Annotated in this window: 51 protein-coding genes and 2 pseudogenes (1 of these 53 cut by a window edge); 32 read left to right on the forward strand and 21 right to left on the reverse strand. The window is 71.0% G+C overall.

Annotated features, from left to right (window positions below):
* Window positions 1-96: 96 nt before the first annotated feature.
* The 3 genes and pseudogenes from JW592_RS04690 to JW592_RS04700 all read left to right on the forward strand — a co-directional run bounded on the left by JW592_RS04690 (window position 97) and on the right by JW592_RS04700 (window position 2639).
* The gene (locus tag JW592_RS04690) at window positions 97-861 is read left to right on the forward strand and encodes a hypothetical protein (RefSeq protein WP_307805287.1); all 765 of its coding nucleotides are present in this window, start codon (window positions 97-99) and stop codon (window positions 859-861) included.
* Between the two features lie 356 nt (window positions 862-1217).
* A pseudogene (locus JW592_RS04695) lies at window positions 1218-1622 on the forward strand (ATP-binding cassette domain-containing protein); the annotation flags it as partial.
* Window positions 1623-1688: 66 nt separating this feature from the next.
* On the forward strand, window positions 1689-2639 hold the full coding sequence (locus JW592_RS04700; protein ID WP_209263590.1) for an aminoglycoside phosphotransferase/kinase family protein: 951 nt from the start codon (window positions 1689-1691) through the stop codon (window positions 2637-2639).
* On the opposite strand, the gene JW592_RS04705 is transcribed toward JW592_RS04700, so the two are convergent.
* From JW592_RS04705 to JW592_RS04715, 3 genes are all read right to left on the reverse strand, one after another.
* The gene (locus tag JW592_RS04705) at window positions 2581-3696 is read right to left on the reverse strand and encodes a hypothetical protein (protein WP_209263591.1); all 1116 of its coding nucleotides are present in this window, start codon (window positions 3694-3696) and stop codon (window positions 2581-2583) included. The two genes, JW592_RS04700 and JW592_RS04705, sit on opposite strands and share 59 nt — an antisense overlap.
* A gap of 267 nt (window positions 3697-3963) precedes the next feature.
* Window positions 3964-4155: a DUF397 domain-containing protein gene (locus JW592_RS04710; protein WP_209263592.1), complete on the reverse strand. Its 192-nt coding sequence runs from the start codon at window positions 4153-4155 to the stop codon at window positions 3964-3966.
* The gene (locus JW592_RS04715) at window positions 4152-4961 is read right to left on the reverse strand and encodes a helix-turn-helix domain-containing protein (protein ID WP_209263593.1); all 810 of its coding nucleotides are present in this window, start codon (window positions 4959-4961) and stop codon (window positions 4152-4154) included. Before JW592_RS04715 ends, JW592_RS04710 begins: the two co-directional genes overlap by 4 nt.
* A 684-nt stretch (window positions 4962-5645) precedes the next feature.
* On the opposite strand from JW592_RS04715, the gene JW592_RS04720 reads away from it, so the two are divergent.
* Entirely contained in the window at window positions 5646-6344 is a 699-nt protein-coding gene (locus JW592_RS04720) for a hypothetical protein (RefSeq protein ID WP_209263594.1), read from the forward strand.
* Window positions 6332-7387: a hypothetical protein gene (locus JW592_RS04725; protein ID WP_307805288.1), complete on the forward strand. Its 1056-nt coding sequence runs from the start codon at window positions 6332-6334 to the stop codon at window positions 7385-7387. Before JW592_RS04720 ends, JW592_RS04725 begins: the two co-directional genes overlap by 13 nt.
* On the opposite strand, the gene JW592_RS04730 is transcribed toward JW592_RS04725, so the two are convergent.
* Window positions 7380-7784, reverse strand: a complete 405-nt coding sequence (locus JW592_RS04730; protein ID WP_209263595.1) for a thiol-disulfide oxidoreductase DCC family protein — start codon at window positions 7782-7784, stop codon at window positions 7380-7382. The two genes, JW592_RS04725 and JW592_RS04730, sit on opposite strands and share 8 nt — an antisense overlap.
* A 502-nt stretch (window positions 7785-8286) precedes the next feature.
* Between JW592_RS04730 and JW592_RS04735 the strand changes: the two genes are divergently transcribed.
* Window positions 8287-9666 (forward strand): amino acid permease, encoded by a 1380-nt coding sequence (locus JW592_RS04735; protein WP_372446449.1) that lies wholly within the window; start codon window positions 8287-8289, stop codon window positions 9664-9666.
* 27 nt (window positions 9667-9693) lie between these two features.
* Here JW592_RS04735 and JW592_RS04740 read toward each other — a convergent pair whose 3' ends face one another.
* Together JW592_RS04740 and JW592_RS04745 are read right to left on the reverse strand one after the other, a co-directional pair.
* Window positions 9694-10983: a DUF1266 domain-containing protein gene (locus JW592_RS04740; protein ID WP_209263596.1), complete on the reverse strand. Its 1290-nt coding sequence runs from the start codon at window positions 10981-10983 to the stop codon at window positions 9694-9696.
* Between the two features lie 455 nt (window positions 10984-11438).
* Window positions 11439-11753, reverse strand: a complete 315-nt coding sequence (locus JW592_RS04745; RefSeq protein WP_209263597.1) for a hypothetical protein — start codon at window positions 11751-11753, stop codon at window positions 11439-11441.
* 134 nt (window positions 11754-11887) lie between these two features.
* Here JW592_RS04745 and JW592_RS04750 point away from each other — a divergent pair, with 134 nt between their 5' ends.
* From JW592_RS04750 to JW592_RS04785, 8 genes are all read left to right on the forward strand, one after another.
* Window positions 11888-13489, forward strand: coding sequence for a beta-N-acetylhexosaminidase (locus JW592_RS04750; protein WP_209263598.1), 1602 nt, complete (start codon window positions 11888-11890; stop codon window positions 13487-13489).
* A 292-nt stretch (window positions 13490-13781) separates the two neighbouring features.
* A complete protein-coding gene (locus tag JW592_RS04755; protein ID WP_209263599.1) occupies window positions 13782-14654 on the forward strand; it encodes an FAD binding domain-containing protein in 873 nt (290 codons plus the stop codon).
* The gene (locus JW592_RS33515) at window positions 14651-17542 is read left to right on the forward strand and encodes a 2Fe-2S iron-sulfur cluster-binding protein (protein ID WP_372446450.1); all 2892 of its coding nucleotides are present in this window, start codon (window positions 14651-14653) and stop codon (window positions 17540-17542) included. Before JW592_RS04755 ends, JW592_RS33515 begins: the two co-directional genes overlap by 4 nt.
* Window positions 17543-17710: 168 nt before the next feature.
* Window positions 17711-20044: a molybdopterin cofactor-binding domain-containing protein gene (locus JW592_RS04765; RefSeq protein WP_209263600.1), complete on the forward strand. Its 2334-nt coding sequence runs from the start codon at window positions 17711-17713 to the stop codon at window positions 20042-20044.
* A gap of 259 nt (window positions 20045-20303) precedes the next feature.
* A complete protein-coding gene (locus tag JW592_RS04770; protein ID WP_209263601.1) occupies window positions 20304-20804 on the forward strand; it encodes a toxin-antitoxin system HicB family antitoxin in 501 nt (166 codons plus the stop codon).
* A 78-nt stretch (window positions 20805-20882) separates the two neighbouring features.
* Window positions 20883-21725 (forward strand): DUF4097 family beta strand repeat-containing protein, encoded by an 843-nt coding sequence (locus tag JW592_RS04775; protein ID WP_209263602.1) that lies wholly within the window; start codon window positions 20883-20885, stop codon window positions 21723-21725.
* 49 nt (window positions 21726-21774) lie between these two features.
* Complete coding sequence (locus tag JW592_RS04780) at window positions 21775-22740, forward strand: ATP-binding cassette domain-containing protein (protein WP_209263603.1); 966 nt, start codon at window positions 21775-21777, stop codon at window positions 22738-22740.
* Window positions 22737-23528, forward strand: a complete 792-nt coding sequence (locus JW592_RS04785) for an ABC transporter permease (RefSeq protein WP_209263604.1) — start codon at window positions 22737-22739, stop codon at window positions 23526-23528. Before JW592_RS04780 ends, JW592_RS04785 begins: the two co-directional genes overlap by 4 nt.
* Window positions 23529-23691: 163 nt before the next feature.
* Here the strand turns inward: JW592_RS04785 and JW592_RS04790 are convergent, their stop codons facing one another.
* The 6 genes and pseudogenes from JW592_RS04790 to JW592_RS04815 all read right to left on the reverse strand — a co-directional run bounded on the left by JW592_RS04790 (window position 23692) and on the right by JW592_RS04815 (window position 31209).
* Window positions 23692-24741 carry a YeiH family protein gene (locus JW592_RS04790; RefSeq protein ID WP_307805289.1) on the reverse strand — a complete coding sequence of 350 codons (1050 nt, stop codon included), beginning with the start codon at window positions 24739-24741 and terminating at the stop codon, window positions 23692-23694.
* 131 nt (window positions 24742-24872) lie between these two features.
* Window positions 24873-25475 carry a cysteine dioxygenase family protein gene (locus tag JW592_RS04795; RefSeq protein ID WP_229375199.1) on the reverse strand — a complete coding sequence of 201 codons (603 nt, stop codon included), beginning with the start codon at window positions 25473-25475 and terminating at the stop codon, window positions 24873-24875.
* Between the two features lie 99 nt (window positions 25476-25574).
* Entirely contained in the window at window positions 25575-26480 is a 906-nt protein-coding gene (locus JW592_RS04800; protein WP_209263605.1) for a LysR family transcriptional regulator, read from the reverse strand.
* Window positions 26481-26557: 77 nt separating this feature from the next.
* The gene (locus JW592_RS04805; protein ID WP_209263606.1) at window positions 26558-28213 is read right to left on the reverse strand and encodes an MFS transporter; all 1656 of its coding nucleotides are present in this window, start codon (window positions 28211-28213) and stop codon (window positions 26558-26560) included.
* Between the two features lie 155 nt (window positions 28214-28368).
* Window positions 28369-29478 (reverse strand): annotated as a pseudogene (locus JW592_RS04810) (N-acetylmuramoyl-L-alanine amidase); the annotation flags it as partial.
* Between the two features lie 222 nt (window positions 29479-29700).
* A complete protein-coding gene (locus tag JW592_RS04815) occupies window positions 29701-31209 on the reverse strand; it encodes an FG-GAP and VCBS repeat-containing protein (RefSeq protein ID WP_307805290.1) in 1509 nt (502 codons plus the stop codon).
* 423 nt (window positions 31210-31632) lie between these two features.
* Between JW592_RS04815 and JW592_RS04820 the strand changes: the two genes are divergently transcribed.
* The 4 genes from JW592_RS04820 (at window position 31633) to JW592_RS04835 (ending at window position 36070) form a co-directional block, all read left to right on the forward strand.
* The gene (locus tag JW592_RS04820; RefSeq protein ID WP_209263608.1) at window positions 31633-32274 is read left to right on the forward strand and encodes a hypothetical protein; all 642 of its coding nucleotides are present in this window, start codon (window positions 31633-31635) and stop codon (window positions 32272-32274) included.
* A 147-nt stretch (window positions 32275-32421) separates the two neighbouring features.
* Window positions 32422-34230: a DEAD/DEAH box helicase gene (locus JW592_RS04825; RefSeq protein WP_209263609.1), complete on the forward strand. Its 1809-nt coding sequence runs from the start codon at window positions 32422-32424 to the stop codon at window positions 34228-34230.
* A 327-nt stretch (window positions 34231-34557) separates the two neighbouring features.
* Complete coding sequence (locus JW592_RS04830; protein WP_209263610.1) at window positions 34558-35202, forward strand: IclR family transcriptional regulator; 645 nt, start codon at window positions 34558-34560, stop codon at window positions 35200-35202.
* Between the two features lie 79 nt (window positions 35203-35281).
* Complete coding sequence (locus JW592_RS04835; protein WP_209263611.1) at window positions 35282-36070, forward strand: S16 family serine protease; 789 nt, start codon at window positions 35282-35284, stop codon at window positions 36068-36070.
* 106 nt (window positions 36071-36176) lie between these two features.
* Here the strand turns inward: JW592_RS04835 and JW592_RS04840 are convergent, their stop codons facing one another.
* Window positions 36177-36662: an Lrp/AsnC family transcriptional regulator gene (locus tag JW592_RS04840; RefSeq protein ID WP_209263803.1), complete on the reverse strand. Its 486-nt coding sequence runs from the start codon at window positions 36660-36662 to the stop codon at window positions 36177-36179.
* 150 nt (window positions 36663-36812) lie between these two features.
* Here JW592_RS04840 and hppD point away from each other — a divergent pair, with 150 nt between their 5' ends.
* Together hppD and JW592_RS04850 are read left to right on the forward strand one after the other, a co-directional pair.
* Window positions 36813-37961, forward strand: coding sequence for a 4-hydroxyphenylpyruvate dioxygenase (hppD, locus tag JW592_RS04845; RefSeq protein WP_209263612.1), 1149 nt, complete (start codon window positions 36813-36815; stop codon window positions 37959-37961).
* Window positions 37962-38116: 155 nt separating this feature from the next.
* Window positions 38117-39484 (forward strand): FAD-binding oxidoreductase, encoded by a 1368-nt coding sequence (locus JW592_RS04850; protein ID WP_209263613.1) that lies wholly within the window; start codon window positions 38117-38119, stop codon window positions 39482-39484.
* A gap of 76 nt (window positions 39485-39560) precedes the next feature.
* Here JW592_RS04850 and JW592_RS04855 read toward each other — a convergent pair whose 3' ends face one another.
* Together JW592_RS04855 and JW592_RS04860 are read right to left on the reverse strand one after the other, a co-directional pair.
* The gene (locus JW592_RS04855; protein WP_209263614.1) at window positions 39561-39815 is read right to left on the reverse strand and encodes a hypothetical protein; all 255 of its coding nucleotides are present in this window, start codon (window positions 39813-39815) and stop codon (window positions 39561-39563) included.
* 65 nt (window positions 39816-39880) lie between these two features.
* Window positions 39881-40300, reverse strand: coding sequence for an SsgA family sporulation/cell division regulator (locus JW592_RS04860; protein ID WP_209263615.1), 420 nt, complete (start codon window positions 40298-40300; stop codon window positions 39881-39883).
* A 444-nt stretch (window positions 40301-40744) separates the two neighbouring features.
* Here JW592_RS04860 and JW592_RS04865 point away from each other — a divergent pair, with 444 nt between their 5' ends.
* A complete protein-coding gene (locus JW592_RS04865) occupies window positions 40745-42622 on the forward strand; it encodes an RDD family protein (protein WP_209263616.1) in 1878 nt (625 codons plus the stop codon).
* Between the two features lie 63 nt (window positions 42623-42685).
* Window positions 42686-43387, forward strand: a complete 702-nt coding sequence (locus JW592_RS04870; RefSeq protein WP_209263617.1) for an RDD family protein — start codon at window positions 42686-42688, stop codon at window positions 43385-43387.
* A 109-nt stretch (window positions 43388-43496) separates the two neighbouring features.
* Here the strand turns inward: JW592_RS04870 and JW592_RS04875 are convergent, their stop codons facing one another.
* Complete coding sequence (locus JW592_RS04875; RefSeq protein ID WP_209263618.1) at window positions 43497-43832, reverse strand: hypothetical protein; 336 nt, start codon at window positions 43830-43832, stop codon at window positions 43497-43499.
* Between the two features lie 916 nt (window positions 43833-44748).
* Between JW592_RS04875 and JW592_RS04880 the strand changes: the two genes are divergently transcribed.
* Window positions 44749-45015, forward strand: coding sequence for a hypothetical protein (locus tag JW592_RS04880; RefSeq protein WP_243088735.1), 267 nt, complete (start codon window positions 44749-44751; stop codon window positions 45013-45015).
* A gap of 38 nt (window positions 45016-45053) precedes the next feature.
* Here JW592_RS04880 and JW592_RS04885 read toward each other — a convergent pair whose 3' ends face one another.
* Both JW592_RS04885 and JW592_RS04890 read right to left on the reverse strand, forming a co-directional pair.
* Window positions 45054-45647 (reverse strand): isochorismatase family protein, encoded by a 594-nt coding sequence (locus JW592_RS04885; RefSeq protein WP_209263620.1) that lies wholly within the window; start codon window positions 45645-45647, stop codon window positions 45054-45056.
* Window positions 45648-45772: 125 nt separating this feature from the next.
* A complete protein-coding gene (locus JW592_RS04890; protein WP_209263804.1) occupies window positions 45773-47092 on the reverse strand; it encodes a nicotinate phosphoribosyltransferase in 1320 nt (439 codons plus the stop codon).
* A gap of 209 nt (window positions 47093-47301) precedes the next feature.
* Here JW592_RS04890 and clpS point away from each other — a divergent pair, with 209 nt between their 5' ends.
* The 7 genes from clpS (at window position 47302) to JW592_RS04920 (ending at window position 52149) form a co-directional block, all read left to right on the forward strand.
* Window positions 47302-47616 carry an ATP-dependent Clp protease adapter ClpS gene (clpS, locus tag JW592_RS04895; RefSeq protein WP_099881308.1) on the forward strand — a complete coding sequence of 105 codons (315 nt, stop codon included), beginning with the start codon at window positions 47302-47304 and terminating at the stop codon, window positions 47614-47616.
* Window positions 47616-48362, forward strand: a complete 747-nt coding sequence (locus JW592_RS04900; RefSeq protein ID WP_209263621.1) for a DUF2017 domain-containing protein — start codon at window positions 47616-47618, stop codon at window positions 48360-48362. The genes clpS and JW592_RS04900 overlap by 1 nt, the downstream gene beginning before the upstream one ends.
* Before the next feature lie 267 nt (window positions 48363-48629).
* Complete coding sequence (locus JW592_RS04905) at window positions 48630-50099, forward strand: amino acid permease (RefSeq protein WP_209263622.1); 1470 nt, start codon at window positions 48630-48632, stop codon at window positions 50097-50099.
* A gap of 42 nt (window positions 50100-50141) precedes the next feature.
* Entirely contained in the window at window positions 50142-50567 is a 426-nt protein-coding gene (locus tag JW592_RS04910) for a M67 family metallopeptidase (RefSeq protein ID WP_209263623.1), read from the forward strand.
* Window positions 50568-50661: 94 nt separating this feature from the next.
* Window positions 50662-50772, forward strand: coding sequence for a putative leader peptide (locus tag JW592_RS33525; protein ID WP_372446451.1), 111 nt, complete (start codon window positions 50662-50664; stop codon window positions 50770-50772).
* Window positions 50773-50902: 130 nt separating this feature from the next.
* A complete protein-coding gene (locus JW592_RS04915) occupies window positions 50903-51199 on the forward strand; it encodes a MoaD/ThiS family protein (protein ID WP_209263624.1) in 297 nt (98 codons plus the stop codon).
* Window positions 51199-52149: a PLP-dependent cysteine synthase family protein gene (locus JW592_RS04920; RefSeq protein WP_209263625.1), complete on the forward strand. Its 951-nt coding sequence runs from the start codon at window positions 51199-51201 to the stop codon at window positions 52147-52149. The genes JW592_RS04915 and JW592_RS04920 overlap by 1 nt, the downstream gene beginning before the upstream one ends.
* Before the next feature lie 21 nt (window positions 52150-52170).
* On the opposite strand, the gene JW592_RS04925 is transcribed toward JW592_RS04920, so the two are convergent.
* Window positions 52171-52584 carry a type II toxin-antitoxin system PemK/MazF family toxin gene (locus JW592_RS04925; protein WP_209263626.1) on the reverse strand — a complete coding sequence of 138 codons (414 nt, stop codon included), beginning with the start codon at window positions 52582-52584 and terminating at the stop codon, window positions 52171-52173.
* Window positions 52585-52795: 211 nt separating this feature from the next.
* Here JW592_RS04925 and JW592_RS04930 point away from each other — a divergent pair, with 211 nt between their 5' ends.
* The gene (locus JW592_RS04930) at window positions 52796-53557 is read left to right on the forward strand and encodes an MBL fold metallo-hydrolase (RefSeq protein WP_209263627.1); all 762 of its coding nucleotides are present in this window, start codon (window positions 52796-52798) and stop codon (window positions 53555-53557) included.
* A 76-nt stretch (window positions 53558-53633) separates the two neighbouring features.
* On the opposite strand, the gene JW592_RS04935 is transcribed toward JW592_RS04930, so the two are convergent.
* Both JW592_RS04935 and JW592_RS04940 read right to left on the reverse strand, forming a co-directional pair.
* Window positions 53634-54875 carry a PTS transporter subunit EIIC gene (locus JW592_RS04935; protein WP_209263628.1) on the reverse strand — a complete coding sequence of 414 codons (1242 nt, stop codon included), beginning with the start codon at window positions 54873-54875 and terminating at the stop codon, window positions 53634-53636.
* Window positions 54876-55023: 148 nt separating this feature from the next.
* Window positions 55024-56325, reverse strand: coding sequence for a PTS transporter subunit EIIC (locus JW592_RS04940; RefSeq protein ID WP_209263629.1), 1302 nt, complete (start codon window positions 56323-56325; stop codon window positions 55024-55026).
* A gap of 151 nt (window positions 56326-56476) precedes the next feature.
* Here JW592_RS04940 and JW592_RS04945 point away from each other — a divergent pair, with 151 nt between their 5' ends.
* Window positions 56477-56640: the 5' portion of a PTS sugar transporter subunit IIB gene (locus JW592_RS04945; RefSeq protein WP_307805301.1), read on the forward strand. 85 nt of this gene lie beyond the right edge of the window; only the first 164 of its 249 coding nucleotides appear in the window; the start codon lies at window positions 56477-56479; its stop codon lies beyond the right edge, outside the window.

The following is a 56640-nucleotide window of genomic DNA, read 5'->3' on the forward strand; positions in this document are numbered from 1 at the left end:
GGCGGGGGTGGGAATCTGGCGGTGCCCAGGGGGGATTGGGCGCCGCCTCCGTGTTGGTATGCGCCGACGTATTCGCCGGAGGAGCTCAAGGAGAAGGTGGATGCGTCGCCGTACTCCTTGACGGGGCGTGATCCGAACAATCGGTATCTCAAGGAGGAGGTGGACCGGGACATTCGGCACTTGTACTCGGAGGGGGAGTACGACAACTACAACCTCGACAAGCAGGGCGAGGGCAAGTTCTGGGCTGCGGTGCCGAATCCGGATGAGGAGGACGCGGCGAAGCGTGAGTCGTGTACGAGGTTGCCGTTCTGGGTGAAGAACGGTGAGCGGCCGGATGTGGAGAACGCGATCAGTCCGGAGATCCTTTCCAAGCTGGCGTATGCGCGGATCACGGTGCCCGAGACGCGGGTGAAGCTGAATCCGGATGGCAAGCAGACGGTGAATCTGCCGACGTGGGTGTGGTTGGACAAGGGCCGGTACAAGCCGCTGTCGGTGAAGGCGTCGGTGGATCTTGGCGGGGGTGAGGAGATCTGGGCCAGGACGACGGTCGAGCCGGATTCACTCAGGTTGAGTCCGGGGACGGAGAACGCCACTTTGCACCCGTCCTCCGGCGAGTGCGGGATCAAGGACGACGGCAGTATCGGCAGCCCGTACAAGAAGGGCAGCGGGAAGAAGGCTCCGCCGTGTGGGGTGACGTATCGGAAGGCGACGCAGGGCGGGGGTAGCTACACGCTGAGGTCCACCCTCACCTGGAAGGCCGCGTGGGAGAGCAGCGAGGGCGGTGGCGGCAACGACCTGCCGAACGGTGAGTTCGGGGGCGAGCAGGACGTCACCGTCCAGGAGATCCAAGCCGTCAACTAGCCATCGCGCCATGGGGTGGGTTCTTCAGCGTGGTCACTCCATCTGGCCCTGGAGTCCTAGCGCAGACACCAGCCGCGAATGTACAGCGGACCTGGCCGAACCGGCGTGGGCGAAGAAGCTGACCGACGAGGACCGACGAGGACCGGCGCGCTGTTCTGGTCCAACATCAGTCCGTACGGCACCTTCCGCCGAGCGCAGAGCACCGATGAGTGGCTGCCCGTGCCGCACCGTCCCCGGACGAGCGGGGCGCGCTGCGGATCACGGATTTCGTGTCCCGCGCGAATTGAGGCGAGACGGTTCGTCTTGCTATGGTGAGGCCATGGCCTTCCTCTTCTTCGTCTGAGTCCGGGCACGGTACGCCGCCCGCCCGGATCGGCTACCTCGCCCAGGAACTGCCCCCGCACGCCGCGCGGCTGCAGCTGCTCGCCGCGTTCGCTGCCGGGCGGCCCGGGCTGCCGGACGAGTACGCCGAACAGCTCCTGTCCCTGGGCTTGTTCCGCGAACAGGACCTGCACGTCCCAGTCGCCGCCCTGTCCGTGGGACAGCAACGGCGGCTGCAGGTCGCGACCCTGGTGACCCAGCCCGCGGACCTCCTCGTCCTCGACAAGCCAGCCAACCACCTCGCACTCGACCTGGTCGAGGACCTTCAGGCAGCCCTCGCGGCGTACCCAGGGGCGGAGGTCGCGGTCTCGCACGATCGCGACTTCCGTGCGCGCTTCGAAGCCGAGCAGCTGGAACTGCACGCCGGCCGCAGGCGCTGACCCGGACCGGCTCCCCCTGCCCCGAACCGTTTCACATCCATCAACCCACTGAACAAGGGATGATCCATGACCACCTTCCTGACACCACAACAGCGTGCCGACCGCACCTCCGCCGCCGCTGAGGCAGCCGTCACGGCTGGGCGTGGGCTCGGCCTGACCGTCACCGAGCCCACAGTGCTCCACGACCTCTTCTCGGTCGTCGTCCACCTCGCCCCCTCGCCGGTCGTGGCCCGGATTCCCACCGTCCTGCCCCGCACGGACGACCTGGCCGCCCTCGCGCGCCGCCAGCAGGACGAGCTGGATGTCACACGGTGGCTCGCAGACCAGGGAGTCCCCGTGATCGCGCCCAGCCCGCTCGTGCCGCGCGAACCCGTGCAGCGCGGCGGGTTCTCGATGACGTTCTGGCCGTTCGTCGAGGAGGCCCGGGGCAAGGAACCCGACTACGTCGCGAACGCCGAGAGCGTCGCCGACCTGCACGCGGCACTGCGCGCCTACCCGGGCCGCCTGGAATTCCTGTCCGCTGCCGACCCGGAGTTCGTCGCGGACAGCCTCGCCCGGCTCGACCAGCATCCCGACCTGATCGGAGCGGCCGAGCTCGACCGTGCCCGCCGCGAATGGCAGCTCCTCGAACCCCTCGTACGCTCACGCAGCGCCTTCGAGGCCCGGTTCCCCGGCATCGACCTCCAGCCCATCCACGGCGACTCCCCGCCCGCGAACATCTTCAACGCGGTGGACGGCGACCTCTACGCCGACTTCGAACTGGTCACGCTGGGGCCCGTCGAGTGGGACCTGGCCGCTCTCGGACCCGAGTACGAAGCCGCCTACAACCGCGGCGCACAGCGCAACGGCACGAGACCGCTCGACGAGGAGCTGCTCGCCTTCGTCAACGCCCTGGGCATGCTGCGGGTCATCGCCACCCTCACCCTGGTCCCGCAGCTTCCCGAACTGGCGGAGTACCTCAATCCCGCTGTCGACCACTGGCAGACGACGCCCTTCGCGGGTGGCTTGGGCAGCTGATGCCAACCGACTGCTGGTCTGCGGCTGGTGTCTGAGCCGGGACTCCTGGGCCCGGCTGGCGTGCGGCGTCGGCCAGGACGGCGCGCCAGCCGTGGCCTTGGCGGATGCGGTGCGCGGGGCCGCCCGGACGGTCCGAACGGTCGCCGGCTGCGGGGTGGGCTCGGCCGGGGGAGGAGCGGACCACCGCCGTGGGCGTCGGGCAGTCCGGCACGGGCGGCAGGTAGCGCAGCAGGCGGTGGCGGGCGAACTCCCGGGGACACCGAACACCCTCAGGTGGCAGACCGTGAGTGAGGACGGTGCGCAGGGTTTCCGCTTCTTCGCCGCGCAGCAGATAGTGCCCTGCGACCTGCGCCAGTTCACGGGCCTCGGAGTGGGTGAGAACCAGCTCGGGTGCCGTACGGCGCAGTTGCAGGAGCAGCCGTTCCGCGCGCTGGGCGTAACTGGCCAGTGGGCCGGTCAGCGCTCCCAGGCCCAGGTCTTCCTCCCGTGCCGCTGTGGCCTCTGCTTCTCGGATCTTGGGGGACGGGTGGGGGGTGTGGTGTTCGTTCGATGTCTTGTCCCCTTGGGGGCGTCGCCGGGTGGGGCGGGGAGCGGGTGAACCGGCGGCCGGTTCCGGGGCCCGCGTATGTGGCTCGGGCCGTGGAAGCCACTCCGCAGAGTTGACGATGCGTACGCCCAGCCTGCGTGATTCGGCCGTGTCCTTGCCGAGCCGTGCCGCTTCCTCGGCCGCTGCCCATCCCGTCTCGATCTCCGTACGGGTACGGAGCGGGGCGAGGGAGGCGAGGCGCTGGTCGCGGATCTCCCCGCGCGGGTTCTGGCGCTTGCGGGCGTGCCAGTGGCCCTGTTCGCGGAGGACTTTGCGCGCGGCGTTCGTACGGTCCTTGCCCATACGGAGGGACTTGGCGACTGTGTCGCTGTTGCGGGCGTTGCGCGGCGGGAGCTTTGCCAGAGCCTGGAGGAGGCGGAGCGCTGTGGGGGTGATCCCTACGTTGTCGATGAGGGATTCCGGGGTTTGGAGGAAGGGCGCGCGCGTGGGCGCGTTAACATCGTTGGGCATCGTGAGTGGGCCTCATCCACTTGGCGGTGTAGGCCCTCGATGCGGTGTTGCTGCACCGCTCGGGGGCCGTCTTGTTGCCCAACTTAGACGCACATAGCGGACTTACGGTGCCGCTGATCGGCAACTTCCGTAAGTGATCGAAAATTTACGCGCTTCCGCCCTCACGGCCGACCGAGTCCAGGCGTGCCAGGTCGGCCGTATCGGTCGTGTGGAGGTGAGAGCCGTAGGGGCGTGCGGTGCGTGCGGGTGGTTGCTCGCCGCTCCTGGTCAGCGCGCGCGCACACGCTGCACGAAGGACGCCCAGGTGGTGTTCTTGAAGACCAGCACCGGGCCGTCCGGGACCTTCGAGTCCCGGACGGGTACGGCGCCGGGGATGTTGTCGGCGATCTCGACGCAGTTGTCGGCGTCCGCACCGCTGTAGCTGGATTTACGCCACGCGGCGGCAGTCAGGTCGATCATGCGAATCCCTCGATGGCCTTTTCGATCAGTTCCATGGAAGCGCACGCGCTCAACGCGTCGGCGTGCAACCGATCATAGACCCGCTGGAAGCGCTCGACCCTGCTCGGTTCTTCGGTGTAGGCGCCTGTTACGAAGCCCTCTGTGTACGCCCCTCGATCGCCGTTCGGCAGGGTGAGGAGGGCGACGGAGCCCGGGATCATGGTGGTGTTCTCGGGGAGGATCTGCACATTGATGTTGGGGCGCTCGCACATCTCCCGGAGCTTCGTCAGCTGACTGTGCATCGTCGCCCGGCCGCCGGTGGCGCGGCGCAGCACTGCCGCGTCGAGGACGGCCCACATCCACGGCGGCCGCTCGCGGGTCCAGACTTCCTGGCGGGCGACCCGGCGCTCCGCATGGCGGTCGGCCTCGGCGGGGTCTCCGGCCTGCCCTGCGAGCAGCAGCGCGCGGGCGTACTCCTCCGTCTGGAGAAGCCCAGGAACGACGATCGAGAAGTCATGCATGGCGGAGGCTTCGAGCTGGCGGGCGAGAAACGCCTTGGCATAGTCGCGAACCTGGGCGTTCAGCAGCGCCCTCGCGAGGTTCGCCAAGTCGTCCTCGAAGCCCAGCACCTTGTCGAAGCGGGAGGCCAGACTCGGGTTCGGGGGGTCGGTGCCCAGCTCGATCTTGGCGACACGGACGCGGGAGATGAAGACCTTCGCGGCGAGGGCCTGCTGCGTCCAGTCGCGCTGTTCGCGTTCGCGGCGGATCTTGTGGCCCAGGTAGGCGGCTACGGAGTAGGTGGGGTCGAGTTCTCGGGGTGCGGGCATGGGTCTTGTTCCTTCGTTCGCTCGCACATCGCTACTCCTGGTGAGCGTATCCGTACTGCGTGATGCTCGTCCCCGATACGGAAAATTCGCGAGCGACCAGAGGCCCCTATGCGCACGGCAGTTGAGCACGGCTCCTACGACGACCTTCCTGAGTTCCCCGTTCTCCGGCCGCCTCGCCCGGTGCCGGGGTGCGGGGACTGCGAGCGGTACGCACGGCAGCACGAGGTGGCGGAGCGGGATCGGGACGCGAGTCGGGCCGTGGACGTGCGGGTTCTGTGGCGCGGGCACCTCGCGCGGACGCACGGTACGGACATCGAGGGCGTGCGGTGAGGCGCGGGGAGCCGGTGTACGACATCACGCGGCAGCAGCCCGCGATCGTGATGAGCATGCATGGTGCGTGGCTGACGTTGACGCGCCCGGGGAGGCGGGCATGGCGTACTCATGTGTCAGCCGTACGGGTGGCGACCGTGAAGGAGCGGCGTGCGCTGCGAGCTGTGGGAAAGCTCGCTCAGTCCCAGCGGGCAAGGGAGTTGAGCGCGCGGCTGCGCGAGGTGAACGAGCGTAGCCGCAGCGGTGGGCGTTGAGGGGTGGGTGGGCAGCTCTACTGAACTTGCTCGATGGGGTGTTGGGGGCGCTGCTACCGTCAGGTGCACGACAGTCACCTGACGCTACTGGGAGCTCGCCGTGCACCTCACCCGCCGCCCCGCCGTCTCGTTGGCCGCCGCCACGGTTGCCGCTGCGCTGCTTCTCGCCGGGTGCGGTGGGGGTGACGGGGATGGGAAGAGCCGCAAGATCGAGGGCGCCGATGATGCGGGTAAGAAGTCGTCGCAGCCCGGCCCTGGTGAGAGCGAGGACGACTCGAAGTCGAAAGAGCCCGACTTCCGTACGTCCGATATCAAGCTGCCGGATGACCTCAAAATGGTCTTCGACTGGGAGCAGCCCTCGGACCCTGACAAGGCCGCTGCACTCGACGGGGCGGCCGACTATATGCGGGCAATGAATCACGGCTCGGTGAAGCAGGATCCCAAGGACCCCGTGTTGGCGCAGCACGTGGTCCCTTTGCAGACAGCCGAAGAGGCTGCGACCAAGAAGATCAAGCTCGATACCAAGGCCGGCTACACGGTGACCGGAACGGAGCGCTTCTCCCACGCCAAGATCGGTGACGTCGTCGACTCGAAGCTGGTCGAGGTCTCCTTCTGCATGAACCAGAGGGAGTTTTTCAGTAAGGAGATCAAGACCGGAAAGGTGCGGCGGACCAAAGAGAGCGACGAGGATTATCTACGTATCGCACTGGTAATGCAGAAGCCGGAGAAGCCCCGGCAGGTCTGGAAGGCCCGGTCTTTGGAATTCAAGGGGGAGGGGAAGCGGCTGTGCGAAAGCTGACCGCGCGCGGTTTGCTGGTGTCTGCGGTCTGTGGGGCGAGCGTCCTGGGGGCCGCTCATTCCGCGTACGCGAAAGATGACTTCTCGAAGACTGCTTTCGGTAGCGTGCAGGACCGGAAGGCCACCGCCGGAGCTGGAGGTAGCCGCAAAATCAGCTACTCCGGCAATGGTTCCGGTGGGAGTGGTGGCGGGGGTGGGAACCTGGCGGTGCCCGGTGGGGATTGGGCGCCGCCTCCGTGTTGGTATGCGCCGACGTATTCGCCGGAGGAGCTCAAGGAGAAGGTGGATGCGTCGCCGTACTCGTTGACGGGGAAGGCTCCCAACAACGGTGGACGCAAGCAGGAGGTGGACACTGATATCCGGCACAAGTATTCAAAGGGCGACTACAAGAACTTCAACCTCGACAAGCAGGGTGAGGGGAAGTTCTGGGCGGCGGTGCCGAATCCGGCGGAGAAGGATGCGGCGCGGCGAGAGTCGTGTACGAGGTTGCCGTTCTGGGTGAAGAACGGTGAGCGGCCGGATGTGGAGAATGCGATCAGTCCGGAGATTCTCTCGAAGCTGGCGTATGCGCAGGTAACGGTGCCGGGGACGCGGGTGAAGCTGAATCCGGACGGCGAGCAGACGGTGAATTTGCCGACGTGGGTGTGGCTGGACAAGGGGAAGTACAGGCCGTTGTCGGTGAGGGCGTCTGTGGATCTGGGTGGGGGTGAGGAGATCTGGGCTCGGACGACGGTGGAGCCGGATGCGCTGAAGCTGAGTCCGGGGACCGAGAACGCCACGCTGCACCCGTCGTCCGGCGAGTGCGGGATCAAGGGCGACGGCAGCATCGGCAGCCCGTACAAGAAGGGGAGCGGGAAGAAGGCGCCGCCGTGCGGGGTGACGTATCTGCGCGCTACGCAGGGCGGGAGTGGTTACACCTTGCGGTCCACTCTTACGTGGAAGGCTTCGTGGGAGGGGAGCGAGGGGGCGGGTGGCGATCTGCCGACCGGCGAGTTCGGGGGCGAGCAGGACGTCACCGTTCAGGAGATCCAGGCCATCAACTAGCCGAGTGTGAGCGGGCGACCGCGCACGCCGCCGTACCGCCCGGGAGGCGGTGGCGGTTGGCGGCGATCACGCGGTAGCCCACGTGCGCGGCCCAGCGAAAGGGCGGCAGGGTCAGTACGGCGCCCAGCACCGGCCAGGCGCCGCCCGCCGCGCTGAGCAGCGCTTTGGCGACGGCCTGCGCGCCGCCGTACACCGCCCCGGCAGGCGTCACCCACAGCACCTCGTGCTCGGCGCGCTCCCGTGTGACGCCGAGGGCTGCGAGGTCGGCGGGGTCGGCGAACTGCCAGGGCTCGTACGTGCACCGGGGCCGTACGCGCCGTTCGGCGAAGTGGACCGCCGACGTGCAGAAGCCGCAGTCGCCGTCGTAGAGAAGCACCGGTAGGGACTGATTCCGCATGGGGAAAGGGTCCCATGCCGTTCCGTGGTTGTGGTCGGCCCAGCCGGCCGGGAGGTCACCGTGGGTTCCCAGCTGCCGGGGGCGCCATCCGGGCAACGTCGCGCAACGTTTCCCCGTTCGAGTGCTCAAGTGCGCAACGATCTTCCGGTGATGCGCAACAGGCATGCATTCCTGTCGTGAGCTGCGGACTCGTAGGCTCATGCCCCGTGCCAGGAGTGGCGGTGACCGCCAGCTCGGCAACCCCCACCGGTGCACGGGTCCACCCCGCACGGGATGACGCTGCATGTGCTTTGTCAGGTAAGCGGACGGGGAGTCGCCGTCCTGGGCCCCGCCCACCCACCGCCGTGACAAGGAGCCCGACATGCCGCCGATGCCGCCGGAACACAGCACAGCGCCGCCCTCGGCCGAGCCCCCGTCCCCGCCGAGCTCTCCACACAGCTCCGGCGCTGACCCGGCCATTAGCCACCCGGGTGCCGGGGCAGCGCGCGGCGGCAGTCGGCTGATGCGGCGCAAGCCCGTCGAACGGCTGGTCGCCGAGGGCGGGCAGGGCGCGGGCGGTGCGCTGCGCCGCTCCCTGTCCATGTGGCAGCTGACAATGATCAGCATCGGCGCCACGCTGGGCACCGGAATCTTCGTCGTACTCGGCGAAGCCACCCCGCTCGCCGGTCCCGCCGTCTCGATCTCCTTCGTCCTCGCCGGTCTGACCGCTCTCTTCTCCGCCCTGTCCTACGCCGAGCTGGCCGGCTCCATCCCGGTCTCCGGTTCCTCGTACTCGTACGCCTACGCGACCATGGGCGAACTCGTCGCCTGGATCTGCGGCTGGTGTCTCGTATTGGAGTACGGCATCTCCGTGGCGGCCGTCGCCGTCGGCTGGGGTGAGTACCTCGACGAACTCCTGCACGGCACCCTCGGCGTGACCATCCCCGAAGCGGTCTCCGCGCCGCTGGGCGAGGGCGGCTTCGTCAATCTGCCCGCGCTCGCGGTGATCCTGCTGGCGATGGTCTTCCTGATGGGCGGCGCCAAGGAGAGCGCCCGGATCAACACCGCCATGGTCGTCATCAAGATCGTGACCCTGCTGCTCTTCTGCGGCATCGGCTTCTTCGGCATCAAGGCCGGCAACTACGCGCCGCTCGCCCCGCTGGGGGTCACCGGCGTCAGCGCCGCGGCCGCCACCCTCTTCTTCTCCTACATCGGCTTCGACGCCGCATCCACCGCGGGCGAGGAGGCGAAGAACCCGAAGCGGGACCTGCCCCGGGCCATCATGCTGTCGCTGCTGATCGTCACCGTGCTCTACTGCGTGGTCGCGCTCGTCGCCGTCGGCGCCATGCCCTGGCAGGACTTCGAGGGCACCGACGCCGCGCTGGCCCGGATCATGAAGGACGTCACCGGCATGGGCCTGTGGAGCGTCGTACTGGCCGCGGGAGCCGTCGTCGCCATCGCCAGCGTCGTCTTCGCCGTCCTCTACGGCCAGACCCGCATCCTGTTCGCCATGTCCCGGGACGGCCTCGTACCGAAGGTGTTCGCCAAGGTGAACGAGCGGACCGGGACGCCGCGCGCCAACACGCTGCTCGTCTCCGCCTTCTGCGGCATCCTCGCCGCCACCATCCCGCTCGGCGAACTCGCCAACGCCACCAGCATCGGCACGCTCTTCGCCTTCGCCCTGGTCAACATCGCCGTCATCATCCTGCGCCGGACCCGGCCCACCATGAACCGGTCCTTCCGGGTGGCACTCTTCCCCCTCACGCCGCTGCTCGGCTTCGGGTTCTGCGTCTGGATGATGGTCAGCCTTCCGGCCGTCACCTGGGTCTGCTTCGCCGCCTGGATGGCCGCGGGCCTCGCCGTCTACTTCGGCTACGGCATCCGGCACTCGCGCCTCCGCTGAGGCGCGAGTGGCCGGCCCCCAGGTCTCTCAGCCGCTGTCCCCGGCGCGGAAGGGAAGCGTGAGCCAGGGGCTCTCGGGGTCGGTCGTCAGCACGCGGTGCGCGGTCAGCATCTCCTCGTACCAGGAGCCGAACTCCTCCTCGTCGAAGTGGAGGCAGCGGCCGAGGATGTACGCGGCGGAGAAGTCCTCCCACGAGCGGTAGCTGACCGTGCTGACCCGCCCGGCGCGAAGGACGGCCGCCTCCGCCTCCTCCAAGGAGCAGAAGCGGGCGCCCAGTCCGAAGCGGGCCATGTTGGAGGCGCGGCCGTAGTCCCAGGCCGCGACCGAGCGGACGAACCGCCCCTCGGGCAGCAGTCCGTCCGCGCGGAACCGGGCCTCGTACCGGGTGATGCGGCCGATCAGCCGCTTCACGCCGTCGATCTGCCACTCCACCTCCTCCTCGGAGGGGCCCTCGGTACGCGTCACACCGTCCGGCGTCAGCTCGATCGTGGCCGTCGCGACCCGCTTGCGCAGCACCCGCTCCGCGGCCTGCCGCCAGTGGGCCGTCTCCACTTGGCCGCCGAAATCCTGCGCCAGGCTGTGCCGCAGGCCGAGGGCGAACTCCCACACCGGGCTGCTCATCTCGTTGGTCAGCAGCTCCTCCTGGTACTGCTGCCACTTCTCGCGTGTGGTCACGCCCCACCAGCGGTCGAGCGCTCGCCGCTCGTCGTTGTAACCGTGTCCATGGCCGAGGGAGTTCCAGTAGTGGCCGTTGTTCACACACAGCAGCGCCCCACAGGCGAGCCCCCGTGCGACCGGGCCGGTGCGCGGGCCGCCGACCCAGAGGGTGCGCAGCGTGCCGTGCTGGCAGACGTGGTCGACGCGGTCGGCGTGCTGCTGCCACAGCGCGCACAGCGACTGGCTGGCCGGGAAGTACGCCTCACACGGCGAGCCCGGGTTCACCGCCAGCCACGGCGGATCCTGCGGCGACCAGCTGCGGGCGTACGCGTCCAGGCTCTCCGAGATGAAGACCGGGTCGTCGATCGGCGCGGGCAGCATGGCCTCCGTGTACACGGCGGCGCACCAGCCCTGCACCTCCGGGCGCCAGACCGGCTGCAGCCGGGCCGGGATACGGCCAGGATTGGCGTCCAGCCAGGGGCGGGAGGCGAGGCGGTACAGATATTCGCCGGCCAGCACGTCCAGGTACGCGGCCCAGTCGTGCCGTGTCTTCGCCTCGTAGAGCTGCTGCTCCACCACGCTGGGCGCCTGCCACGGCTCCGCCACCCGCGTCGGTCCTGCTTCCCCCGCGGCCCCTTCGGCCGCCCCCCGCTTCCACATCTGTTGTCCTCGCACTCGCCGTCGCGCCGTTCGCCTGCCCTGTCCGACGGCTCAACGGAGCGACTGAACGGCCGGTATCACCACGTACACGACCAGCAGCAGGGCCGCCACACACACCCCGGTCACCCGCCCTGCGGTGACCTCCCTCTTCCGCCCCCCACCAGGCGGCGCCCACCCAGCGCCCGGATGCGCCCCGTACGGATTGGGCGGCGGAACAGGCAGTCGCGGGGGCCGCTGGGCCATGACGCGGTGACCTCCGGTGGCTCGCTGAGCGAGGACATCCTCGCTGCTGCGTATTGACGCGGACCGAGAATGACCGACAGTGACCCTCAGGCCAACACACGGTCGGAGAGCCAGGATACCCTCGCTGGTGCTCACATGAGCAGCCGGGCAACGGGTCGGCGGAGGCACGTGGCGACAGCATCCACGCTGATGATTGGCCGTCGTTCCGGAGGTCAGACCCCGCGATTCTCCTTGCCGAACTCAACGCGCGAGTTCAGCAATTCCACCCATGGATTGTCCGTATTTTGCGAGTAGTTGGCATTATGGGCGCTTGGTGCAGTTTCAATCAGATGCAGAAGGGTCCAGGAGAGTCCATAGCAGTCGTCGGAGCCGAAGGCTGCAGTAAGTGCCTGTGCTTCTTCGCCGGATACAGGTTTGGCGATCTGCTCGAGGAGGTGCTGCGCGGAAGCGATTTCTTCCTCGCTTGCCTCCTCGGAGGGTAGGGGGCCTGCGTCCAGCAACTCCTGAACTGCGCGTCGGATCGTCACTTGTCACTCCTTTCAAAGGGCTGGTCCCCTGCGGGAAGCGGCCGCCGCTGCGAAGAGGCTGGACGGCGCGGGGCTCGGGTATGGCTGTGGCAGAAGGATGTACCAGGGGTGACGACCCGTGAGGAGGAAGCGCCATGCCGGCGGTCGGATGGGGGACGGGCCTCGTGCCGTGTGCCAGGGAGGTGCGCGAGGAGGCGGGACCGCCCTTCGTATGGGGGAGCCGCACCGCTCTCCTCGCCAGGCCCGGGACGACGGGGGTCGCCCGGTGGCTGCGGGGCCGGGCCGTGCTGCCGTTCCAGGAGGGGGAGCAAGGCAACAGCAACACCCTCGAACTCCGGCTGGATGCCGGCCTCGGCGCCGAGTCGTACCGGCTGGACGTCACCGCCGAACGTGCCCTGATCGAGGGTGGGGACGCGGCGGGCGTGTTCTGGGGCGTACAGACTCTGCGGCAGGCGCTGCCGCCCGCGGCGTTCCGGCGGGCCGGGGCCCTCACCTCCCTCGAGGTGCCTCCCGTCCGCGTCCAGGACGCGCCGCGGTTCGGCTGGCGCGGCCTGCTGCTGGATGTGGCACGGCACTTCATGCCCAAGGACGGGGTGCTCCGTATCCTCGATCTGCTCGCGGCGCACAAGCTGAACGTCCTGCATCTGCACCTGACCGACGACCAGGGCTGGCGGATGGAGGTCCAGCGCTACCCGCGGCTCACCGAGGTCGGCGGTCGGCGGTCCCGTACCCGGGTGGGCCACCGCGCCTCCCCGCTGTGGGACGAGCGTCCGCACGGCGGCTGGTACACCAAGGACGACCTTCGCGAAATCGTGGCGTACGCCGCAGACCGGCACATCACCGTCGTACCCGAGATCGAACTGCCCGGGCACTCGCAGGCCGCGATCGCCGCCTACCCCGAACTCGGCAGCACGGGGACCGAAGTCGAGGTCTGGACCGACTGGGGCGTCAGCCCGCATCTGCTGGCACCCACCGACCAGGTGCTGCGCTTCTACGAGCACGTACTGGAGGAGGTGCTCGACGTCTTCCCGTCCCCCTTCATCCACATCGGCGGGGACGAGACGCCGAAGGACCAGTGGCGGGCCTCCGCCGCCGCGCAGGCCCGGATGGCGCGGGAGGGGCTGGAGGACGAGGAAGCGCTCCAGGCGTGGCTGGTGCGGCACTTCGACCGGTGGCTGGCCGAGCGCGGGCGGCGGATGGTCGGCTGGGACGAAATCCTCCAGGGCGGCACCCTCGCGGGCGACGGACTGACGCCGGGCGCCGTCGTCTCCTCCTGGCGGGGGTACGAGGGTGGCATCGCGGCCGCCGAGGCGGGCCACGATGTGGTGATGTGTCCCGAGCACGAGCTGTACCTCGACCGGCGGCAGGCGCCCGGCGACGAGGAGCCCGTGCCACTGGGGTACGTGGCGTCGCTGCGGGACGTGTACGAGGTGCGGCCGGTGCCCGAGCGGCTGGCGGCGGCCGGGCTCGCGGGGCGGGTGCTGGGGGTGCAGGCCAATATGTGGACCGAGTGCGCGGAGAGTTCGCAACGCGTCGACTATCAGATGTTCCCCCGGCTCGCCGCCGTCGCGGAGGTCGCCTGGGCCGGGCCCGGCCACCCGTACGAGGACTTCGCGGAGCGCCTGGAGAGGGCACACCTGCCCCGCCTGGACGCCCTCGGCGTTGAATACCGTCCTGCGACGGGGCCGCGTCCCTGGCAGCGGCGGCCGGGAATTCCGGGGCGACCGCTGGGGTGAGGGCGGCCACCGCCGGAGTGAGGGCCGATCACCCGCCCGGGCAAGGGACGGCCACCCGCCGGAGTGACGGTCGGCCGCCCGCAGTCAAACGGTACGAAAGAGCCCATCCCTGGCCCTCGTGCCAGGCGCGGGCCGAGATATGCCAGAGTTGCCTCGTCCGGGCTGTGAGCACGTACCGTACGGCAGTGCAGCCGGGAGCCCGGTATGTCGGGGAAGGGGCAGCAGGTTGAGCACGCACGTACGGCATGCACCAGACGGCGAACGAGCCGCGCAGGCTGTGCCCCCTGCTGTCATGCTGCCGACCACCCTGGACGAGGCCGTCTCCGCGCTCTCCGCCGTACCGGCGGCCGTGCCGGTCGCCGGCGGCACCGATCTGATGGCCGACGTCAACTCAGGGCAGCTCCGCCCCGCCGCGCTGGTCGGCCTCGGCCGGATCAGCGAGATCCGCGGCTGGTCCTACCAGGACGGGTACGCCGTGCTCGGCGCCGGCCTCACCCACGCGCGCATGGGCAGCGCCGACTTCGCCGCGCTCATCCCCGCGCTCGCCGCCGCTGCGCGCGCCGCGGGCCCCCCGCAGATCCGCAACGCGGGCACCCTCGGCGGCAACATCGTCGGCGCCTCGCCCACCGGGGACGCGCTGCCCGTACTCGCCGCGCTGGAGGCCACGCTCTCCATCGCGGGCCCGGAAGGCGCGCGCCGCGAGCTGCCGGTCAGCCATCTGCTCGCCGGAATGGAGATGCTCCGGCCCAGCGAGGTCGTCGGCTATGTGAAGGTGCCGCTGCTGCACGCCCCGCAGACCTTTCTGAAGGCCACCAGCCGTACCGGACCGAGCCGCGCGCTGGCCTCCGTCGCCGTCGTGCTCGACCCGATGCGGCGCGGGGTGCGGTGCGCGGTGGGCGCCGTCGCGCCGATGCCGCTGCGCCCACTGGAGGCCGAGCAGTGGATCGCCTCGCTCATCGACTGGGACGGGGAGCGGAGCCTGGCCCCTGAGGCGCTGTCCGCTTTCGGGGAGTACGTCGCGATGGCGTGCATCCCCGACCCGCCGCCAGAGGAGGGCGCCGACGGCACGTCCGGCGCCGTTCCCCAGCTTCCGCCCGCCGCACTGCACTTGCGGCGTACGGTGGCGACACTGGCCCGCCGAGGACTCGGGAGGGCTCTCGCATGAGCGGCACACCACAGGCACCACACGACAACGGGAACGGAAACCGGAACGGGGGCGCGGGTCCGCACGCGGGTGCGGACCCGCACGGACACGTGAACGCGCACACGGACACGGGCGAGTACGGAAACGGCGCGGGCGGCGCCGAGCAGTACGGTGCCGACCAGTACGGCGAGCAGTACGGCGGCGACCAGCACGGCCGCGATCAGCACGGCGGCGGACAGTACGGCGGTGACCCGTACGCGCAGGAGGCCCCGTACGGGCAGCACGTGCCCAGGAGCTGGGGCGGCGGCGAGTACGACGCCGACGCCACAGCCTTCGTCCAGCTCCCCAGCGGTGGCTTCGGGGAGTTCGCCGAGGACGTGCCGCTGGCCGCACCCGGAACGGGCCAGGGCGGCTACACGCCACCGCCGATCGACCCGTCGTCCCACACCGCGGCGGACGGCGGCACCGGCTCGCCGCTCCCCGCCGCCGATCCGGCCACCGGCGGCCACTGGGTGCTGCCGTTCGCACCCGAGCACGGCGAACAGGGAGCGGGGGCCGGCACCGACGGAGCCGGTCAGCCTGGACCGTACGGGCAGTCGGGACCTTACGGGCAACCCGGGGCGTACGCACAGCCCGAGCAGTACGGCCCCGACTCCGGGCAGGGCCACGCGCACGGGGCGGGCGTCCCGGAGCAGGGGCAGCCGGTCAACGGCCCCAACCCGCACGGCACTCCGAACGACACCCTGGGCGGCCAGGGGAGCAGCCAGGGCCTTCCCGGCACCCCTCAGGACACCCAGGGCGACTCCGCCGCGTCTGCGCCCGCCGCGCCCGGCGGGTTCGGCCAGGGCGCCGCTGCCGCGCTCGCGGGCTCCCACGAGGCCCGCACCGGACGCCGCCCCCTGGGCACGGGGGTGGCCCGCGCGGCCACCACGGACGAGCAACCCACACCGCCTGGGCCGGGTTCGCCCGCACCGGGTTCGCCGGTGCCGGGTACGCCCGCTTCGGGTACGCCGGTGCCGGGTACGCCTGCTGCGGGTACGCCGGTGCCGGGTACGCCCGCTTCGGGTACGCCGGTGCCGGGTACGCCCGCTTCGGGTACGCCGATGCCCGGCAGTCGCACCCCCGTACACCGCGATCCCGAGGCCGGTGCGCCCGTGTCCGGCGGTCCCCGGGCCGACGCGCCCGGGGCCGGGGCCGGGGCCCAGGAGGGTGAGCCCGCGCACGCGTGGACGCCCTCGTCCCCGGCGTCCGCGCCGCACTGGGACAGCCCGGCTCCCGTGCCCGGGAGCGCACCGGACGCGGCAGGTCCCGGACCGCTGCCCCCGCAGGAGCCGGGCACGCAGACGTGGCCGGCCGACGGTGTGCCCGGTTCCACCACCGCGTACCGCTTCCCGAGTGTGCCCACTGCCGACCACGCGGACGCCTCGCCCGTACCCGAGCCCCAGCAGCCCGGGATCGTCGCCGGAGAGCCGCCCGCCCCGCCCGCCGGGCCGGAGAGCCACTCGGACTCCGAGGTGACCTCCCTGGCCCAGGCCGCTCCGGCACCCGTGCCGCCGCCCGCTCCCCAACCGCAGGCGGCCGAGCCCGAGTCGGACGCCGCCGCGCGAACAGAGGCCGGGGAAGCGCCCGGGCCCGGACCCGAGGCCGTATCCCAACCCCGCCCCGAGCACCCCGAGTCCGAGCATCCCGAGTCCGAGCAGGCCGCGACCGGAACCGAGGCCGGCCCCGGGCACGCGACCGGCGCCCCGCCCACGCCCGGGACCGAACCCGCAGCGGAGGCCGGGTCCGAGGCCGCCCCCGAGCCGGAGCCCGGGTCCGAGTCCGACCCCGCGTCCGACTCCGAGGGGGGTCCTGCGGGTGCCGCCGAGGCCGACGGTGAGGCGGACCCGGCGGACGAGGAGGACGCGGCGCCGCTCCCCGAGGCCGTCGAGACGGAGGACGAGCATCCGCACGTCTCGTACGTCCTGCGGGTCAACGGCGTGGACCGGCCCGTCGCCAGCGCCTGGATCGGCGAGTCGCTGCTGTACGTACTGCGGGAGCGGCTGGGCCTGGCCGGTGCCAAGGACGGCTGCTCGCAGGGGGAGTGCGGGGCCTGCTCGGTACAGGTGGACGGGCGGCTGGTGGCCGCGTGCCTGGTGCCGGCGGCCACCGCGGCCGGGAGCGAAGTGCGCACCGTCGAGGGGCTGTCGGCCGACGGCACGCCGTCCGACGTGCAGTGCGCGCTCGCCGAGAGCGGATCGGTGCAGTGCGGGTTCTGCGTGCCGGGCCTCGCGATGACCGTGCACGACCTGCTGGAGGGCAACCACGCCCCCACCGAACTCGAGACCCGCAAGGCCATCAGCGGCAACCTGTGCCGGTGCTCGGGCTATCGCGGGGTGCTCGACGCGGTCCGTACGGTCGTCGAGCAGCGCGCCGCGCGGGCCGAGCGGGAGGCCGCCGAGGCGGAGGCCCAGGAACAGGCCCAGGCCCACGCCCAGTCCCAGGCAGCCATCGACCAGCAGCACCCTGGCCACGGCCAGTACCCCGGCCACGCCGACCACGGCCAGGGCGGCTTCGACCCGCAGAGCGGTTACGCGCACGGCGGGTACGAGCAGCAGCCGGTCCCGTACGAGCAACAGCAGGGCGGCTACGAGCAGCAGCCGGGTGGCGGCTACGGGCCCGGAGCGTACGACGAAGGCGCGACCTACGGCGGGGTGCCCTACGAACAGGGCGGCCACGGGCAGAGCGGCCACGAGCAGAGCGGCTACGAACAGAACAGCCACGAACAGGGCGGCTACGGACCCGACGGCTACGGTTACGAGGCCGCGTACCCCGACGGCACCTACCCCGACGGCACCTACCCCGACGGCACCTACGGCGCGCACATCCCGCACCAGACCCGGCACCCCGAGAACGGCGGCGAGTCGTGATGCGTACCCGGCATGGTGGCAAGCTTCGCAGCGCAGGAGTGACCGCGCCCCGAAGGGGCGCGGGGAACGGCGCGACCAGCCCGCGTGGAGCCGCAGTCCGCAACCGTCGGACAGGGGCACTCTCTCACCGGCTCACCGGAACGCACCCACGCACAGAAAGGCGACGGCATGACGGAAACGGCTGACGGTCACACCGGCGTCGGCCCCGGCGCGGGCGCCCCCGGCGCCGGTGCGCTGGGCACGCACGGTGAGCCCGAGCCGCACGGCCTGGGCGCCTCCGTCCTGCCCACCGACTCCTACGCCAAGGCGCAGGGCACCTTCCCCTACGCCGCCGACCTGTGGGCCGAGGGGCTGCTGTGGGCCGCGGTGCACCGGTCGCCGCACCCGCACGCACGCATCCTGTCGATCGACACCGAAGAGGCCGCCAAGATGCCCGGCGTCCGGGCGGTCATCACCCACGAGGACGTACCCGGCGACTCCGCGCACGGGCGCAAGATCGCCGACCAGCCGGCGTTCGCACGGGACATGGTGCGCTACCACGGCGAACCGATCGCCGCCGTCGCGGCCGACCACCCCGACACGGCGCGGCTGGCAGCGGCCGCCATCGCCGTCGAGTACGAGGTGCTGGAGCCGGTCACCGACCCGGAGAAGTCGTTCGAGGCCGAGCCGCTGCACCCGGACGGCAACCTGCTGCGCCACATCCCGCTGCGCTACGGCGACCCCGAAGCGACCGGAGAGGTCGTCGTGGAAGGGCTCTACCGGATCGGGCGGCAGGACCCGGCACCCATCGGCGCCGAGGCGGCGCTGGCCGTCCCCCGGCCGGACGGCGGGGTCGAGCTCTACACCGCCTCCACCGACCCGCACACCGACCGCGACCTGGCAGCCGCCTGCTTCGGGCTCCCCCCCGAGCAGGTCAAAATCGTCGTCACCGGAGTCCCCGGAGCCATGGGCGACCGCGAGGACGCCGCCCTCCAAGTACCGCTGGGGCTGTTGGCCATGCGCACCGGCTGCCCCGTGAAGATCGCCCTCAACCGCGAGGAGTCCTTCCTCGGCCACGCACACCGCCACCCCACCCTGCTGCGCTACCGCCACCACGCGGACAGCGACGGCACGCTGGTCAAGGTGGAGGCGCAGATCCTGCTGGACGGCGGCGCCTACGCGGACACCTCCTCCGACGCCTTGGCCGCCGCCGTCTCGTTCGCCTGCGGCCCGTACGTGGTGCCGCACGCGGTGATCGACGGTTGGGTCGTACGCACCAACAACCCGCCGTCCGGCCACCTGCGCGGCGAGGGCGCCATGCAGGTGTGCGCCGCGTACGAAGGGCAGATGGACAAGCTCGCCGAGCGGCTGGGGCTCGACCCGGTCCAGGTGCGGGCCCGCAACGTGATGGCGACGGGTGATCTGCTGCCCATCGGCCAGACCGTCACCTGCCCGGCACCCGTGGCCGAACTGCTCGACGCCGTCCACGAGGCGCCGCTGCCCCCGCTGCCCAAGGACGCGCCCGAGGAGGAGTGGCTGCTGCCCGGCGGGCCGGAGGGCGCCGGCGACCCCACGGCGGTGCGCCGTGGGGTCGGTTACGCGCTCGGCATGGTGCACATGCTCGGTGCCGAGGGCACCGACGAGGTGTCCACGGCGACGGTGAAGGTCAACGGGCCCGTGGCCACCGTGATGTGCGCAGCCGTCGAGTCCGGGCAGGGCTTCGACACGCTGGCCCGGCAGATCGTCCAGGAGGTCCTCGGCGTCGAGGAGGTGCACGTCGCCTCCGTGGACACGGACCAGCCCCCCTCCGGGGCGAGTGGCCGCGGGCGGCACACCTGGGTGTCGGGCGGCGCGGTGGAGCGCGCCGCCAAGATGGTGCGTACGCAGCTGCTGCAGCCCCTCGCGGCCAAGTTCGGCATGTCCACGGAGCTGCTGACCATCGCCGACGGCAAGATCACCTCCTATGACGGGGTGCTCTCGACGACGGTGGCCGAGGCGCTGGAGGGCAAGGAGCTGTGGGCGACAGCGCAGTGCCGCCCCCATCCGACGGAACCGCTGGACGAATGGGGCCAGGGCGACGCCTTCGTCGGCCTCGCGTTCGCGGCGGTGCGCGCTGTTGTCGACGTCGACATCGAGTTGGGGTCGGTGCGGGTGGTCGAGGTCGCCCTCGCCCAGGACGTCGGCGCTGTGCTGAACCCCCGCCAGTTGCGGGCCCGCCTGGAGGCGGGGGTCACCCAGGGCATCGGCACCGCTCTGACGGAGCACCTGCGGGTGGCCAAGGGCGTGGTGCGGCACGCCGACTTCACGGCCTACGCGTTGCCCACGGCGTTGGACACGCCCGATATCCGGGTGGTCAAGCTCGTGGAGGAGCGGGATGTGGTGGCGCCGTTCGGGGCGAAGGCCGCTTCGTCGGTGCCGGTTGTCGTGACGCCGGCGGCGGTGGCCGGTGCTGTGCGGGCGGCGACGGGGCGCCCTGTGAATCGGCTCCCCATCCGGCCCCAGGCGGCCGTCACGCCGGTGTAGGGGCTGCGCTCTTGGGACCCGGCTGCGCCCTTGGGGCCCGTAGGCCCCCTTCCGCCTGGTGCCTCGCCCTTGACGCAAGTGGGGCCAGGTCCCTCAGTGGTGCGGGTCCTTGGCCCGGTCGGTGACGACCCTGCGGGTAGTGGCACTCCAGTGGCACCAGGGTGGTGCCATCGATGTTTCTGCAGGTCGGGATGGCATTGAGCCGGTGAGGCTTCATTGGGGGTTGCCTGTGGTGCCATATTGGTGCCATGATGGCGTCATGGATCTCACCCCGTATGTCGATTCCCTCCGTCGTGAGCTCGCGGTGGCCGCCGAGGCCGGTGGGGAGGAAGCGCGCGAGCTGGCCGAACGGCTCACCGCTCCGTTGGAGTCGGCGACTCGGCTGACCATTCTCAACGTGCTCTCGGCCGCGATGGACGAGATCACCCGGGAGCTCGCACCCGGCTCGGTCGACGTACGGCTGCGCGGGCTCGACCCCGACTTCGTGGTGACGCCGCCGCCCGCGGACGGCGGCCCTGCGGAAGTGGCCGCCGCGTCTGCCGAACCCCTCAAGGCCGAGGGGGACGAGGGCGGTACCGCGCGCGTCAATCTGCGGCTGCCGGCCAATCTCAAGGCGCGCGCCGAGGAGGCGGCGAGCCGGGAGGGCCTGTCGGTCAACGCGTGGCTGGTGCGGGCCGTGTCGGCCGCGGTCGACGGCGGTGCGCGGCCGACGGAGCGGACCCGCACCGTCGGCCAGAGCTTCACGGGCTGGGTGCGCTAGCCGCCCGCCCCTTCTGCTTCACCTCCATCACGTCCCACCAGCGGGGACGCCCCAAGGACTCACGAGGACGGTACAGCCATGCCTTCTTTCGACACTCCGGCGCCGATCGCGGTCACCGCCCACGTGGGCGCCGGTTCCATCCAGTTCGCCGCGGGGGACCGCCCCGACACGGTCGTCGAGGTGCGGCCCCGCGACCCGAAGCGGGACAAGGATGTGCGGGCTGCCGAGCAGACCGAGGTCTCGTACGCGAGCGGTCTTCTGACGGTCAGGACCAAGGAGCGCGTCTTCATCGGGCCCGGCGGCCTCGTCGACGTGACGGTCGAGGTGCCCGCGGGTTCGAGCGTCGAGGTGACCGGTTCCTGGACCCAGGTGCTCGGCGAGGGCCGACTCGGCGAGGTCCGTGTGAAGACCTCGGGCGGTGACACCCGCCTCGACACGACGGGACCGCTCCGGCTCGCCGCCTCCTACGGGTCGGTCACCGTCGAGCAGATCGAGGGCGCCGCCGAGATCACCACCAACTTCGGGAGCCTGCGCGTCGGCCTGATCGACGGCCCCGCCGTCCTGAAGAACTCCCACGGCACCACGATCGTCGGCGCCGCGACCGGTGAGCTGCAGGTGAAAGGCGCCAACGGCGACATCGACATCGCGCGCGCCGAGGACTCCGTCACCGCCGCCACCGCCCACGGCACCCTGCGCGTCGCCGATGTCGCCCGCGGCACCGTCCAGTTGGACACCTCCGGCGGCGCCATCGAGGTCGGCATCCGCGAGGGCACCGCCGCCTGGCTGGACGTCAGCTCCGACCGAGGGCAGGTACGCAACACGCTCACCGCCTCCGAGGCCCCGGAGGAGAGCGAGGACACCGTCAAGGTCCGTGCCCGGACCCGCTACGGCAACATCGACATCCGCCGCGCCCGCGCCTGAGCACCGGCCCCTCACCTCAGTCACTTCAACCTCCGAACGGGAGGGCTCCATGCCTTCATCTGTCATGCCCACGTCCATCCCATCCGCCATCACGGCGAACGGCCTGCGCAAGTCCTACGGCGACAAGGTGGTACTGGACAGCATCGATCTGCACATCCCGGCCGGCTCGGTCTTCGCTCTCCTCGGCCCGAACGGCGCGGGTAAGACCACGGCGGTGAAGATCCTCTCCACGCTGATCGCCGCTGATGGCGGGCAGGCGCAGGTCGCGGGTCACGACATAGCCGGTGAGGCGCAGGGGGTGCGTGGCGCGATAGGCGTCACCGGTCAGTTCTCCGCTGTGGACGGTCTGATCACGGGTGAGGAGAACATGCTTCTGATGGCGGACCTGCACCACCTTCCGCGCCGTGAGGGCCGGCGTGTCACCGCCGAGCTCCTGGAGCGCTTCGATCTCGTCGACGCGGCGAGGAAGCCCGCCTCCACCTACTCCGGCGGCATGAGACGCCGCCTGGACATCGCGATGACGCTGGTGGGCAGCCCGCGGATCATCTTCCTGGACGAGCCGACCACCGGCCTGGACCCGCGCTCGCGCCACAACATGTGGCAGATCATCCGCGAGCTGGTCTCCGGCGGCGTCACCGTCTTCCTCACCACCCAGTACCTGGAGGAGGCCGACGAACTCGCCGACCGCATCGCGGTCCTGAGCGACGGAAAGATCGCTGCGGAGGGGAGCGCGGAGGAGCTCAAGCGCCTCATCCCCGGCGGCCACATCCGGCTGCGCTTCACCGACCCGGCCACCTACCAGGCGGCCGCATCCTCCCTGCGGGAGACCACCCGCGACGACGACGCCCTCACCCTCCAGATCCCCAGCGACGGCAGCCAACGCGAGTTGCGCTCCCTCCTGGACTGGCTGGACTCGGCCGGTATCGAAGCGGACGAGCTGACCGTGCACACCCCCGACCTGGACGACGTCTTCTTCGCCCTCACCACCCGCCAGCCCAAGGAGACCACCCGATGAGCACCCTGTCCCTCGCCGTCCGCGACTCGACCACCATGCTGCGCCGCAACCTCCTGCACGCGCGCCGCTATCCCTCCCTCACACTGAACCTGCTTTTGACCCCGATCATGCTGTTGCTGCTGTTCGTGTACGTCTTCGGCGACACGATGAGCGCGGGCATCGACGGCGGCGGCCCCGACCGCTCCGCCTACATCGCCTACATCGTCCCTGGCATCCTTCTGATGACCATCGGCGCCACCCCAGCCGGGACCGCCGTCTCCGTGTCCATGGACATGGCCGAGGGCATCATGGCCCGCTTCCGCACCATGGCCATCCACCGCCCCTCCGTCCTGATCGGACATGTGGTCGGCAGCGTGCTGCAGTCGGTCCTCAGCGTCATCGTCGTCGGCGCGGTCGCGGTGGCCATCGGCTTCCGCTCCACCGACGCCACAGCATTGGAGTGGCTGGCGGCGTTCGGCCTGATCGCACTGGTCGCTCTCGCGCTGACCTGGATCGCGGTGGGTATGGGCCTGTCCAGCCCCAATGCCGAGGCGGCCAGCAACAATGCCACCCCCTTGATCGTCCTCCCCCTGATCTCCAGTGCCTTCGTCCCGCTGGAGGCGATGCCGGGCTGGTTCCAGCCGATCGCGGAGTACCAGCCCTTCACCCCCGCCATCGAAACCCTGCGCGGCCTCCTGCTGGGCACCGACATCGGCAACAACGCCTGGCTGGCGATCGCCTGGGCCCTCGCCCTGGCCAGCCTCGGCTACCTCTGGTCCACCGCACAGTTCAACCGCGACCCGAAATAGCCCACCTCCCGCAGGGTCGTCACCGACCGGACCAGGGCCCCGCACCAATGAGGAGGGACTTGTAAGGCAATGGGGACCCACCCGACACACCACTCGGCGGCAGCAGGGGGGCACCACGCGGCGTGCGTCCACAACCCGGTGGGCCACTCCGCAAGAGGTGCGCTCACATCGTCAGCAGTACGCCCCCGTACGAGGCACCGGCGACGACCACCCAAGCCGCCAGCCCCAGGGCGGCGACCCGCAACCCGGTGCGCGTCAACGACGGCAGATGCACCGCGCTGCCCAGCCCGAAAAGAGCCGCAGCCAGCAGGATTTCCTGGGCCCGTGCCGCACCGTCCAGCACCGCGGCCGGCAGCAGCCCCGTCGTACGGAGAACGACCATGACGAGGAACCCCACCACGAACAGGGGGACCAATGGCGGGCGCTTCCCCACGACAGCGGCGCCCGCGGAACCCGCGCGGCGGCGAACCGCCAGCACCATGCAGGCCACCAACGGCGCCAGCATCATCACGCGCAGGAGCTTCACCAGCACCGCCTGGCCCAGCGCCGCAGGCCCCGCGGTCTGGGCCGTGGCGACCACCTGCCCCACGTCGTGCACCCCGGCACCGACCCAGCGGCCGAACTCCCCGGCGTCCAGCCCCAACGGCGCCCGCAGCAGCGGCAGTACGGCGATGGCCAACGTTCCGCACAGCGTCACCAGGGCGACGGACGTGGCGACGTCCTCCTCCTCGCTGCCCCGCACCTCACTGACGGCGCCGATGGCGGACGCGCCGCAGATGGAGTAGCCGGTCGCGACGAGCAGCGGCTGGTCACCGCGCAGCCCCAGCTTGCGGCCGAGCCATACGGTGCCGAAGAAGGTGGCGACGACGACGCACGCCACCATGGCCACCGTCGCCCATCCGAGCCCCAGCACATCGCTCAGCGCGAGCTTCAGACCGAGCAGCACGATGCCGAGCCGCATCAGCCGCTTGCCCGCCAGAGTCAGCCCCGGGCGTGCGGCCCCGCGCACCAGTCCGCGCAGCCCTGGCAGGTGCGCTGCGGTGATACCCAGCACCACCGCCACCGTCAGCATGGGAACGGCGGGCACCAGCAGATGCACAGCCGAGGCGGCGGCCACGCCCAGCGCGGCCAGCGCCAGTCCGGGCAGCCGGCTCGGCTTCCGCGCGGAAGAAGCTGTCCCTCCGGATCTCCGCGTATCCGAGGAGGCCGACACCGCAGCCGCGCCCGCGCCCGCGTCAGGAGCCGCACCCGCGCCCGTGCCAGAAGCCGCACCTGAGGCGGCCCCTCCCGGAGCGTCCCCTCCCCGAGCGGGCGAGACGTGCCCCCGAGCCCCCAGCAACGCCATCAGGCGTCGGCCGGGTCGGCCGCATCGACCGGAAGGTCGTAGACGCGGCGCACGCTGCTCCCGAGCCGCGAGATGTCGGCGCCGTAGATGTGCAGGGAGACGGCGACCGAGTCGCACCCGTTCCAGACGCGGTGGATGTCACCGGGAGGCGCGAACCCGCACACCGCGCCGGCCGGGTTGACGACGTCCTCCGTGGCGACGAGCCGCGCACTGCCGCCGGTGGCGGCATCGGCGGGCAGCAGCCGGTAGCGGCGCTCGTGCTCTTCGCCCTGGTGGACGCCGGTGACGCACCAGGAGACGTGGTCGTGAACGGACGTGCCCTGGCCGGGCAGCCACACCAGCGCGACGACGGAGAAACTGCCGTCGCTCTCGGCGTGCAGCACGTGCTGGCGGTAGCGCTCCGGGTCGGGCTCGCACTGCGCGCCGGTCAGCAGATCGTCGGCGCCCAGGTGCGGAGCCAGCTTCTCCCCGACCAGATACGCGGTCACATCCGGCGGCAGCCCCCTGCCGACGGCCTCGCGCATATCCTCGATGAGGGCGCGCATGCGCCCCGTCGTCCTCGCCGCGGAGGCAGCGGTCGTCGTGGTCGTCGTCGCTGTCATACGGGCAGCGTCGCGGCGGCCATCCATCACGTCCAACGACGGTTCGTTGGGGACTCCCTCAACTCTGCTTATGGGTGCCCGGCGGTCTGCCGGGCACCCTCAGCAGCCCACCCGCCGTTCCGCCACCGCGCGCAGCGCCTCCAGTACCCGCGCGGTCGCCGGTATCTCCAGGTGCTCGCGCAGTACGTACGCCGAGACCTGGCGGCGCGAGGCAGGGTCCAGGGCGCGGCCCGTCACCTTCTTGTGGACGAGGAAGGACAGTACGAGGCCCGGCACCATGGCGACGCCCAGGCCCTCGGCGACCAGGCTCTGGACGACCAGGTTGTCGTCCGTTGTGAAGGCGATCTCGGGCGCGAAGCCCAACTCGGCGCACTCGTGGAGGAAGTTGGCCCGGCAGCGCAGGCAGCCGGCGATCCAGCGTTCGTCCGCCAGCTCGCGGAGCCGTACCGCGCGGCGCCGGGCCATCGGGTGCCCGGTCGGCAGCAGCACGGTGAGCTGGTCCTCCAGGAGCGGTATCTCCACCAGTTCCCCGGGCACCTGTTCGCGCAGGCCGGGGTAGGTGAAGGCGAGGGTGATATCGCACTCGCCGCGTACCACCCGGCGCAGCGACTCGGGCGGTTCGTCCTCCTGGAGCTCGACCCGGATGCCGGGATGCTCGGCGGCCAGTTCGGCGAGGGCTTCGGGGACCAGGGTGGCGCCCGCACTGGGGAAGGCGCAGACGGTCACCTTCCCGGCCTGGAGTCTGGTGAGGGACTCCATCTGCTGCCGCGCCGTGCGGATGCTCTCCAGGATCGTCTCGGAGTGGCGTGCCAGCGCCTGTCCGGCCTCGGTGAGCCGCATCCGGCGGCCGACGCGGATGAACAGCGGGGTGCCGACGGACCGTTCGAGCGCTTTCATCTGCTGCGTGATCGCGGGCTGGGTGTAGCCCAGTGCGCGGGCCGCGGCGGAGTAGGAGCCCGCTCGCACCACTTCGTGGAAGGTCTGGATGTGCCGCGAGTCGAACATGCCCCGAACCCTATGCAGGGACAGAACCATAAGCAGATTTTGGGGTCGGGTGGCGGTCGGGCGGCTCCGCTTCTGGATCACTCAGCTGAATCACTCAGCTTTCGCTGTGTCCCGGCGGTCTCCTCCGCCCCGGTCGCCCGGGCTGCCCCGGTCGCCCCGGTCGCCCCGGCTGCCCCGGTCACCTCGGCCGTCCCGGCCACCACAGCGGTGGCCGTACGAGGCCGGGCGTCGTCCGCCTCGGGACGCAGCCGTCCCGCCACCCATACACCGATGAGCGCGACGACGGCGGAGACTGCGTACACGGCCGTGAACGCCGCCGGCCGTGCCCCCTCGGCACCACCGGCTCCCGCGTCCGGGGCGGCTTCGGTCACCGTGACCGCGCCGCCGCCGAGCGCCGCGAAGAGGGCGCCGGTCAGGGCGAGCAGCAGGACGTTGGACAGTCCGTCGCTCAGCTGCAGGGCAGCGGAGTTGCGCCCGGCCTCCCGAGGCGCCGAGAGGCCCAGCAGGAGCACGCTCAGCGAGGAGATGGTCAGGCCCATGCCGAAGCAGCCGATGCCCATGGCCAGTGCGAGCGTCCACACCGGTACCGACTCCACCAGCACCAGCGGCGTGTAGCCGATGGCGAGGGTGACCAGCGTCATGCCGGTCTGGACGAGGCGCTGCCGGTGCGGTTCCAGCCGGGGCCGCGACTGGGTGAAGGAGCCCAGCGCCCACAGCGCGCCTCCGGCGGCCAGGGTGAGTCCGGCGAGGGTGACCGACAGTCCGCGCTGGGTCACCAGCATCAGCGGCACGAAGCTCTCGGCGACGACGTAGGAACCGGCCGCGATGCCGCGCAGCAGGACCACGGCGGGCAGGCCGCGTGCCGCCCGTGCTGTTCCGCGGGGGAGCAGCACCCGCAGCGCGAAGACCAGCAGGGCGACGCCCGCGGCGGCGGGCAGCAGCGCGAGGGGGCGGAGGTCCTGGCCGGCGTACTGGAGCAGTCCGGCGCCCAGCGCGACGACGACCGCGAGCCTGATGCGCCGTCCGCCCGTCGCGGACTCGGCCGAGCCGCCCGGGGCGGCTTCGTCCTCCGTCTCGCGGGAGGCGTCCTCGGGCGGGCCCGAGGCCCGGCGCCTGAGGGGCGGCAGCATCACCAGCAGCGGCAGCACCACGAGCACCGGTATACCGAGGAAGACCCAGCGCCAGCCCAGCTGTTCGGCGACGGTGCCGGCGATCAGCGGGCCGACGACGGAGGGCACCACCCAGGAGGCGGCGAACGCGGCCATCACGGTGGGCCGCAGCCGCTCGGGGTAGGCGCGGCTGACGGTGACGTAGAGGGCGACGATCACCAGCCCGCCGCCGACGCCCTGCACGGCGCGGCCGAGCACGAACACCCACATGGCCACGGCGGTGCCGGACAGCACGAGGCCACCGGCGAAGAGTGCGATGCCGGTGGCCAGTGGGGGCAGCGGTCCTCCCCGGTCGCACCACTGCCCCGAGGCGACCATGCCGACGACGGAGGTGGTGAAGAACGCGGAGAACGCGTACGCGTAGAGGGAGATGCCGTTCAGTTCGTCGGCGGCCAGCGGCATGGCCGTGCCGACCGCCGTCGCCTCGAAGGCGATGAGGAGGACGACGGAGACGATGCCGAATGTCAGCGGCCGGTGGGCGGCGCTGAGCACGGACTCCGCGCGGAGCGCCACCGGGTCGGGGGGCGGGGGCAGGGCGTCGCTGTCGGTCTCGGTCGCTGGCATGCTCACCACGGTAAGTGCCACCTGTGACAGGCGACACCTACCGTGGTTGCCCAGTCCCTCGTCCGTTGGTCCTACGCCAGGCGGAGTTCAGCGCCGGATCAGGGCGGCGGTCAGCCCTCTGCCGGCCTCGTCCTCTGGCCGGCCTCCCGGCCTCAGCCCTTGACCAGCTTCAGGTACGTGTCCCAGTTCCAGTGCTTGCCGGGGTCGGTGTGGTCGTTCCCGGGCAGCTCGTTGTGGCCGACTATGTGTTTGCGGTCGAGCGGGACGCCGTGCTTGTCCGCCAGATGGCGGGTCAGCTTGGCGGAGGAGCGGTACATCGAGTCGGTGAACCAGGAGGGGTCGTCGACGTACCCCTCGTGCTCGATGCCCAGTGCGGAGGCGTTGGCGCTCCTGGCGTGGTACGCGGTGTCCGCGTCCCGCACCATCTGGGTGACCGCGCCGTCCTTGGAGCGCACCACGTAGTGGGAGCTGACCTTCGCCTCGGGGTTCTGGAACCAGCTGATGGTGCCCGCGTACGAGCCCTGCGTCACATGGACGACGATCTTGTCGATCTTGGCGTTGCGGCCCTTGGCGAAGTTGTTGCCGTTGGCCGGGACCCATGCGGCGTCGGGGTAGTCCGGGCTCTGCTTCTGCGGCCCCGCGGCGGCCAACTTGCCCTTCTCGGGGTGGACGGCCTGCCCCTGGACGGTGACCCGCTCGCCGTCGGGTGTGCTGCCGCGGACGCCCTTTTCGAGGATCTTGTAGACCTCGTCGGCGTACATCCGCGCCACGGCGCCCTTGCCGCCGCCGTAGCGGGCGACGGCCTGGTACCAGGCGTCCACGTCGTCGCGCTCGGCTGCGCTCAGGCCGAGCTTGTCGGCGTGGGCGCGCAGCAGAGCGGCACCGCCGTGGATGTTGGCGTCGGTGTTCTCGCGCAGCTCGGCGACGGACTCCCCTGTGATCTCGGCCGCCTGTTCGAGCGCGTGCCGTGAGGGGTTGCTGACCAGGTGCATCACACCGAAACCGTGTGCCTGGCTGGGCTTGCCGTCGTGGCCGTCGAAGTGCGTCTCGCTGTAGCCGACGGCCGCCAGTACGTCCCGTGGCACGTCGTACTTCTCGGCGGCGGCCTCGAAGGACTCGTTCATCGAGGGGTCCTCGCTCGGTCCCGCCGTCGCCGACTGGACGCCGACGAACAGCGCGCCGGAGGCGAGGACGGTGCCGAGGGATGCGGCGACGGCGGCCCGGGCGCGCTTTCGCGCTCTGCGGGCATGCGTGGGTGAAGCCATGTCTGCTCCTGTGGTGGGGGGATGGAGCTCAGGCGCCTGGGGCGTCACAGTACAGATGTGGCTAGTGCATGACAACGGCCGTATGACAACCGGGAGTTGGGGCACGAGCAGTCGGCAATCCACCCGCACCGGGAGACCTCCGAAGCCCCAACGGCGAAAAGCCGGCGCCGCCATGGTGGAGCTCCACCACGGCGGCGCCGGCCTCCCGAGGCGCCGCAGGGATCAGTGTGAGAAACCGCTCCCCAGCTGAGAGCCCTTCTCCGGAGCCCCCAACGTCTTCGGCCCGTAAGAAACGACCCCCTCAGCGGTCAAACCGCCGGAGGCACCCCGCAGTACCCACACCGCACCCGCGTCGGTCGCGGTGCTGCCGCCGTCCTCCCCCGGGGCGCCGATGGCCAGGTCGTCCCGGCCGTCCTTGTCGGTGTCGCCGAACGCCAGCGCCCCGCCGAAGCCGTCCCCGGCCTCGACAGCGCCGGGCACACCCGAGCTGCCCTGGTCCCAGTTCTTCGCACCGGTGCCGGTCAGCCCGTTCTTGCCGCCGAGGAGCTGGACGACAGCGCCGGTGTCCTTGCCACCGGCGCCGCTGCCGATGTCCTCGCCGGGCACGCCGACGGCGATGTCGGCGTAGCCGTCACCGTTGACGTCACCGGCGGCGAGCGCCTTGCCGAACTCGTCACCGTCCTCGTTGACACCGGGTACGCCCGTGCTGTTCTGGTCGAGGGTCGACGTCCGCTTGGCGCCCGGGCCCTCGGCCGAGCCGTGGAGGACCTTGAGCGTGCCGTGGTCGTACGGCAGGTTCTCCACGACGCCGCCGGGGACGGTACGGATCACCAGGTCGCCGAAGCCGTCCTTGTCCACGTCGGCGATCACGCCGCTCTCCGCGGCCGTGGTGTTGGACGATCCGGTGGCGAGCCCGTCCTTGCCGCCACGGAAGAACTCGCTGCTCTCGGCCATCTCCTCGAACGCGTGCGTGGTGACGAGATCGTCGATCCCGTCACCGGTGACATCGCCCGCCGTCAGGGACGTCGGCCCGAACTCGTGCCCGGTCTCGCGCTGGTCCTCCTTGGCGGCCTTGCCGTCCCGGGTGAAGCCCCCGTACAGCACCTTCAGGCCCGTGTCGAAGTCCCCGGTGCCCACGGCGAGGTCGGGCTTCTTGTCACCGTTGAAGTCCCCCGCGGCCAGCCGGGTGACGTTCGTGACGCCGGACAACTGCGAGGCGCTGGTGAGGCCCTTGCCCTTCTCGCCCCACAGCATGACGATACCCTTGTTGGCACTGACGGCCAGGTCGGTGACGCCGTCACCGTCGAAGTCGCGCGCGGCCGAGTTGCGGCCGAAGTTCCCGTAGGTCTCCGCGTCCCCGGGCACGCCCGCCGAGTTGGCGCTGAACAACTGGCGGTGCGTGACGCTCGTACCCTTCGCCGAGCCGTACGTCACGGTGAGGAAGCCCGCGTACTGCTGACCGGAGACGGTCGCCTTCCACGCGCTCGCGACGGTGTCCGCGTACCCGTCGCCGTTGAAGTCGCCCTTGGGTGCCGCGGCGCTGCCGGATATCGCGGCGGCGCCGGAGGCCGTGGCCGGATGGGACGGTGTCGCGTTCGCCGGTCCCATGGCGCAGGCGGTACCGGCCAGCAGCGCGGCCGTCACCCCGATGACGCGGGCTGCTGTGACGGTGGCCCGCGCCGTCGCGGTGGGGTCCGGGGTCGGTCGGGGGGTGGCTTTGGTCTGGTGCACTCGTCCTCCTGTGTCGGTGCTCCGGTCCTCAGCAGCAGTGCGGTGAGCGGGAGTTGAGCCTGCGGGGACGGACCGGGACCGGGGCGCTTGTCTCGTCGGTGAGACACGCGAGGCGGGCCGAGGGTTGTGTCGAGAAGGCGGACAGGTTGCGCCGCGGTTGCGGCAGAGAGGCGGGAGGGCGCCGAGACCGAGCTGCCCGGGCGGTCACGGGGTTTCCCTTCGCATTTCCGTCCCCCCATTCGGTCGAAATGAGGCGGGAAAACATTCAGCGCGTGACGGTTTTGTCCCGGCTGCCGTTGCCTGCTGTGGCAAACTCCCGGAAAAATTCCCTCTCGGCCGCGCTGCCGCCTTTCTCGGATGTGGCCCTCAGACAGGACAGGAATTCTCGTGCGGGGAAAAACCTCACTCGTCGCAGGTGCCGTCATGGCCTTGGCCCTCACCCTGTCCGGCTGCGCGGACGGCGAGACGGGCAACGGCGGCGAGCACGGCAAGGACGTCAAGGACGGCAAGAACCGCGAAGCCGCCGAGCGGCCCCAGCGGGACCACGGCGCGAGCGCGAGCCCCGGCAAGGAGAGCGCCTCCTCCCGACCGGACTCCTCGGCTGCTCCCTCGACACGGTCCGCGCACCCCTCGGGCGCCTCGGGCTCCTCGCGCTCCTCGGCCGCGCCGGAGTCCGGCCCGGCCCGCGCGGACGCGAAGGGCTCGGACGGCCCCGCGTCCGGTGCGAGCGCGAGCACCGCCGACGGCGAGCGGGCGAGCGGGAACGCCACCGCCTCGCGGGCGTCCGGCGGCAAGCGCGGGATCGACGCGGTGCAGGGGACCTGGTACTTCCCCTACCTCGTCAAGGGCAAGCCCATCACCTTCACCGTCACAGGCGGCTCCTACACGTTCGCGGGCCAGGGCGCCAGCTGCTCCGGGCCCATCAGCCGCAGCCTGCGCATCTCCGTGACCTGCCGGGGGCTGAACCTGACCGGCCAGGCCAGGGTCAGCGAGGACGGCCGGACCCTCACGCTCGACTGGGAGAACGGCAAGCCCGACCGGTTCACCCGCGCACAACCCAGGTGAGCCGCAGGGAGGTTGGTCACAGCGCCGGGTGAGCTCCCCGGCGCTGCTCCGTACGCGCGAGGCCACCGGTAGGGTTGCCGAGGTTGTTTCCGGCCGGCCGCCGAGCGGTCGGCCGACGCCGTACCCGACCCCGTCGTACCGGAGACCGTGACTACCACTCCCACCACCCCCAGCAACAACCACCAGCTGTCTCCCGCCTTTCCCGGCCGTGCCCCCTGGGGTACGGCCAGCAAACTGCGGGCCTGGCAGCAGGCGGCGATGGACGCGTACCTGGAGCGGCAGCCGCGTGACTTCCTCGCCGTGGCCACGCCCGGTGCCGGTAAGACGACGTTCGCCCTCACCCTGGCCTCGTGGCTGCTGCACCACCACGTCGTCCAGCAGGTGACCGTGGTGGCGCCGACCGAGCATCTGAAGAAGCAGTGGGCCGAGGCGGCGGCCCGGATGGGGATCAAGCTGGACCCGGACTACAGCGCGGGCCCGCTGAGCCGGGAGTACCACGGCATCGCCATCACCTACGCCGGGGTGGGCGTACGGCCGATGCTGCACCGCAACCGCGTCGAGCAGCGCAAGACCCTCGTCATCCTCGACGAGATCCACCACGCCGGCGACAGCCGCTCCTGGGGCGAGGCGTGCCAGGAGGCATTCGAGCCCGCCACCCGGCGCCTGGCCCTGACCGGTACGCCGTTCCGCTCGGACACCAACCCGATCCCCTTCGTGGAGTACGCCGAGGACGGCGAAGGCATCCGGCGGTCCGTCGCCGACTACACCTACGGCTACGGCGACGCGCTGGGCGACGGCGTGGTGCGCCCCGTCATCTTCCTCTCCTACAGCGGCAACATGCGCTGGCGCACCAAGGCAGGGGACGAGATCGAGGCCAGGCTCGGCGAGCCGCTGACCAAGGACGCCATCTCCCAGGCGTGGCGCACCGCGCTCGATCCGCGCGGCGAGTGGATGCCCGCCGTACTGCGCGCCGCGGACCACCGGCTGACCGAGGTCCGCAAATCGGTGCACGACGCGGGCGGTCTGGTGATCGCCTCCGACCAGGACTCGGCCCGTGCCTACGCCAAGCTGCTCCGCGAGATCACCGGCACCGGGCCGACCGTCGTCCTCTCCGACGACACCGGGGCCTCGCAGCGCATCGAGGACTTCCGTACCTCGCAGAACCCCGACGACCGCTGGATGGTCGCCGTCCGGATGGTTTCCGAGGGCGTGGACGTGCCCAGGCTGGCGGTCGGGGTGTACGCCACCACCGTCTCCACCCCGCTGTTCTTCGCCCAGGCCGTCGGCCGCTTCGTCCGCTCCCGGCGGCGCGGCGAGACGGCGTCCGTCTTCGTGCCGACCATCCCCACGCTGCTGACCTTCGCCAACGAGATGGAGGTCGAGCGCGACCACGTCCTCGACAGGCCGAAGAAGGGCGACGAGGACGACCCGTACGCGGAAGAGGCGGACCTGCTCAAGGAAGCCGAGCAGGAGAAGGATGAGGACACCGGGGAACAGGACCAGCTCCCCTTCGAGGCCCTGGAGTCGGACGCGGTCTTCGACCGGGTGATGTACGACGGCGCCGAATTCGGGATGCAGGCGCACCCCGGCAGCGAGGAGGAACAGGACTACCTCGGCATTCCCGGGCTGCTGGAGCCCGACCAGGTGCAGCTGCTGCTCCAGAAGCGGCAGGCCCGGCAGATCGCGCACAGCAGGAAGAAGCCGGACAGCGAGGCCGACCTGCTGGAAATGCCCGCCGAAAAGCGTCCCGTGGTCACACACAAGGAACTGCTGGAGAAACGCAAGCAGCTCAACAACCTGGTCGGCGCGTATGTGCACCAAAGCGGCAAGCCGCACGGAGTCGTGCACAACGAACTGCGCCGGGTGTGCGGAGGCCCGCCCAGCGCCGAGGCGACAGTCGGCCAGATCGAGGCGCGCATCGCCAAGGTCCGGGAATGGGCGACCCGTATGAAGTAGCCCTCGGAAACAATTCCGAGTCCGTACCTTTGGGATGTTTGCGGTGAATACGGTCGTCCCGAGACCGGATTCTGGACAGACTCTTCCGGTCAGCGGTGCTGCTCGCTAAGTTTCCCGGACACACGGCCCGTGGCGACGTCGCCACGGGCGGCCGGTTACCTCGATGACACTCAGCTTGCATCGCAACAGCTCTTGCCAGTGCCACCGCGACCGGCGGCCTCCAGCGCTGCGCTTGGGGTACCGACCCAGGCCAGGGGCCCGGGGCAGGTGACGCCAAACGCTCCCGCACCCACGGCTGCCGTCACTCACCCGAGGGAGGGGGGCGTCGTGACTGCGGAGACTTCTCAGACGCTCGACCGAGGGCTGCGAGTCCTCAAATTACTGGCCGACACCGATCACGGCCTCACCGTCACCGAGCTGTCCAACAAGCTCGGTGTCAACCGCACCGTGGTCTACCGGCTGCTGGCCACCCTGGAGCAGCACGCCCTCGTCCGCCGTGACCTGGGCGGCCGCGCCCGGGTCGGGCTCGGCGTGCTGCGCCTGGGCCGGCAGGTCCACCCCCTGGTGCGGGAGGCCGCACTGCCCGGGCTGCGCTCCCTGGCCGAGGACGTGGGCGCCACCGCGCACCTCACCCTCGTCGACGGCACCGAGGCGCTGGCCGTCGCGGTGGTCGAGCCGAGCTGGACCGACTACCACGTCGCCTACCGTACGGGCTTCCGGCACCCCCTCGACCGGGGGGCCGCGGGCCGGGCGATACTCGCCGGGCGCGAGCCCGACAGCGAGCGCGGCGCCGGTTTCGTCCTCACCCACGGCGAACTGGAGGCGGGCGCCAGCGGTGCCGCGGCACCGGTGCTCGGGGTGAGCGGGATCGAGGGCAGCGTGGGCGTGGTGATGCTCTCCGAGACGGTGCCCGAACAGGTCGGCCACCGGGTGGTGCGCGCGGCCAACGAAGTGGCCGACGCGCTGCGCTGACCGGCCGGCACACCCCGCCCCCGGCGACCGGGGGCGGGGTGTGCGCACGGCCCGGCCCGCCGGTCGATAGATTGCGGGGGTGACCGACGACCCGCGCCGCACCCGCCGCCGTACGCTCGCGCTCTGCGCGCTTCCCGTCGTCGCGCTGTTCGCGGTGGCACTGCTCGTCCCGCTGCCGTTCTCGCTCGCCCAGCCGGGCGAGACGGCGAACGTCCTCGGCCGCAGCGACGGCAAGCCCGTGATCGAGGTGAAGGGCGCCCGGACGCAGGACGAGGACAAGGGACGGCTGCTGTCCGTCACCATCGCGGCGACCCGGCCCGAGGCCGACGTAAGGCTGGCCGACGTGGCGCGCGCCTGGTTCCGCGAGGACCGGGCCGTGATGCCCCGCGAGGCCGTCTACCCCGGCGACGGCGACGCCGAGGAGCGCATCTCCGAGGAGATGGAGGAGTCCCAGCACAAGGCCGTCACAGCCGCCCTGCGCCAGTTGCACCTGTCGCCGAAGGACGTCCACGTCAAGCTGCGGCTGGGCGACGTCGGCGGTCCCAGCGCCGGCCTGTTCTTCGCGCTCGGCATCATCGACAAGCTGGACGGGGACGGTGCAGGCCACGGCCTCACCGGCGGCCACACCGTCGCGGGAACCGGCACGATCACCCCGGGCGGCAAGGTGGGCGCGGTCGGCGGCGTACCGCTCAAGACGCAGGCGGCCCGCCGCGACGGCGCCACCTACTTCCTCGTCCCGAAGACCCAGTGCGCCGAGGCCGAGGCCCAGCGCCCCTCGGGACTCCGGCTGGTCCCGGTCGGCTCCCTGAAGGGCGCGCTGGACGCGCTGGAGGAGATCCGCACGGACGGCAAGGTGCCCAACTGCTGAGTGCGCCCCGAAGGGGCGCGGGGAACTGCGCGCGCAACCACAGCATTCCTGCACCCTGCGTCCCTCGGACAGGGGCACCCTCCTGATCAGACCCAGGAGAGGGCTCTCATGACCGGTCGCCCCCACCATCGGCCGCGGCTTGCCGCACCAGCGGAACGATGCGCAGCGGCACCGGGTTCTCCATGACGATCGCCGTGGAGGCGCGGACGATCCCCTCGATGCCGACGACCCGGTCGATCACCCGCTGGAGATCCGCGTTCGAGCGGGCGACCAGCCGGCCGAGCATGTCGCCGCTGCCTGTCGTCGTGTGCAGCTCCAGCACCTCGGGCACCGTCGCCAGATGCGCCCGCACCTCGGCGCCCTGGCCCTGTCTGATCTCCAGCATCGCGAACGCGGTCACCGGATAGCCCAGCGCCGCCGGATCGACCTGCGGCCCGAAGCCGCGGATCACGCCACCGGAGGTGAGCCGGTCCAGCCGCGCCTGTGCCGTCCCCCGGGCGACACCGAGCCGCCGCGACAGCTCCAGCACCCCGATCCGGGGCTCTTCGGCGAGCAGCTCCAGCAGCCGCCCGTCCAGCCGGTCAATGCCCATGACATGCCTCTCGACGAGTGCCGGGGCGAGTCCGGCGGACACTGAACAGATTGTGCAAATCGTCCGCCGTAGGCCCGCTATCACTGAACAATCTGCCCAGCAAAAACGCAAACTATTGCGCACCTTGTGGTCCGAGGAGACCCTGCGAACATGACAGAGACCACACAAGCGGCAACCCCGCAGACCGCACGGCAGGCAGACCCCTTCCCGGTCAAGGGGATGGACGCGGTCGTCTTCGCCGTCGGCAACGCGAAGCAGGCAGCCCACTACTACTCCACGGCCTTCGGCATGCGCGCCGTGGCCTACGCCGGCCCGGAGAACGGCAGCCGGGAGACGGCCAGCTATGTGCTGGAATCCGGCTCGGCCCGGTTCGTGTTCACCTCCGTCATACGCGCCACCACCGACTGGGGCCGCTTCCTGGCCGAGCATGTCGCCGCACACGGCGACGGCGTCGTCGACCTGGCCATCGAGGTCCCCGACGCCCGCGCCGCCTACGCGTACGCCGTCGAACACGGCGCCCGCGGCATCGAGGAGCCCTACGAGACCAAGGACGAGCACGGCACCGTCGTCCGGGCCGCCATCGCCACTTATGGAAAGACCCGCCACACCCTGGTCGAGCGCTCCGGCTACGACGGCCCCTACCTGCCCGGCTACGTCTCCATGGACCCCATCGTCCAACCCCCCGAGCGACGCTTCTTCCAGGCCATCGACCACTGCGTCGGCAACGTCGAACTCGGCCGCATGAACGAATGGGTGGAGTTCTACAACAAGGTCATGGGCTTCACCAATATGAAGGAGTTCGTCGGCGACGACATCGCCACCGAGTACTCCGCGCTGATGTCCAAGGTCGTGGCCGACGGCACGCTCAAGGTCAAGTTCCCCATCAACGAGCCCGCCGTCGCCAAGAAGAAATCCCAGATCGACGAGTACCTGGAGTTCTACGGCGGCGCTGGTGTCCAGCACATCGCGCTGGCCACCAACGACATCGTCTCCACGGTGCGTGGTATGCGGGCCGCGGGGGTCAAGTTCCTGGACACGCCCGACACTTATTACGACACGTTGGGGGAGTGGGCCGGCGAGACCCGTGTGCCGCTGGAGACCCTGCGCGAGCTGAAGATTCTCGTCGACCGGGACGAGGACGGGTATCTGTTGCAGATCTTCACGAAGCCGGTGCAGGATCGGCCGACCGTGTTTTTCGAGATCATCGAGCGGCATGGGTCCATGGGGTTCGGGAAGGGCAACTTCAAGGCGCTCTTCGAAGCCATCGAGCGGGAACAGGATTTGCGCGGCAACCTCTGAGAGGGCGCCGCCCTTGGCTGATGCCGCTTCCCTTGGCCGATGCCGCCGCCATTGGCCGAGAGCTCAGCCCTCTGGCCCCCTCCCGAGGGAGGGGGCACCAAGGGAGGGGGCCGAGGAGGGTTCCCCGGGAGGGGTGGGGGTGTCAGGGTGAGGGGATGCACGAGCTCATCAGGCGGCTGCAAAAGGGGTTGCCCTCCGACGCAGTGGTGACCGACCCCGACATCCTCCGCTCGTACACCAACGACATGGCCGGCTTCTGTCCCGCAGGGACCCCCGCCGCCGTCGTCCTGCCCCACGCGGTCGAGCAGGTGCAACACACCATGCGCACGGCACACGCCCTCCGCGTCCCGGTCGTCCCGCAGGGCGCCCGCACGGGCCTGTCCGGCGCGGCCAACGCGACGGACGGCTGCATCCTGCTCTCCCTCACCCGCATGGACCGCATTCTGGAGATCAACCCGGTCGACCGGATCGCGGTCGTGGAGCCGGGCGTCATCAACGCCCGGCTCTCCCACGCGGTGGCCGAGCACGGGCTGAGCTATCCGCCGGACCCCTCCAGCTGGGAGATGTGCACGATCGGCGGCAACATCGGCACCGGCTCGGGCGGTCTGTGCTGTGTGAAGTACGGCGTCACCGCCGAGTACGTGCTCGGCCTCGACGTCGTACTGGCCGACGGACGGCTGCTGTCCACCGGCCGCCGTACGGCGAAGGGCGTCGCTGGCTACGACCTCACCCGGCTGATCGTCGGCTCGGAGGGCAGCCTGGGCATCGTCGTCCGGGCCACCCTCGCGCTGCGGGCGCAGCCGCCGCAACAGCTCGCGCTGGCCGCCGAGTTCCCCTCGGCGGCCGCGGCCTGCGACGCGGTGTGCCGGATCATGGAGGCGGGCCATACGCCCGCGCTGCTGGAGCTGATGGACCGCACCACGCTCCGCGCCGTCAACGAGCTGACGAAGATGGGCCTGCCCGAGACCACGGAGGCGCTGCTGCTCGCGGCCTTCGACACCCCGGACCCCGCGCCGCAGCTGCGAGCGGTGGGGGACCTGTGCGCGGCCGCGGGGGCGAGCGAGGTGGTGCCCGCCGAGGACGCCGCCGAGTCCGAACTGCTGCTGCAGGGGCGGCGGGCTGCGCTGACCGCGCTCGACGCGGTCAAGGGCACCTCGATGATCGACGACGTGTGCGTACCGCGCAGTCGGCTGGCCGACATGCTGGAGGGCACGGCCGGGATCGCCGCGCGGTACGGGCTGACGATCGGCGTCTGCGCCCACGCCGGTGACGGCAACACGCACCCGACCGTCTGCTTCGACGCCGCCGACGAGGACGAGACCCGCCGCGCCCGTGAGTCGTTCGACGCCATCATGGAGCTGGGCCTTCAGCTGGGCGGGACGATCACCGGCGAGCACGGTGTCGGTCTGCTGAAGAAGGACTGGCTCGCGCGGGAACTGGGCGACGTCGGCCTCGAACTCCACCGCGCCGTCAAGGCGGCCTTCGACCCGAGGGGCATCCTCAACCCCGGAAAGCTCTTCTGAGGGCCGGCCGGCGGCGGGCCGGCCCTCGGTGCGGGTGGCCGGAGCGCGAGCAGGACGCCCGCGACCACCCCGCGGCTCACCTCATCAGGTCGAGGTACCACTGACCGTTCTCGTCGCTCCAGCACGCGTAGCCCGCGTACTGGTGCAGGCCGTCGGTGAACACCTTGCCCCAGTCGTGGCAGTGCTGGAGGCTGTTGACCTTGTAGGTCATGTCCGGCACACCGTCCCCCGGCGTTCCCGGTCCGTCGGCCAGGGCTGAGCCCGCGGTCATCCCGGAGAAGGCGGCGACACCGGCGACGACCAGGGCGAGCTTCGTGAACTTCTTGCGCATCTCTCTCCTCTTGCGTGTTGCTGAGGGCCATACGTCACGTTCGATGGCGGGCCCGGCGGAAAAGTTCACGGCGCGGGGAAATCCAGCAGTTCGCTCAACTGCTCGTCCATGCCCAGCGCCTCCGGCTCGCTGCCCTCCGGTACTCGCTCCAGCGTCCGCTCCAGCCAGGCCGCCACCACGTGCGAGGGCGTCTCCAGCAGCGCGTCGCCGTTGGGCGAGCTGAGCGCCAGGCACACCACGTTGCGCCCCGCCACGCACGTCGGCCACACCCGCACATCGCCGTCCCCGCACGGCTGCGAGACCCCCTCCACCAGCAGTTCGCGCGCGAACGTCCAGTGCACGGGGGTCTCGGAGTAGATGTGGAAGGTCATGTGGACTGCGTACGGATCGTCGGTGCGGTAGCTCAGCCGTGCCGGTACGGCCACGCTGCGCTCCGGTGCGAGGACGAGCCTCATCTCCACTTCGCGTTCGATGACGGTGTCCATAGGTGCGCCCTTCCTGTTCCCCTGTTCCCCGGTGCGGACCGCCGGAAGAGGCCCGCACAGGGGAAGAGGCCGCCGGGCGCGGTTTCTTACACGGGTTCGCGGAGTTTTTCGCCGGGCGTTCCCGGAACGTCCCCTCCGGGACGCCGCTTCCGGGACGCCGCCCGCCGCCGGCGCGGGTTGCGAGGACGGCGAGAGCGGCTCATGGGCACGGGTTTTCCGCCTGGTCGGGTGACGGGCCGCGGGGCGGCCCGGGGTCGCTCGAAGGCGGCTTACCCGCCGTCTGCTTCCTCCCCACGCGGTCTTCTTCGTTACTGTCCTCCTTACCGTCCTCCTCGGCCAGACGGAGGACAGGTGGTCGATCCCGCCGCACCACGAGCGGCGGGCCGCGTGGCCGCGCAGCCGTGGCCTGGTCAAGAGCGTCGTGTGTGAGGGGAGTTGGGGGTTGTGGGACCCTCCGGTACTCATGGTGAGGTGCCCCGTGCTGGGTACTATCCGGATCCGTCCATCCCCGGATACATCCGCTACTGGAACGGTTCGTCCTGGGTACCGGGCACCAGCCGCCCGGAGCCACGGGAGGGTGAACCGATGCCGGCGCCGCCGCCCGTGGCGTCCTCGCCCGCCACTGCTCCGGCGCCTCCCGCCACCGCCGACCAGGAGGGCCCCGCGGGGCCGCCCAGCCCCCGGCGCTCGTCCTCGGACGAGACCGGTCCGGTCTTCCTCGACGAGGACGGCGAAGGGGACGGGGAGACACCGCGTGCACCGGGCCCGAGGCAGCCGTCGCCGGGACCGGAGCCCGCCGCGCCCCAGGGCGCATTCGGACCACCGGCGGCCGACCCGCGCGGCAGTTGGGGCAACGAGGGCCGCGCCACGGGCCGTACGGGGCGGGAAGCAGGACCGCCCGCCGCGGCGAGCGCCCCCGAGGCCGCACCCGAGTCCCCGGGCCGGGGCGGGCGCGAACAGACGGTGGGACTGCGCCGTTCCGAGGTGCTCCGCAGCGGCGACCGGGCCCCGACGGCAGGCGTCCCCGCGCAGTCCTCTGCCGGCCCGGACAGCGCCTCCGAGCGGTCGGGCGGCACGCCGGAGCGCCCCGGCGCCGCCGCGGAACCGGGCAGACCAGCCGCACCCTCCGCCTCGGCTCCCGCTGCCCGGGTGCCGGGCCAGGCGCCCGCGGCCCGCCAGGCCCCGGCCCCGGCCCCGGCCCCTGCCGCCGGAGGGGCGGGCGAGCGGCCCCAGCAGGGCGGCGCGGGCACCGTTCCGGCCCAGGGGCAGCCCTCCGAGGCCGGCGGCTCCTCCCCGGGCGCTCCCTCGGCGTCCCCGGGGCCGGGCCGGACCCAGTCGGCTCAGTCAGCGCAGCCCGCACAGGCGGCCCAGCCCGCCCAGGCAGCCGCTCCCGGCGCCCTGGAGGGAACCCCGGGGGCTGGTCAGCCGGTGCCCGGCGGCCAGGAGCCGTCCGCCCCCGCGAGGCCCAGCGGCCCGGCCCGGACAGCGGTCGACGCAGGCCCGTCGCCCGCCGGGCAGGACCAGCCCACCGCCGTGCCGGGGCAGCAGGCCCTGCCGGGTCGGCAGAGCCGGCCCGGTCAGCAGGGGCCGCCCGCGGCAGCGGGACCGGCTGCCGGGACCGTGCCCGGACAGAGCCCGGCAGCGTCAGGGCAGCAGGGCACCCCGCAACCTGGGGCTCCCCAGGGGTCGGCCGTCCCCTCCTGGTCTCAGCCTGCCGGGCTCCCGGCGCAGCCGCCGTCCGGCGGCCCTGACGCGGTCACCCCGTGGCGGCCGCCGGCTGACGACCCGTTCGCTCGGGCAGCGCGCCAGGAGGCCCGGCCGGGTGCGCTGGGCAAGCGGCTGGGCGCCCGGCTCGTCGACCTCGTCCTCACCCTGGGAGTGGGCGCGGCGGTCGCGTTCCCGTTCGTCGGCCGGACGGTGGACCACATCAACGCCAAGATCGACGCGGTCGAGCAGGCGGGCGTGACCCAGCGGGTGTGGCTGATCGACGGCACCACCGGCCTCTATCTGGCCGTGGTCGTGGGCGCTCTGCTGGTGTTCGGGCTGCTCTACGAGGTGCTGCCGACGGCCCGTTGGGGCCGCACGCTCGGCAAGAAGCTGTTCGGGCTCTCGGTGGTGAACATCGAGGGGTACGGGAAGCCCGCCTTCGGAAAGTCCCTGCTGCGCTGGCTGGTGCACGGCGTGCTGGGGCTGGTGGTGGTCGGGCTGGTCAACGTCGCGTGGTGTCTGTTCGACCGCCCCTGGCGGCAGTGCTGGCACGACAAGGTGGCCGGTACGTTCGTCGCCAAGGGCAGCGCGGGGGACGGCGAACTCAGGCTGTGAGGCCCTCCCCCGAACGGCCCCGCCCCGGATGCGGCCGGGGCGCGGGGCCTGTGCACTCGGGCCATGAGCACGGAGCAGCCGGAGAACGACCCGTTCCGCAAGCCGGGGGAGCAGCGGGAGCCCGGTCCTGAGCAGCCCGGTCAACAGCCCGGGGCGGAGTCCCCGCCTCCGGGCGGGCCGGGAATGCCGTACGGCAATCCGCCGCCTCCCTCCGGCGGCGGCTCTGCAGGCGGCCCTGCAGGCGGTCCGGGCGAGGGATACGGCGGCGGCTACGGGAGTCCGTACGACAACCCCTACGGCGGTCCCACGGGCGCTGCCGACCCCCTGGCGGGGATGGCGCCGCTGGCCTCGCGTGGCAAGCGGCTGCTGGCGCGGATCATCGACGCGCTGCTGATCGCGATTCCGATCGGCATCATCGCGGGGGTGGTCGAGGGGGGCTATTCGACCGACACCGGGATCAGCTACTGGCCTCAGCTCAGCTACACGCTCGTCTACTTCCTCTACGAGGGCCTGATGCTGACGAACTCGGGGCAGACGGTCGGCAAGAAGCTGATGCGGATCAGGGTGGCCATGCTGCAGAACGGCGCGGTGCCTGCGGGCGCGCCCGGCTGGCTGCGGGTCGCCGTCTACCAGTTCCCGCCGCTGGTGCCGTGTGTGGGCTCGCTGTTCTGGCTGGTGAACGTGCTCTTCTGTACCTGGGACAAGCCGTATCAGCAGTGTTTGCACGACAAGGCGGCCCGCACGGTGGTGGTCGCGGCGGAGTGAGCCCCTGCCCTCGGTGTGCGGACAGGGGAATTCTTCCGCCCGCTGCCGGAACGCAGCCGTGGACGGGTGTGCCGTTCGGGCCGTTGTGCGGCCGGTCGCGCCGCTCCGGTCAGCGCCGGGCTCCCAGGCCCGCTGTCGCCGCGGGAGCCGAGGCCGTCGAGGCCGGGTGCTGGGTCCGGTGCCGGGCCGGTACGGGTTCGGGCCGGGCGGGCGCGGCCGGAGCGCCGACGGCGGCGTCCACGGGGTCAACGGCTCTGCGCCGCACGGCGGTCGGCCTGGCGGAGGGTGCGGTCAGTGCCACCAGCAGGCCAAGCGCGAGGGCCACGAACGCGATCACGGCGATCCAGACGCCTGAACGTGTCTCGGAGAGCAGCAGCATGGCGAGCGTGGAGCACATGACGGTGGCCGAGCCGTAGGCGAGTTGGGCGGGGTTCGGACGCGGCATGGCGGATCCGTCCTCGGGGGTATGGGCACGGTCTGAACGTGTGAACGAGTCGTTCTGCGCTACGCGTTGCCTCGGTACAAACGGGGCGCCATCGAACGACTCTACGGTCCGGCATGCCCTGGCGGAAAGTGCGGCAAGCGTGAGGTGACCCACGCCTTAGTTGCACGGGGGGCGCACTGACGCACAGGGCCCGGGCCGTCCCAACTGGCGGACAGGAGCGGGGTCTTGCGCGAGTCGCGTGGGACTCGTGTCCGGCGCCGGGGGCAACGGTGGCTCACCGCCGCGGCGCGCGCTCCGTACCGATGTTCGCACCCGCTATCTGATGGGGAGTTGGGGATTCCGCTTCCGTGGCCGGGCGTGCTGACTCCGCTTGTTGTCAGCGGTTGGCCCAATGACGGCAGAGAAAGTAGTGGCCGCTTCAACGACCGCAGATAAATCACCCAAAACCGGAGAAACCCGGCGATAGAACGGCGCCATTACGGACGGTGAAGGCGGTGTGAAGATCCACAAATGAGTGGTCGGGCACAGGTGGTCGACGGCCATGCAACCTAGGTATGAATTTGTTTGCATCGTTGCAGGTCAAAACATGATCATCCGTTACCCCCTGGCGATCGGCGCTCGATCGCGTTTAGATGCACGGTGGGGCTGCCTCGAGGTGGCCCCGTATCGACCGACCCGAACGAGTCTCACGGGGGAGATGGTGATCATGTCAGGAGGCGGATTCGTCAGGCTTCCGGACGGCAGCGTGATCGTCGCGCTGACGCTTCCGGTGCCGCGCGAGCCGCACGGCGCCTCGGCCGGTGCCGCCGACGCCGCTGCCCCGGGCACGCGGAGTGCGGGCGTGCCCACAGCGCGCCGCTCAGGGCTGCTGCCGGCCTCGCGGCGCTGGTCGGCGTTCGCGGACGAACCGCACACGGTGCGTGAGGCGACGGTCCGCAGACCCGGCGAGGAACAGAGAGTCCGGGTGCTGGTGCACGCGGGCAACCGGGCCCGGGCCCTGACCAGGCTCCGGAACCTGGGGCTGCGCGCGATCTATCTGCGGGGCAACGCGGAGCCTCCCACGGCCGACGAGGTCACGGCGGTGCTGCACCACCCCGAGGGCCTGGTCTGGCGTGCGGTCCCCGACGACGACCGCGACTCCTGGCGCCCCATCGCCGCCCTCCTCCGGGTGACCCCGGCATAGGGCCGGGGCGCCCCGAGGGGCGCGGGGAACGCCACGCCCTACGCCGGGGCGACCACCGGCTTACCGGTCAGCTCCACCCCGGCCGCGCGAAGCTCGTCCAGCGCCCGCTGAACGCTGTCCTCGGCGACCCCCGCTGTCAGATCGAGCAGCACCTGCGTACGGAAGCCCTCCCGTGCCGCGTCCAGCGCGGTCTCGCGTACGCAGTGGTCGGTGGCGATGCCGACGATGTCGACCTCGGTCACGTCCCGCTCGCGCAGCCAGTCGGCGAGCGGGACGCCGTTCTCGTCGGCGCCCTCGAAGCCGCTGTAGGCGGCGGTGTAGGCCCCCTTGTCGAAGACCGCCTCGATGGAGCCCGAGGCGACCGCAGGGGTGAAGTTGGGGTGGAAGCCCACGCCCTCGGTGCCCGCCACGCAGTGCGGCGGCCAGGAGCGCTGGAAGTCCGGGTCGGCTGAGAAGTGGTCGCCGGGGTCGATGTGCGTGTCCCGGGTGGCCACGACGTGGCGGTAGCCGGCGGCGGCGTCCCCCACCAGGTCGGTGATGGCGGCCGCGACGTCGGCGCCGCCCGCGACGGCGAGGCTGCCGCCTTCGCAGAAGTCGTTCTGCACGTCCACGACGATCAGTGCCCGGTGCATGGTGCACACCTTTCGGCTGGTGGGTGTCGCTTACGAGCCTAGACACTCGAGGGGCCCGGCGGCAGTGGGAGAACGCCGCCAGGAGGGCCCCTCCCGTATCCAGGAGTTACACGGGTATCCGGGGGTTACACGTGCTCTACGGGGAGTACCGGCTCGCCACGGGAGAGCTGGGTCGCGGACATCGGGAGCCGGGCGCGGGCCGCGCGGTGGCGTTCGCGTGCCGTATCCAGGGGCTCGCGGCCGACGACGGTCCCGCGGTCGACCAGCTGCACCTGAAGGAGGTGACCGGCCAGCTCGGGCGGTACCTCGCCGGTGCCCACCACCTCGGCCTCGGCCACGCCGCCCGCGTCCAGCGGCCGGGCCGCCCACTTGGCGCCGCCGAGGGAGGTCTTGCCGCCCGTCGAACGCTTGGCCACCGCGCGTAGCGGGGCGCCGGGTGTTTCGGAGTCGGCGCGGGCCACCAGCTTGTAGACCATCGAGCAGGTCGGGTGGCCGCTGCCGGTGACCAGCTGGGTGCCGACGCCGTACGCGTCCACCGGCGCCGCGGCCAGTGAGGCGATGGCGTACTCGTCCAGGTCGCTGGTGACCACGATCCGGGTCCGGTCGGCGCCCAGCTCGTCGAGCTGTCGGCGCACCCGGTGCGCCACCAGCAGCAGGTCCCCCGAGTCGATACGGACGGCGCCGAGGTCCGGGCCGGCCACCTCGACCGCCGTACGGACCGCCTCGGCCACGTCGTAGGTGTCCACCAGGAGGGTGGTGCCCTGGCCCAGCGACTCGACCTGGGCGGTGAACGCGTCCCGCTCGGTGTCGTGCAGCAGGGTGAAGGCGTGGGCGCTGGTGCCCACCGTGGGGATGCCGTAGCGGAACCCGGCGGCCAGGTCGGAGGTGGTGTCGAAGCCGCCCACATAGGCGGCGCGGGCTGCGGCGACGGCGCCGAGCTCATGGGTGCGGCGGGCGCCCATCTCGATCAGCGGGCGGTCCGCGGCGGCGACGGCCATCCGGGAGGCGGCGGCCGCCACGGCCGAGTCGTGGTTGAGGATGGAGAGGATCACCGTCTCCAGCAGCACGCACTCGGCGAAGGTGCCCTCCACCCGGAGGATGGGCGAGCCGGGGAAGTACACCTCGCCCTCCGGGTAGCCGACGATGTCGCCGGTGAAGCGGTAGTCGGCGAGCCACCGCAGGGTGGGCTCGTCCACCACCCTCGTCTCGCGCAGGAAGTCGAGGAGCTGGTCGTCGAAGCGGAAGTTCTCCACCGCGTCCAGCACCCGCCCGGTGCCGGCGACGACGCCGTAGCGGCGGCCTTCGGGGAGCCGTCGGGTGAAGACCTCGAAGGCGGAGCGGCGCTCGGCCGTCCCGGCGCGCAGTGCGGCCTGGAGCATGGTCAGCTCGTACTGGTCGGTGAAGAGCGCCGTGGAGGGCACGGCCACCGGCAGCCCCGTCTCCATCCGCCGGGCGTGTTCCTGCCGGGAGTCCTCCCGGGCCTCCTTGGGCTGCCGGGAGTCTTTCGGGGGCTGCCCCCCTGGGGAATCCAGCACTGCTGCCTCACCTCGTGTGTTCGAGTCGGTCACGGCGAGCCTACCCCGGATCTCGTCAGCTTGACGATATGCGGCGACCGGGGGCACTGCTTGGGCGGCTCCGGGGACCGGGTGGCAGCATGGGACCTGTGAGTGTCGCCACCCCGACGGAGATCGAGCGCCCGGAGACCACCGAGGAACCCGTGGAGGTTCCCGAGCCGGATGTGCCCTGGGTGACCGTGGTGCACAACGACCCGGTCAACCTCATGAGCTATGTCACGTACGTGTTCCAGGCGTACTTCGGCTATTCGAAGGAGAAGGCGAAAAAGCTGATGCTCGACGTCCACCACAAGGGACGCGCCATCGTCTCCAGCGGTACCCGCGAGGAGATGGAGCGCGACGTACAGGCCATGCACAGCTACGGCCTGTGGGCCACGCTCACCCAGGACCGCTGATGGCAGGGCACTTCGAGCCCACCGAGGACGGTGGCGCCACCATCGCGCTGGACGAGGTCGAGATCTCGATCCTGCGCAGCCTGGCGGTGCAATTGCTGGAGCTGATCGGCCCCGGCAGCGAGCCCGCCGACCAGCCGCGCCCACCCCGGGACGCCGAGTCCCCGGCTCCGGGCGGCGCCCGAGGGGGTGCCGAGGGCGGCGGTGAGAGCGGCGGAAGCGGCTCCGAGAGCATGGAGGACGAGCTCGCGGGCATCGAGGCGGTCTCCTGGCCGCCGTTCGCCGACGGTCCCAGCGAGCCGCCCGCCGATCCGGCCCTGGCCCGGCTCTTTCCCGACGCCTACGGCCCAGGTCCTCAGGCGGCGCCCCCCGAGGATCTGACCCCTGGCAGCGAGGAGGCCGCGCGGGCCAAGCGGGACCGCGCCGCCTCCGCCGAGTTCCGCCGCTACACGGAGAACGACCTGCGGGCCCGCAAGCGGGAGGACGGGCTGGCCGTGGTGCGTGCGCTGGACGCCCTCACGCCGGGAGAGAGCGGCGCCGTGCTCACCCTGACCCCGGCCCAGTCCCAGCAGTGGCTGGGCGCGCTCAACGATCTGCGGCTGGCCATCGGCACCCGGCTGGAGGTCAGCGACGACACCGACGACGAGCTGTACCAGCTGCCCGACTCCGACGAGCGCAAGCCCATGGTGATGGCCTACCTGTGGCTGGGCGGCCTCCAGGAGACGCTGGTCGAGACGCTGATGCCGTGACCCTGCGGGGCCCGGCCCCGCCCTGGCCCCGGCCCCGCCCCGGCCCCGGCTCTCTGCTCCACGCCGTTGTTCGCCGGACCGAGTTCGTTAATCGGACGGCAAAAACCGATTAACGAACCAGTCATATTCTCCCGCCTTTCCTGGCGCGCTGCCCGCGTCCGCCCCGTATGTCCCGGTTCTCGCTCCTGCGTCGCGACGGCCGCTGCGTGGTACACCTGCACGGATCCGCTGTTGAGGGCCGGATCGGTAGGGAGAAAGGCGCACCACATGACCTCCGAGGTCGAAGACCCCGGTCCGGCACCGGACCCGATGCACGGGACCGGGGTGGCGAGCAGCCCGGTGGACGCTCGGGGCGCGGTCGGCGACAGTGGCCCGTCCGAGGGATACCAGCGGGGGCTCGGCGGCCGGCAGATCCAGATGATCGCCATCGGCGGCGCCATCGGGACGGGACTCTTCCTCGGCGCGGGCAAGTCCATCCACAAGGCCGGCCCCAGCATCATCCTGGCGTACCTCGTCGCCGGCGCCGTCATCTACCTGATCATGCGCGCGCTGGGTGAACTGCTGATGTACCGCCCGGTCTCCGGCTCGTTCTCCGAGTACGCGCGCGAGCTGCTCGGTCCCTACTGGGGCTTTGTGACGGGCTGGACGTACTGGCTCTTCTGGGTCGTCACCGGCATCACCGAGGTCACGGCAGCGGCGACGTACGTGAACTACTGGTGGGACATCGCGCCATGGATCTCCGCGCTGGTGTTCACCGTCGCCCTCTACGGCATCAACCTGATCTCCGTGAAGCTCTTCGGTGAGCTGGAGTTCTGGTTCTCGATGGTCAAGGTCACCGCGATCATCGGCATGATCCTGATCGGCCTGGGCGTGATCACGCTCGGCTTCTCGCAGGCCGGCGACACGGCGTCGTTCGCCAACCTCTACCAGCACGACGGGATCTTCCCCAAGGGCGTCGGCGGCACCCTGATGACCCTGCAGATCGTGATGTTCTCCTTCCTCGCCGTCGAGCTGGTCGGCGTCACGGCGGGCGAGGCGACCGACCCGGCCAAGGCGCTGCCCAGGGCGATCAAGACGGTGCCGTGGCGCATCGCGCTGTTCTACATCGGCTCGCTGATCGTCATCCTCTCCGTCGTCTCCTGGACCGCTTTCGAGCCGGGCACCAGCCCCTTTGTCGCGGCGTTCCAGAAGATCGGGCTGCCGGCGGGCGCGGGCATCGTCAACTTCGTGGTGCTGACCGCGGCGCTCTCCTCCTGCAACTCCGGCATGTACTCCACCGGCCGGATGCTGCGCGACCTGGCACTCAACGGGCAGGGGCCGAGGGTCTTCACCAGGCTGTCCAGGACCGGTCTGCCGTTCCTGGGCACCACCGTGTCGGCCGCGCTGATGATGGTCGGGGTGTGGATCAACTACGAGTGGCCGTCGAAGGCGTTCGACTACGTCGTCTCCTTCGCCACGATCTCCGGCATGTGGGCCTGGATCATGATCCTCTCCTCCCAGCTGCGGTATCGGACCAAGGCGGACCGGGGCGAGCTCCCCCGCTCGGACTTCCGGATGCCGGGTGCGCCCTGGACCGGCATCGGGGCGCTGACCTTCATCTTTCTGGTGATCGGGCTGATGGCCTTCGACAAGGACGCCCGCGTCTCGCTGTACGCAGCACCTATTTGGGCCGTCATTTTGACCGGTGCCTATTACGTGATCAGGGCACGTACCCCGCACGTTTTCGAGAAGCGGTAGCCCTGATCTCACCGGAGCCGAGGCACTCATATCCTTGCCGACATGCTGACCATCACCCAGGAGCTGCACGACCGGATCGTCGCCCACGCCCGTGCGGACCACCCGGACGAGGCGTGCGGCGTGATCGCGGGGCCGGTCGGTAAGGGCCGGCCCGAACGGTTCATCCCGATGCTGAACGCCGCGCGCTCGCCGACCTTCTACGAGTTCGACTCGACCGACCTGCTCAAGCTCTACCGCGAGATGGACGACCGGGACGAGGAGCCCGTCGTGATCTACCACTCGCACACCGCAACCGAGGCGTATCCGTCCCGGACGGACATCTCCTACGCCAACGAACCCGGAGCGCATTACGTCCTGGTCTCCACCGCCGAGTGCGGCAACGACGAGGGACCGTTCTCCTTCCGCTCGTTCCGCATCGTGGACGGCGAGGTGACCGAGGAAGAGGTCGAGGTCGTCCAGAGCTACTGAGATCCGGGCCGTATCCGGGCCACCGTGAGACAGAACGGTCCGCATCATGAAACTCACATCCGATTCCGCCGCCGGGAATCGTTACGATGAGCCCATGGTTGTCCACGACGTGAGCGCATTCGAGAAGACCCCGGGCATGCTGCTCGTGGCGCGCCTGCACGTCGACCTGTGCCGCCTCGCCAGCGCGATCTGTCCGCCGGCCTGACGCGCGTCCCCGCACGGCGTCCGCCGCCCCACCCCTTCCCGGCCGTGGCGCGGGGCACCCGCGCGCCCGCCTTGCTCACAGCACAGCCGCTCGCACAGCCGCACTCTTCCTCTCCGACAGGAGCACTCTCATGGCTATCGAGGTCCGCATTCCGACCATCCTCCGCACCTACACCGACGGCCAGAAGGCGGTCGAGGGCGCGGGCACCACCATCGGTGAGCTCTTCGCCGACCTGGAGAGCCGCCATGCCGGAATCCAGGACCGCCTGGTGGACGGCGGTGAGCTGCGCCGCTTCGTGAACGTCTACCTCAACGACGAGGACGTGCGGTTCCTGGACGGCATCTCCACCACGCTCAGCGACGGCGACAGCGTGACGATCCTGCCCGCAGTAGCAGGGGGATCCACGCACGCGGGCCGGATGCGCTGATGCGCTACGACTCCCCGCTCGACGCCGTCGGCAACACCCCGCTCGTACGGCTTCCGAGGCTCTCGCCCTCCGAGGACGTGCGGATCTGGGCGAAGCTGGAGGACCGCAACCCGACCGGCTCCGTGAAGGACCGTCCGGCCCTGTACATGGTCGAACAGGCCGAGAAGGACGGCAGGTTGCGGCCCGGCTGCACCATCCTGGAGCCCACCTCGGGCAACACCGGCATCTCGCTGGCGATGGCGGCCAGGCTCAAGGGCTACCGCATCGTCTGCGTCATGCCGGAGAACACCAGCGAGGAGCGCCGCCAGCTGCTGGCCATGTGGGGAGCGGAGATCATCTCGTCCCCGGCGGCGGGCGGCTCCAACACGGCCGTGCGGGTGGCCAAGGAGCTGGCGGCCGAGCACCCGGACTGGGTGATGCTCTACCAGTACGGTAATCCGGACAACGCGGGCGCGCACTACGCCACCACGGGCCCCGAGATCCTCGCCGACCTGCCGTCGGTCACCCACTTCGTGGCCGGTCTCGGCACGACGGGGACGCTGATGGGCGCCGGCCGCTATCTGCGTGAGCACCGGCCGGACATCCGGATCGTCGCCGCCGAGCCGCGCTACGACGACCTGGTGTACGGGCTGCGCAACCTGGACGAGGGCTTCGTGCCCGAGCTGTACGACGAGTCCGTGCTCACCACCCGCTTCTCGGTCGGCTCGGCGGACGCGGTCACCCGTACCCGGGAACTCCTCGCCCAGGAGGGCATCTTCGCGGGCGTCTCCACGGGCGCAGCGCTGCACGCCGCGATCGGGGTGGGCCGCAAGGCGCTGCGCGCGGGTGAGAGCGCCGACATCGTCTTCCTCGTCGCCGACGGCGGCTGGAAGTACCTGTCGACCGGCCTGTACACCGCGGAGTCCGACGAGGCCGCCATCGAAACCGTCCAGGGCCAGCTCTGGGCCTAGCCTTCTGCGGGGCGAAGCGGATCACCGCAAGCCCAGCGTGCGGCAGACGCCCTCCCAGGTGGCGGGGTCCACTTCGCCGCAGCGGGCGCGGAGGCGGGCGAGACCGGCCTCGGCGAGGGAGTCGGGCTCCAGATAGGCGGGCCCGGCCGGGGCGTCGGCGGCCAGTACGGGCAGCGCGGAGGGCTCGCGCGTCAGCCGGGCGAGCCGGACGCCGTCCGTCCACACCGCGAGCACCAGGAAGAGCGCTTCGCCGCCGTCCGGCAGCGTCGCCAGCCAGATCTCTCCTGGCCGGGGCGGCGGCGTCCCCTCGTCCGCCGCTGAGGCGGCCCGCAGGGCGCGCCGCGGGGGCCCCAGCCGGCCGCGGCCGTCGACCAGCGCCGCCACGAAGGCGAGCAGGACGACGCCGCCGAGGGCCAGCCACCACGAGGTGTCCATCTTCGTTCCGCCTCCGAGGCCGTCTGCCGTCGCACTGTGCGGCGTTTGCGCCGGGACCTGCCGGGGAACGACGCTACCCCGGGCTGGTGATTCCGCCCACACCGCCGCCCCATCGAGGAGTCACCCCGACCCGCGCGGCTTACGCTCGGAAGTCCCCTCGTCAACGACGCGGGGGCTTCTTCCGCAGGCCGTCAACGGAGGTTCCTACTCCATGAAGCTCACCGTCGTCGGCTGTTCCGGGTCGTTTCCGTCCACGGAATCGGCCTGTTCGAGCTATCTCGTCGAGGCCGACGGTTTCCGGTTGCTGCTGGACATGGGCAACGGCGCACTCGGTGAGCTCCAGCGTCACTGCGGCCTCTACGACCTCGATGTGATCGCGCTCAGCCATCTGCACGCCGACCACTGCATCGACATGTGCGGCTACTTCGTCGCGCGCTACTACCGCCACGAGGGCGGCCGTTGCAGCCCCATCCCGGTCTACGGGCCGCCCGGCACCGAGCAGCGGCTCACCACCGCCTACGCCGACACGCCGTCCGAGTCGTCGATGAGCGAGGTCTTCGCCTTCCGTACGCTCTCGGCGGGCGGCAGCTTCGAGGCGGGCCCCTTCCGGGTGCGTACGGAGCGGGTCGACCATCCTGTGGAGGCTTACGCCTTCCGGGTCGAGCACAAGGAGAGCGGCCGGGTGGTGACGTATTCGGGTGACACCGGCCCGTGCGCGGAGCTGGAACTGGCCGCGCGGGACGCCGATCTGTTCCTGTGTGAGGCGTCTTTCACGGACGGCAAGGAGCAGATCCCCGGCCTCCACCTGAACGGTCGGGAGGCCGGGGAGGTCGCGGCGCGGGCCGGCGCAGCGCGGCTGGTGCTCACCCATGTGCCGCCGTGGACGGACCCGCAGATCAACCTGCGTGACGCCAAGGCGGTCTTCGCCGGCCCGGTCGAGGTGGCCCGGCCGGGCGCGGTCTACGAGGTCTGATCCGCAGCCGCGCCGCCGTGCCGGGTCGCTGGGCCGTGCCGGGCCAGGCCGTGCCGCCGGGTGCCGGGCCGCCGGGCTATTTGGTGAGGTCCTCGACTTCCTCGTCCGGCTCGCGGCCCGGGGTCTTGATGTCCAGCCTGACGATCAGGAAGCGGAAGATTCCGTAGTAGACCGCAGCGAAGCACAGCCCGATGGGGACGATCATCCAGGGTTTCTCGGCCAGGCTCCAGTTGATGGCGTAGTCGATGAACCCGGCGGAGAAGCTGAAGCCGTCGTGCACCCCGAGCGACCAGGTCACCGCCATCGAGACGGCGGTGAGCACGGCGTGCACCACGTACAGCACCGGCGCGATGAACATGAAGGTGAACTCGATCGGTTCGGTGATGCCGGTCACGAACGAGGTCAGCGCCAGCGAGACCATCATGCCGGTCACGGCCTTGCGGCGGTGCGGCTTGGCGCAGTGGGCGATGGCGAGCGCGGCGGCTGGCAGCCCGAACATCATGATCGGGAAGAAGCCGGACATGAACTGCCCGGCGCTCGGGTCGCCTGCGAAGAAGCGGGCGATGTCGCCGTGCACCACATCCCCGGAGGCGTCCTTGAAGTCCCCGAGCTGGAACCAGGCCACGGTATTGAGGAACTGGTGCATGCCGACGGGGATCAGCGCCCGGTTGATCAGGCCGAAGATACCGGCGCCGGTGGCGCCCAGCCCCGTCATCCACTCGCCGAACGAGGTGATCGCGTCCCCGACCGGGCCCCAGATCAGGGTGAAGGCCACGCCGACGACGAGTCCGACGAACGCCATGATGATCGGCACCAGCCGGCGGCCGTTGAAGAAGCCGAGCCAGTCCACCAGCTTGGTGCGGTGGAAGCGCTGCCAGACGACGGCGGAGATCAACCCCATCAGGACGCCGCCGAGGACACCGGGGTCGTGGTAGACGGCGGGGGTGTCCTCGCCCGCCTTGACCACGGCCTCGTGCACCGGGAACGCCTCCAGGACGTTCTTGTAGACGAGGAAGCCGACGAGCGCGGCCAGCGCCGTCGAGCCGTCGGACTTCTTGGCGAAGCCGATGGCCACACCGATGCAGAACAGCAGCGGCAGGTTGTCGAAGATGGCACCGCCCGCGCCGGCGAAAGCGGCCGCGATGTCGTGCCACTTCAGCCCCTCGTCACCGAAGACATCGGGCTGGCCGAGCCGGTTGAGGATGCCGGCCGCGGGCAGGACGGCGATGGGAAGCTGCAGGCTGCGGCCGACTTTCTGCAGCCCCTGGAACAGTCCGGAGCCCCGCTTCTTCGCGGGAGCAGCGGTGTCCGTGCTCATGGGTCTTCCTCCGGGTGGAGCGGGCGCTGCACAGGGAGGAGGCAGCCCCGGGTGGTCTAGTCCACATGTGGTTTAGACCATTAGTAGCACGGCTGCGGCGGACCGCGGAACGGTCGCTTCCGGGTGATCTGGGTAACGCGCGTACCGGCTAGCGCGTCACCTCGTCCTCGATCTCCTCGGCGACCTCCTCGGGCTCCCGGCCCGGGGTCTTCAGGTCGAACTTGGAGATCACGACGCGGAAGAGCACGTAGTAGACGGCGGCGAAGCACAGCCCGATCGGCACGATCAGCCACGGCTTGGTGGCCAGGCTCCAGTTGATGACGTAGTCGATCAGCCCCGCCGAGAAGCTGAAGCCGTCGTGCACCCCCAGCGCCCAGGTGACGGCCATCGAGACGCCGGTCAGCAGGACGTGGATGACGTACAGCACCGGGGCGACGAACAGGAACGAGAACTCGATCGGCTCGGTCACCCCCGTCACGAACGAGGTCAGCGCCGTCGACAGCATCAGACCGCCGACCACCTTGCGTCGCTCGGGACGGGCCGCGTGCGTGATCGCCAGCGCGGCGGCGGGCAGCGCGAACATCATGATCGGGAAGAACCCGGAGAGGAACTGTCCGGCGCTCGGATCACCGGCCAGGAAGCGATTGATGTCGCCGTGCACGACCTCGCCGTCGGGCTTCTTGTAGCTCCCGAACTGGAACCACATGAAGGTGTTCAGGAACTGGTGCATGCCGATCGGGATCAGCGCCCGGTTGGCGACGCCGAAGATGCCCGCGCCCCAGGCGCCCAGGTCCGTCATCCACTTCGAGAAGCTGGTCAGGCCGTCCCCGATCGGCGGCCACACCCACTGGCACAGCACCGCGAAGAACAGCGCGACGAACGCCATGATGATCGGCACCAGGCGGCGCCCGTTGAAGAAGCCCAGCCAGTCCACCAGCTTGACCCGGTGGAACCGCTGCCAGAACCAGGCCGTCAGCAGTCCGACGATGATGCCGCCGAAGACGCCCGGGTTCTGGAAGGACGCGGCGCCGGCGGCGGTGCTGTCCTTGGCCAGACAGGTGCCCAGCTCGGCGTCGAACGTGGTGCCTGACGGGCAGTCGGGGAACTGCTGCAGGATGTTGTAGTAGACGAGGAACCCCGCGACGGCGGCCAGCGCGGTGGAGCCGTCCGCCTTCTTGGCCATGCCGATGGCCACGCCCACGCAGAACAGCAGCGGCAGGCCGAGCGCCGAGTCCAGCAGCGCGCCGCCGGCGCCCTGGAAGACCTTTGCGACGTCCGTCCAGCCCAGCCCGTCGTCGCCGAAGATGTCGGGCTGGCCGAGCCGGTTGAGGATGCCGGCGGCCGGGAGCACCGCGATGGGCAGCTGGAGGCTGCGGCCCATCTTCTGCAGGCCCTGGAAGAAGACGGAGCCCCACTTCCGCCCCGGCCCGGCTGCGGCGTTGGCGCTCACGAGCCTCCTCCTGACTGCGGCTGACGCATAATGGTGTAGACCACTAGTGGCGGCGTCCGCTGACGTCGTCACCGTCATCATTCGGCAGACGGCGCACCGGCGCTCGCAGAGCTGGGCTGATCGTGGGCTAACGTGACAAACCCGTCCGTCAATACAGGAGAAGGACATGGCCAGCAAGGCTGAGAAGATCGTCGCCGGGCTCGGCGGGCTCGACAACATCGAAGAGGTCGAGGGCTGCATCACCCGCCTGCGCACCGAGGTCAACGACGCCTCCCTCGTCGACGAGGCGGCGCTCAAGGCCGCCGGAGCGCACGG

Source organism: Streptomyces spirodelae, from assembly GCF_017676385.1.
In the GTDB taxonomy this organism is placed as follows: Bacteria; Actinomycetota; Actinomycetes; order Streptomycetales; family Streptomycetaceae; genus Streptomyces; species Streptomyces spirodelae.

What these genes read in the sequence shown, in the direction of transcription:
- JW592_RS04700 (WP_209263590.1), top strand. Translation starts at nt 1,689, where the DNA reads ATGACCACCTTCCTGACACCACAACAGCGTGCCGACCGCACCTCCGCC.
- JW592_RS04705 (WP_209263591.1), bottom strand. Translation starts at nt 3,696, where the DNA reads ATGCCCAACGATGTTAACGCGCCCACGCGCGCGCCCTTCCTCCAAACC.
- JW592_RS04710 (WP_209263592.1), bottom strand. Translation starts at nt 4,155, where the DNA reads ATGATCGACCTGACTGCCGCCGCGTGGCGTAAATCCAGCTACAGCGGT.
- JW592_RS04715 (WP_209263593.1), bottom strand. Translation starts at nt 4,961, where the DNA reads ATGCCCGCACCCCGAGAACTCGACCCCACCTACTCCGTAGCCGCCTAC.
- JW592_RS04730 (WP_209263595.1), bottom strand. Translation starts at nt 7,784, where the DNA reads ATGCGGAATCAGTCCCTACCGGTGCTTCTCTACGACGGCGACTGCGGC.
- JW592_RS04735 (WP_372446449.1), top strand. Translation starts at nt 8,287, where the DNA reads ATGCGGCGCAAGCCCGTCGAACGGCTGGTCGCCGAGGGCGGGCAGGGC.
- JW592_RS04740 (WP_209263596.1), bottom strand. Translation starts at nt 10,983, where the DNA reads ATGTGGAAGCGGGGGGCGGCCGAAGGGGCCGCGGGGGAAGCAGGACCG.
- JW592_RS04750 (WP_209263598.1), top strand. Translation starts at nt 11,888, where the DNA reads ATGCCGGCGGTCGGATGGGGGACGGGCCTCGTGCCGTGTGCCAGGGAG.
- JW592_RS04755 (WP_209263599.1), top strand. Translation starts at nt 13,782, where the DNA reads ATGCTGCCGACCACCCTGGACGAGGCCGTCTCCGCGCTCTCCGCCGTA.
- JW592_RS33515 (WP_372446450.1), top strand. Translation starts at nt 14,651, where the DNA reads ATGAGCGGCACACCACAGGCACCACACGACAACGGGAACGGAAACCGG.
- JW592_RS04765 (WP_209263600.1), top strand. Translation starts at nt 17,711, where the DNA reads ATGACGGAAACGGCTGACGGTCACACCGGCGTCGGCCCCGGCGCGGGC.
- JW592_RS04770 (WP_209263601.1), top strand. Translation starts at nt 20,304, where the DNA reads ATGGATCTCACCCCGTATGTCGATTCCCTCCGTCGTGAGCTCGCGGTG.
- JW592_RS04775 (WP_209263602.1), top strand. Translation starts at nt 20,883, where the DNA reads ATGCCTTCTTTCGACACTCCGGCGCCGATCGCGGTCACCGCCCACGTG.
- JW592_RS04780 (WP_209263603.1), top strand. Translation starts at nt 21,775, where the DNA reads ATGCCTTCATCTGTCATGCCCACGTCCATCCCATCCGCCATCACGGCG.
- JW592_RS04785 (WP_209263604.1), top strand. Translation starts at nt 22,737, where the DNA reads ATGAGCACCCTGTCCCTCGCCGTCCGCGACTCGACCACCATGCTGCGC.
- JW592_RS04795 (WP_229375199.1), bottom strand. Translation starts at nt 25,475, where the DNA reads ATGACAGCGACGACGACCACGACGACCGCTGCCTCCGCGGCGAGGACG.
- JW592_RS04800 (WP_209263605.1), bottom strand. Translation starts at nt 26,480, where the DNA reads ATGTTCGACTCGCGGCACATCCAGACCTTCCACGAAGTGGTGCGAGCG.
- JW592_RS04805 (WP_209263606.1), bottom strand. Translation starts at nt 28,213, where the DNA reads ATGCCAGCGACCGAGACCGACAGCGACGCCCTGCCCCCGCCCCCCGAC.
- JW592_RS04820 (WP_209263608.1), top strand. Translation starts at nt 31,633, where the DNA reads ATGGCCTTGGCCCTCACCCTGTCCGGCTGCGCGGACGGCGAGACGGGC.
- JW592_RS04840 (WP_209263803.1), bottom strand. Translation starts at nt 36,662, where the DNA reads ATGGGCATTGACCGGCTGGACGGGCGGCTGCTGGAGCTGCTCGCCGAA.
- hppD (WP_209263612.1), top strand. Translation starts at nt 36,813, where the DNA reads ATGACAGAGACCACACAAGCGGCAACCCCGCAGACCGCACGGCAGGCA.
- JW592_RS04850 (WP_209263613.1), top strand. Translation starts at nt 38,117, where the DNA reads ATGCACGAGCTCATCAGGCGGCTGCAAAAGGGGTTGCCCTCCGACGCA.
- JW592_RS04855 (WP_209263614.1), bottom strand. Translation starts at nt 39,815, where the DNA reads ATGCGCAAGAAGTTCACGAAGCTCGCCCTGGTCGTCGCCGGTGTCGCC.
- JW592_RS04860 (WP_209263615.1), bottom strand. Translation starts at nt 40,300, where the DNA reads ATGGACACCGTCATCGAACGCGAAGTGGAGATGAGGCTCGTCCTCGCA.
- JW592_RS04870 (WP_209263617.1), top strand. Translation starts at nt 42,686, where the DNA reads ATGAGCACGGAGCAGCCGGAGAACGACCCGTTCCGCAAGCCGGGGGAG.
- JW592_RS04875 (WP_209263618.1), bottom strand. Translation starts at nt 43,832, where the DNA reads ATGCCGCGTCCGAACCCCGCCCAACTCGCCTACGGCTCGGCCACCGTC.
- JW592_RS04885 (WP_209263620.1), bottom strand. Translation starts at nt 45,647, where the DNA reads ATGCACCGGGCACTGATCGTCGTGGACGTGCAGAACGACTTCTGCGAA.
- JW592_RS04890 (WP_209263804.1), bottom strand. Translation starts at nt 47,092, where the DNA reads ATGGAGACGGGGCTGCCGGTGGCCGTGCCCTCCACGGCGCTCTTCACC.
- clpS (WP_099881308.1), top strand. Translation starts at nt 47,302, where the DNA reads ATGGGACCTGTGAGTGTCGCCACCCCGACGGAGATCGAGCGCCCGGAG.
- JW592_RS04900 (WP_209263621.1), top strand. Translation starts at nt 47,616, where the DNA reads ATGGCAGGGCACTTCGAGCCCACCGAGGACGGTGGCGCCACCATCGCG.
- JW592_RS04905 (WP_209263622.1), top strand. Translation starts at nt 48,630, where the DNA reads ATGACCTCCGAGGTCGAAGACCCCGGTCCGGCACCGGACCCGATGCAC.
- JW592_RS04910 (WP_209263623.1), top strand. Translation starts at nt 50,142, where the DNA reads ATGCTGACCATCACCCAGGAGCTGCACGACCGGATCGTCGCCCACGCC.
- JW592_RS33525 (WP_372446451.1), top strand. Translation starts at nt 50,662, where the DNA reads ATGGTTGTCCACGACGTGAGCGCATTCGAGAAGACCCCGGGCATGCTG.
- JW592_RS04915 (WP_209263624.1), top strand. Translation starts at nt 50,903, where the DNA reads ATGGCTATCGAGGTCCGCATTCCGACCATCCTCCGCACCTACACCGAC.
- JW592_RS04920 (WP_209263625.1), top strand. Translation starts at nt 51,199, where the DNA reads ATGCGCTACGACTCCCCGCTCGACGCCGTCGGCAACACCCCGCTCGTA.
- JW592_RS04925 (WP_209263626.1), bottom strand. Translation starts at nt 52,584, where the DNA reads ATGGACACCTCGTGGTGGCTGGCCCTCGGCGGCGTCGTCCTGCTCGCC.
- JW592_RS04930 (WP_209263627.1), top strand. Translation starts at nt 52,796, where the DNA reads ATGAAGCTCACCGTCGTCGGCTGTTCCGGGTCGTTTCCGTCCACGGAA.
- JW592_RS04935 (WP_209263628.1), bottom strand. Translation starts at nt 54,875, where the DNA reads ATGAGCACGGACACCGCTGCTCCCGCGAAGAAGCGGGGCTCCGGACTG.